This is a genomic window from Allobosea sp. RCC_152_1, from assembly GCF_041360765.1.
GTDB classification, from domain to species: domain Bacteria; phylum Pseudomonadota; class Alphaproteobacteria; order Rhizobiales; family Beijerinckiaceae; genus Allobosea; species Allobosea spartocytisi.
In genome coordinates this window covers 675663-732970 of sequence record NZ_JBFUPU010000001.1, presented here as the reverse complement: position 1 = coordinate 732970, position 57308 = coordinate 675663, and the positions used below count along the sequence as shown (strand labels likewise).

Genomic DNA, 57308 nt, shown 5'->3' with positions numbered 1-57308 from the left:
TATGAGCAAATTCGCCCATGCCTCGCTCGGCAACGAGGCGGTCGACAAGGAGAAGGAGACCGAGCCCTTCACCATCACGGCGCAGAAGATTCTGGAGGCGCGCTCCGACACGCTGATCCTCAATCCGCTGCCGCGCTTCTCGGAGCTCGACACCTCCTGCGACAGCCTGCCCAATGCCGGCTATTTCCGGCAGGTCCAGCTTTCGGTGCCGATGCGGATGGCGATCCTGGAGCGGATGCTGCTCGGCATCCCCTGGACCGGCCAGGCGGCGGCCGCGAGCGGATCGCCCGCGGCGCCCTGACCGGGCGCCTGCTAGAGCATTTCCGCGTTTCTGCGAATCACGAAAATGCTCTAGCTCTTTGTTTTATCGCATTTTCTTCACGCGAACCGGTTTCCACTTCGCTCGAAAATGCTCTGGCCGTCAGCGCGCGATCTCGAAGACCACGCTGACCTGCGTCTGGTAGCTGTTCTCGCCACTCGCCAGCGGCACCGCCATATCGGCCGCGGCCTTGCGCATCGGGGCCGCATAGGCGATCGGCCGCGGCGGCGCGGCATTCTCCTCGATGGAGAGGATCGGACCGAGCTTCACGCCTGCCGCCTCGGCCAAGGTGCGGGCCTTGTCCATCGCATCCGCGACGGCACGCTTGCGCGCCTCGGTCAGCGTCGCCTTGAGGTCTTCCTTGACGAAGGTGATACCGCCGCCCTGGTTGACGCCGAGGCCGACGACCTTGTCGATGATGGCGCCGGCCTCAGCCAGCTTGCGGATGCGGACGGTGACCTCGTTGCTGACGGCATAGCCAACGATCTTCGGCTCCTGCGGCTTGTCGCGCGCGGGCTGCGCGTAGCGCGGCTGGATGTCGAGCCGCGAGGTCTGGATATCGCGCTCCGCAATGCCGGCGGCCTTGAGGGCGTCGAGCACCTCCTTCATCGCCGTGCTGTTGGCGTTGAGCGCCTCGCGAGCCGTAGCGGCCTCACGCAGCACGCTCAGCGTCACCACCGCCATGTCCGGCACGACGGAAGCCTCGCCCTCGCCGACGACGCTGATGCGCGGCGGCTGGCGGCCGCCTGCGGCGTCCTGGGCCATCGCAGGCGCGACAGGCAGCATGGCGGCGGCGAAGAGAGCAGCTCCGGCAAGCGCGGGGGCGAAGAGGCTGGACATCGAAACTCCTGCTGATCATCGGCCGGGATCGGCCATATCGCATCCAAATCGGTCGATCATGTCGAAATTATCACGATTCCGCGCGGCATCCTGGCCGTGCACGCGGGACATCGATCATGGACGAGATTTAACTTTCGCGGGAAAGGCACAGCCCATAGATTAGAATTACTATAATCTATGGAGCTCCGTCATGGCCAACCCCTCCTCCCGGCCTGCAGCCACCTCCTTCTACGACGTGGTGTCCCGCAGGCTGCACTGGGGCATGGCCGTGCTGATCCTGGCGGCCTTCGCCCTGGGGCTGACCGTCGATGTCTTTCCGAAAAGCTGGGAGCACGCGGTGGTCGAAACCCACAAGGTGATCGGCATCGCGATCCTGCTCCTGCTGCTCATCCGCTTCGGATGGCGGCTGAGCCATCGCGCACCGGCTCCGCTGGAAAGCTCGGCCGCGCTGGCCCTGGCGGCGCGAGCCGGCCACGTCTTTCTCTATGTCCTGATGCTGCTCGTGCCGGTGATCGGGCTGGTCTATGCGATCCGGCGCGGACAAGGCATCGACTTCGGCCTGTTCGCCCTGCCGCCCTTCCAGGCGCCGGAAGCGCGTGCCGTCACGCGCCCGATCCGGGAATGGCATGAATGGGCTGCCTATGCGCTGATCGGCCTCGCCTGCCTGCATGCGCTGGCGGCGCTCTGGCACCATCTGGTCCGCAAGGACGATACCTTGCGGCGGATGCTGCCGGATGCGTCCCAGCGGCCTCTCTGAGGCCGCGCTATTCCTCCACCAACCGCCGGGCGATCACCTGCGCCTGGATCTCGGCGGCGCCCTCGAAGATGTTGAGGATGCGGGCGTCGCAGAGCACGCGGCTCACCGGATATTCCAGCGCGAAGCCGTTGCCGCCATGGATCTGCAGCGCATTGTCGGCCGCAGCCCAGGCGACGCGGGCGCCGAGCAGCTTGGCCATGCCGGCCTCGAGGTCGCAGCGGCGCCCGGCATCCTTCTCGCGGGCGGCGAAATAGGTGAGCTGGCGGGCGATCAGGATCTCGGCCGCCATCATGGCGAGCTTGTCGGCGACGCGCGGGAAGGCGATCAGCTTCTTGCCGAACTGGATTCTGTCCTGCGCATAGCGCAGTCCCAGATCGAAGGCCGCTTGCGCGACGCCGATGGCCCGGGCCGCCGTCTGGATGCGGGCGGCCTCGAAGGTCTGCATGAGCTGCTTGAAGCCCTGCCCCTCGACGCCGCCGAGCAGGTTCTCCCCCTTCACCGCGAAGCCGTCGAAGGCGAGCTCGTATTCCTTCATGCCGCGATAGCCGAGCACCTCGATCTCGCCGCCGGTCAGGCCCTCGACCGGGAAGGGATCGGCGTCGCTGCCGCGCGGCTTCTCGGCGATCAGCATGGAAAGGCCGCGGTAGCCCGGCGCATCGGGATCGGTCCTCACCAGCAGCGTCATGATGTCGGCACGGACCGGATGGGTGATCCAGGTCTTGTTGCCGTAGACCTTCCAGACGGCCTCGTCTCCCTCGCCATCCTTCACCGCCCGGGTGCGCAGGCTGGCGAGGTCGGAGCCGGTGTTGGGCTCGGTGAAGACGGCGGTGGGCAGGATCTCGCCCGAGGCGATCTTCGGCAGCCAATGCGCCTTCTGGGCGTCGGTGCCGCCGCAAAGGATCAATTCGGCGGCGATCTCGGAACGGGTGCCGAGCGAGCCGACGCCGATATAGCCGCGCGACAGCTCCTCGGAGACCACGCACATCGAGACCTTGGACAGACCCAAGCCCCCGAACTCCTCGGGGATGGTCAGGCCGAAGACGCCGAGCTCGGCCATCTTCTCGACCACGGGCATCGGGATGTATTCGTTGGCCAGGTGCCATTCATGGGCATGCGGCGTGACCTCCGCCGCGCAGAAGCGGCGCATCTCGGAGCGGATCGCCTCCAGCGTCTCGTCGAGACCGGGGTCGCCGACGCTGGCCGTGCCGTCGCTCTGGCTGAACAGGGCGACGAAGCGGGCGCGGTTCTCCGGCGTGTTGCCCTCGGCGATCAGCATCTCGGCCGCCTCCGAACAGGCAGCGGCCACGGCGTCCTGGGACAGGCCCAGCGCCGGCAAACGGACGATCTCGCCCTGGCTCATCGGGATGCCGCCGAAGATCTGGGCGGCGTATTCGCCCGCGCCGATGCGGATGGCGCAGTCCTCGACCGCGCCGTAGCGCCCCTCCTCCAGCAGGCGCTCGCCATAGGCCTTCAGCTCACGCAGCGCCGCGACATAGGTGGCGAGCCAGGAAAGACCGTGGGCGGCGTGCTGTTCCGCCTCGAGCCTAGCCGAGGAGATCCGGCCATCGGCCTCGACCTTGCGGCGGACGGCTACGGTCGCGGCCTCCAGAAGCGTTTCGAAGCCCGGCAGGGCGGCGGCGACGAGATCGACCGCGCTCACGCGGCTTTCGGATTGCAACGCGGCGTTGGCGCCCATGGTGATCGACCTCCCTTTTGTTGCGGCGCAGCATAAAGGCAAGTCCGGGGAAACCAAAATCAGCCTTTCGGCGAGGGCGCCTGTCCGGCCGGTGCAGCGGCGAAAGCCGCGGCCTATTTCCGGCTGGCGAGGACGACGCCGAGAATGGTCACCGCCATGCCGGCGATCTGCAGCATCGAGAGGGTCTCGCCGAAGAGCAGCCAGGCCTCGACCGCGACCAGCGCCGGCACGAGGTAGAGGAAGGTCGCGATGCGGGAGACCTCGCCGCGCCGGAGCATGAACAGGTAGAGCCCGATGCTGCCGAGCGAGAGCACGACCACCGACCAGAGCATGACCAGCGCCATGGTCAGGTTCCATTCGATGCGCATCGGCTCCAGCGCCCAGGCGAAGGGAATCGTGATCAGGAAAGCCGCGGTGTACTGGATCGCCGTCATCGTTCTGAGGTCGCCCGAGACGACACGCGCCTTCTGGTAGAAGGAGCCGAAGGTGACGGCGAACATGCCGATCACGTTCACGACCACCGGCAGCAACACCCCCCAGAGCGCGGCGGGCTCGACCCTTGCGAGCTGGGGTTCGAGCACGAGCGCGATGCCGGCGAAGCCGCAGGCGATGCCGAGCCAGCGCCACCCCGAGATGCGCTCCCCCACGAGGACGGGGGCGAAAAGCGCCGTCAAGATCGGCTGCAAGCCGGCGATCAGCCCGGAAATGCCGGCCGGCAGGCCATGGCGCACCGCCCACCAGACACCGGCGAGATAGATGCCATGCAGCAGGATGCCGGTGAGCGCGATGTCGAGGACGGCGCGGCGGCTGCGCGGCCAGGGCGCCCCGGCCGCGAGCGCGAGCAGCGCGACGAGGACCGCCGCCGTGCCGAAGCGGAGCGCGAGGAAGGTCAGGGCGTCGGCATAGCGCGCCGAATAGCCCGCCACGATCCACCCCGTCGACCACAGGAAGGTGAAGAGCAGCGGCATTCCGCGCAGGAGAAGAGACGGCATCGGACCTCGGGAACCCGGTAAGGGCTGCCGTCTCTACTCCCGATCCGCCGGCTGCGACAGAGCCGCGGCGCGGCCTTGCCATGTCTCAGCCGAGGGCCTCTCCCGGTCGATCTCAGTCGCGATCCGGGGCTCCGGGCGGGAAAAGCGGGCGGTAGGGCCGTGCCTCCTCGACGGCGCGGGCGAAGGACGGACGCGCGAGGAGCCGTGCACGGTAAGCGCGGGCATGGGGAAAGGCCGTGTCGATCTCGTGCACCCAATCGGCATAGAAGAGCGACGGGGCCGCGGCACAATCGGCCAGGCCGAAGGCGTCGCCCGCCGCCCATTCTCGCCCGGCCACGGCGCCGTCGAGCCAGCGATAGGCCGTGTCGAGCGCTTCGCGCGCCCTGGCGACACTGTAGGGATCGCGATCGTCAGCCGGGCGCAGATGGTCGAAGACGATCGCCTGCATCGGCGTCATGACGTAATTGTCGAAGAAGCGGTCCATCATCCGCGCCGCGAGCGCGGCCCTGGCGTCATCGGGCAAGAGCCGGACAGGCCCCGGATGATGCAGGCCGAGATGCTCGATGATGACGCTGGACTCGACGACCGTCTCGCCACGATCGAGGAGAACCGGGAAGCGCTTCAGCGGCCACAATCCGACCCATTCCGCCCCGGCTTCCGGATCGTCCGGGCCAAGCACCCGATAGGTGAAGGGCGTCCCGTTCTCATAGAGCGCGATCAGCACCTTCTGGCTGTAGGACGAAAAAGGGTGAGCATAGAGGGTCAACGTCATGGCATCCTCCAGACCGATTGCTTTTCGCAATCAGTCTGTAAAGAAACCGATCTCGTTTTGCAACCGGATATACGGCTTCCCTACCCTCCCAGCGCCTCCGCCACATCCTCATAGGTGCGCAAGCCCGTGCGCGGCGCGTAGACCAGCACGGCCATGTTGCCCGGCGCATGCTCGTTCTTCCACATCTTGTGATGGGCGAGCGGGATCTTGTCCCAGGGGAAGACCTCGGACATGCAGGGGTCGATGCGGCGATCGAGCACGAACTGGTTGGCGGCGCTCGCCTGCTTGAGATGGGCGAAATGCGAGCCCTGGACGCGCTTCTGCCGCATCCAGACATAACGGGCGTCGAAGGTGATGTTGAAGCCCGAGGTGCCCGCGCAGAACACCACCATGCCGCCGCGCTTGGCGACGAGGCAGGAGACCGGGAAGGTCGCCTCGCCCGGATGCTCGAAGACGATGTCGACGTCCTTCTTGCCGGTGATGTCCCAGATCGCCTTGCCGAATTTGCGGGCTTCCTTGGTCCACTCGTTGTACTCGGGCGAGTTGACCTTGGGCATCTGGCCCCAGCAGTTGAAATCCTTGCGGTTGACGACGCCCTTGGCACCGAGGCCGAGCACATAGTCGCGCTTGGTCTCGTCCGAGATGACGCCGATGGCGTTGGCGCCGGACGCCGCGCAGAGCTGGACGCCGAAGACGCCCAGACCGCCGGAGGCGCCCCAGACCAGAACGTTGTCGCCCGGCTTGATGGTGTGCGGAGCGTGGCCGAACAACATGCGGTAGGCGGTCGCCAGCGTCAGGGTGTAGCAGGCGGATTCTTCCCAGGAGAGATGCTTCGGCTTCAGCATGAGCTGGCGCGACTGCACCCGGCAGAACTGGGCGAAGGAGCCGTCCGGCGTCTCGTAGCCCCAGATGCGCTGCGACGGCGAGAACATCGGGTCGCCGCCATTGCACTCCTCGTCGTCGCCATCGTCCTGGTTGCAGTGGACGATGACCTCGTCGCCGACCTTCCAGCGCTTCACCTTCGAGCCGACCGCCCAGACGATGCCCGAGGCATCGGAGCCGGCGACATGGAACGGAGCCTTGTGGACGTCGAAGGGCGAGATCGGCTGGCCGAGGCCGGCCCAGATGCCATTGTAGTTGACGCCTCCCGCCATCACGAGGAGCAGAACCTCCTCCTCGCCGATCGACCATGTCGGCACGACCTCGACCTGGAACGAGTCCTGCGGCGCTCCGTGGCGCTCGCGCCGGATCGCCCAGGCGTACATCTTCTCCGGCACATGGCCGAGCGGCGGCAACTCGTCGAGTTCGTAGAGATCCTTGAGCGGTTTCACGGCAGCTTGCGGCTTCGACATCGTCGTCTCCCTGCTCCCCGCCTGTCTTCGTCCTTGCGGCACTGCGGCGGCTTTGGACGGCGATCATGCACCTTATGTTGCAACGCGCCATTCGCCTAAGGAATTACCTTGCAGCGCAAAATGATCGCCCGAAATCGGGATTTTGCCGATTCCTTCACGGTTTCGGCGGATGATCAAGCCGTTCAAGCGAGGCGAGAAAGCCATGCGCGCCCTGTTGACGATCGTCGGCCTGCCCGATCTGCCGCTTCTGTCGCTGATCCTCGTCGTGGTCCTGATCCTGCTCGCCGCCCTGATGTTCGGCTGGATTGCCGATCTGCTGCTCGGGGAGAACGCCTACGGCACCGGCTTCAACGCCGGCATCATCCTGATCGGCGCCTTTATCGGCGCCTGGCTCTGGCATCGCTACGGCTTCCCGACGCGCTTCGATGCCGCGGCCGTCAAGGCAGGCATCGCGACCGGCTCGGGGCTTTTGCTCCTGCTCGTCCTGACGGTGCTGCGCCCCTGAGACGCCGGGCCTTTCAGCCGCCGCGGCTGGCGGCGAGCATGTAGTTGACGTCCATATCCCGCGCGGCGCTCCAGCGGCCGGTCAGCGGGTTGAAGACGACGCCGGTCTGCGTGCCCAGCGTGAAGCCGTTGCTCTCGATCGCACCGCCGAGCTCGGCCGGGGTCACGAACTTCTCCCAGTCATGCGTGCCCCGGGGCAGCCAGCGCAGCACATATTCGGCGCCGACGATGGCGAGCGCATAGGATTTCAGCGTGCGGTTGAGCGTCGCCATGACGAGGAGCCCGCCGGGCTTCACCGCCGCGCAGCAGGCGGCGACGAAGGCCTCGACATCGGCGACATGCTCGACGACCTCCATCGCCAGCACGATGTCGAAGCGCTGGCTGGAGGCGACGACCGCCTCGATCGTCTCCTCGCGATAGTCGATGGTGAGCCCGCCCTTCTCGGCATGGGCGCGGGCGACGGCGATATTGGTCGGAGCCGGGTCGAGCCCCGTCACCTCAGCACCCAGCCTCGCCAGCGGCTCGGAGAGCACGCCGCCGCCGCAGCCGATATCGACCAGCGTCAGGCCTTCGAGCGACCGCATCTGCTTGGGATCGCGGCCGAAATGCGTGCAGGCCTCGTCGCGAACATAGGCGAGGCGCACGGGGTTGAACTTGTGCAGGACCGCCATCGGCCCCTTCGGATCCCACCAGTCGCGCGCGATCGCATCGAAGCGGGCGACCTCGGCCGGGTCGATCGTCGAGCCTGTGCGTTGCGTCGCAGCCGCCATGAACCGGTCCCTCGTTTATGCGGCGCCGCATTGACACCGCGCCTGCCGCCCGTCATCTACACCCGCCCCGCCGCCAGTGCGAGGGCGACGTTTCGACCCGGCTTTCCAACCGGGACAGCTATCGAGAGCCAAAAGATCGTCATGGCCCTTCTGGTGATGAAATTCGGCGGCACCTCCGTCGCCACTGTCGAGCGCATCAAGAACGCGGCGCGGCACGTCAAACGCGAGTTCGACGCGGGCAACGAGGTCGCGGTCGTGGTTTCGGCGATGTCGGGCAAGACCAACGAGCTCGTCGCCTGGGCCAAGGAAGCGGCGCCGCTGCACGATCAGGCGGAATACGACGTCGTCGTCGCCTCGGGCGAGCAGGTCACCTCCGGCCTGATGGCGATCGTGCTGCAGGAGATGGGCCTGCCGGCCCGCTCCTGGCAGGGCTGGCAGATCCCGCTCTACGGCTCGGACGCGCATGGCGCTGCCCGGATCGAGAGCGTCGACGGCGCCGGCATCCTCGCCGGCTTCGACCGCAACCGCGAGATCGCGGTCTGCTCAGGCTTCCAGGGCGTGAACCCGCGCACGCACCGCATCGTGACGCTGGGCCGCGGCGGCTCGGACACCAGCGCCGTCGCGCTCGCCGCGGGCCTGAAGGCCGATCGCTGCGACATCTACACCGATGTCGACGGCGTCTACACCACCGACCCGCGCATCGTTCCCAAGGCGAAGCGCATGGACAAGGTCTCCTTCGAGGAAATGCTCGAAATGGCCTCGCTCGGCTCCAAGGTGCTGCAGGTGCGCTCGGTCGAGATCGCCATGACGCAGCGCGTGCCGACCTATGTGCGCTCCTCCTTCGACGACCCCGAAAACCCCAATCCTGGCACCCTCATCTGCGACGAGGACGACATCGTGGAACAGCAGATCGTCACCGGCATCGCCTTCTCCCGGGACGAAGCCCAGATCACCCTCCGCCGCGTGGCCGACAAGCCCGGCGTCGCCGCGGCGATCTTCGGCCCGCTCGCCGATGCCAACATCAATGTCGACATGATCATCCAGGTCGTCTCGGACGACCAGGCGACGACCGACATCACCTTCACCGTGCCGACGGCCGATTACGAGCGCGCCCGCACGCTGCTCGAGAGCAAGCACGATACGATCTCCTATCAGGACATCCAGGGCGCGACCGACGTGGTGAAGATCTCGGCGATCGGCATTGGCATGCGCTCGCATGCCGGCGTCGCGGCCCGCGCCTTCCGGGCGCTGGCCGAGAAGGGCATCAACATCCGCGCCATCACGACCTCCGAGATCAAGTTCTCGGTGCTGATCGACGCCGCCTATACCGAGCTCGCGGTGCGCACGCTGCACTCGCTCTACGGCCTCGACGCGGCCTGAGGCTGCGATACGGCGAACCCAAGGACGTCATGCTCGGGCTCGACCCGAGCATCTCGGAAAAGCGCCCTATCCTGCATGAGCTTCCCGGGTCGAAGCCGCGCTTCGCCCCGGGAATGACGGAAGGCGCGAGACGCCTATTCCGCCGGATGAGGCGCGCCCGCCGGCTTGTGCTTGTTGCTGCGGAAGAGCCCGCCGAGCTTCACCAGCCCGTCCGAGAGCCTGTTCATGTAAAGGAACAGGACGGGGGTGATGAAGAGCGTCAGCACCTGGCTGATCATCAGGCCGCCGACCACCGCGATGCCGAGCGGCTGGCGCAGTTCCGCGCTGGCGCCGGCGCCGACCGCGATCGGCAGCGTGCCCATCAGCGCCGCCAGCGTCGTCATCAGGATCGGCCGGAACCGCATGACGCAGGCCCTGTGGATCGCCTCCTGCGCCGACACGCCCTCGCGCAGGAGCACCAGCGCGACGTCGATCATCATGATCGCGTTCTTCTTGACGATGCCGATCAGCATCAGCAGGCCGATGATCGCGATGACCGAGAGGTCGAGGTCGAACAGCCTCAGCGCTCCGAGCGCGCCAATCGCCGCCGAAGGCAGGCCGGTCAGGATGGTCAGCGGGTGGATGAAGCTCTCATAGAGGATGCCGAGCACGATGTAGATCGTCAGGATCGCGCCCGCGATCAGGAGGCCCTGGTTCGCCAGCGAGTCCTGGAAGACCTTGGCCGTGCCGGCGAGCGTCGTCGTGATCGATTTCGGCAGGCCGATCTGCTCCTTCAGCACGCCGATGCGGTTGACGCTGTCGCCGAGCGCGACGCCGGCCGGCAGATTGTAGGAGATCGTCACCGCCGGAAGCTGGCCAAGCTGGTTGACCGTGAGCTGGCCAGCCGTCCGCTCGATCCTGGCGAAGGCGCCGAGCGGCACGAGGGTGCCGGTCTTGGTGCGGACGCGGATCGCGTTCAGCCGCTCCGGCGTCCACTGGTCGTTGGGGTTGAACTCGACGACGACCTGATAGCTGTCGCCCGTGGTGTAGATCGTCGAGACCTGCCGGACGCCGAAGCCCGAATAGAGCGTCGAGCGCAGGATGTCCGAGCCGATGCCGAGCTGGTTGGCCTTGTCGCGGTCGATGATCACCGTCGCCTGCAGGGCGTTGTTCTGCAGGTCGGTGGTCACGTCGAGGAAGGTCGAGGGCTCGCGGCTCATGGCGTCGGCGAGGCGTAGCGCCCCGTCGTTCATCGCCTTCTGGTCGAGGCCCTGGACGACGAGCTGGTACTGGCTCTTCGAGGAGCGCGCGCCGATATTGAGGTTCTGGACCGGCGTCATATAGGTGTTGATGCCCGGCACCTGCGCGAGATCGCGCCGCAGCGACGACAGCACGACGGAGAGCTGCGGCCGCTTGTCCTGCGGCTTCAGCTCGACGAAGAGGCGCCCGGCATTGAGCGCGCCGGCATTGCCGTTGGTCGCGCCGACGCTGGACGCGACATGGGCGACATAGGGCGAATGCATGAAGATGTCGGCGACCTGCCGCTGCAGCTTCTGCATGGCGTCGAAGGACACGTCCTGCCGCGCCTCGGTCGCGACCTGAAGCTGGCCGATATCCTCCTGCGGGAAGAAGCCCTTCGGCGAGGTCTGCATCAGCCAGACCGTGCCGGCCATGGTCGCGAAGAAGGCGAGCAGCACCACCGGCTGGAAGCGCAGGCAGAAGGCGAGGCCGCGGTCATAGCCATGCAACAGCGCCTCGAAACCCTTCTCGAGCCAGCGCCCGACGGCATTCTCCTGATGATGCTCGCCATAGCCCGAGAGCAGGCGCGAGCAGAGCATCGGCGTCAGCGTCAGCGAGACGAAGGCGGAGGCCAGGATCGAGACCGTCACCACCACCGCGAACTCGTTGAAGATGCGCCCGACGACGCCGCCCATGAGCAGGACCGGAATGAAGACCGCGACCAGCGAGAGCGAGATCGAGATGATGGTGAAGCCGATCTCGCTGGCGCCCTTCAGCGAGGCATCGAAGGCGGAAAGCCCATCCTCCTCCATATGGCGGACGATGTTCTCGAGCATGACGATGGCGTCGTCGACGACGAGGCCGACCGAAAGGGTCAGGCCCAGCAGCGAGATGTTGTCGATCGAGAAGCCGAACAGATACATCGCCGCCAGCGTGGCGATGACCGAGATCGGCACCGCCACCGCCGGGATGAAGGTCGCGGCGACGCGGCGCAGGAAGACGAAGATGACCATGACGACCAGCGCGACGGTGAGCAGCAGCGTGAACTGCACGTCGTCCACCGCCTGGCGGATCGAGGTCGAGCGGTCGTTCAGCAGCGAGAGCGAGGCCGCGGCCGGCAACTGCTCCTCGAAGGCCGGGATCATCGCCTTGACGCGATCGACCACCTCGACGGTGTTGGCGTCGGGCTGGCGCTGCACAGCGAGCACGATCGCCGGAACGCCGTCATAGCTGCTGCGGGTCTGCGTGTTCTCGACGGAATCGATCACCTTGGCGACGTCGCCGAGGCGCACCGGCTTGCCCGAGCGGGTGGTGATGATGACGTTGGCGAACTGCGCCGCGTCGGCGAGCTGGGTATGCGCCTCGATGGTGAGCTGCTGGGCGCTGTTCTGGATGGTGCCGACCGGCGTGTTGGCGTTGGTCGCGGTGATGGCGGCCTGCAATTCGTCGAGGCCGATGCCGCGCGCGGCGAGCGCCGTCGGGTCGATCTGGATGCGGACGGCGTATTTCTGGCTGCCGAAGATCAGCACCTGCGCGACGCCATCCACCGTCGAGAGCGCGGGCGAGATCACCTGCTGGGCGAAGGCGTCGAGATCGGAGAGCGGCACGACGTCGCTCTTCAGGGCCATCAGGATGATCGGCGCGTCGGCCGGATTCACCTTGCGATAGCTCGGCGGCGTCGTCATCTCGATCGGCAACTGCTTCTGCGTGCGCGTGATCGCCGCCTGCACGTCGGCCGCGGCCGCGTCGATGTCGCGGTTCAGCACGAACTGGATCGCGATCGAGGTCGATCCTTGCGCGTTGATGGTGGAGATCGAATCGATGCCCGCGATCGTGCCGAACTGCTTGATCAGCGGCGTGGCGACCGAGGTCGCCATCGTGTCGGGCGAAGCGCCGGGCAACTGGGCCGAGACGTTGACGACCGGGAACTCGGCGCGCGGCAGCGCCGCCACCGGCAGGAAGCGATAGGCGAACGTCCCGGCCAGCACCAGCGCGACCGACATCAGGATGGTCGCGACCGGGTGCCTGATGCAGAAGGACGAGACGTTCATGAGTGCCCCTCCTGCGCGACCGGCGTGCTCACCGGCGCCTTCTCGCCGCTGGCTCCCCGCTCGCGCACCGCCGTGCCCTGCTTCAGGCGCATCTGGCCGTCGACGACGACGCGCTCGCCCGGCGCGAGGCCTTCCGTCACCGCCGTCTTGCCGCCATCGCTGAGCGCGACCTTGATCTGGCGCAGATCCACCGTCGCATTCGCCTTGGCGACGAAGACGTAGGGACCTTTCTGGCCGGTCTGCACCGCGACCGTCGGGATGACGGTGACGCCCTTCAGCGTGTCGGGGATGAACTCGACATCGACATACTGGCCCGGCCAGAGACGCAGATCGTCATTGGCGAAGGCTGCCTTGGCCGTGATCGTGCCCGAGGTGATGTCGACATTGGAATCGACGAAGTTGAGCTTGCCCACGGCCGGCTGGTCGCCGGCCTGGGGAATTTTCGCCGTGACCACGGCCGAATCCGGCGCGAGAAGCGCGGCATGCAGCGTCGGCAGCTCGCTCTCGGGCAAGGCGAAGGAGACGCGCAGCGGCTTCATCTGCGTGATCGTCAGGAGGCCGGTGCTGCTGTTGTTGCTGTTGGCGCTGACGAGATTGCCCGGCGTGACCATCACGGCGCCGACCCGCCCGTCGATGGGGGCGAGGATGCGGGTATAGCTCAGCTTGAGCCTGTCGGCGTCGAGCGTCGCATGATCGGCCTGGATGTTGGCGGCCGAGCTCTTCTCGTCGGCCGTGCCCAGATCCACCTGCTGCTGGGTGCCGGCATTGCGGGCGAAAAGCTGCTTGTAGCGTTCGAGATCGGCGACGTTGCGCGTATGGGTCGCCTCGTCGCGCAGGAGCATCGCCTCATCCTTGGCGATCTGGGCCTTGATGTCGCGGTCGTCGAGCGTGAACAGCAGGTCGCCCGCCTTGACGAACTGGCCGTCGGTGACGTGCTGCGCGACGATCTGGCTGTCGATACGCGACTTCACCGTCACGCTCGCCGGCGTCTCGACGAAGCCGATGGCGTGCTTGCGGATCGGGAAATCCGCCTGCTCCGCCACCGCCGACACCACAGACACCGCCGGGGCGCCACGCCCGGCACCGGCGGCCTGCGGCGCCTTCTCCCCCTGCAAACGCGTATACCAGACGCCCGCCGCAACAGCGGCGACCAGAACGAAGCCGACAAGAAATCCCGAACGCTTCATAGTTGCCCCACCGGCTCAGGCCATGCGACCAGCCGAAAGCGGCTGCTGCGTCTTGTCATCCGCCCGCTGGGGCCGGATCTGCTCACGGATCGCCCCGAGCGTATCGAGCGCCGACAGGATCGCGTCGTCTCCGACCGAGCCGAGCAGCTCATGCGCGATCGTGCCGCGCACCTCGTCGAGATCATCAACCAGTCGCCGGCCCGTCGGGCTGAGATAGAGGAGATAAGCCCTGCGATCGGCCGGATTTTCGCGGCGCTCGATCAAGCCCTGATGCTGCAAGCGGTCGAGCAGGCGCGCCAGCGAGATGGGCTGCAGATCCATCTGCTCGGCCAGCGCGGCCTGGTTCAGTCCTTCCTGGCGGCGCAACCGCGCCAGAACGCCCCATTGCGCCCGTGTCGTTCCGTGCTCCCGCGCACGTTGATCGACATAGGTCCTCATCAGGCGAGAGGTTTCGACAAGCTGAAACATCAGCTCCCGCCGCAGGGGGCGCTTCATGCATAGGCCTCCGTGATTGTAAGCCTGCTCATAGTAAGTCAGATTGCGGCGGTTTTATAGTCACGATTTCGCAACTGCGAGAAATTGCCCGACCATGCCAGGCGTGGCATCGGGCCGAGCCAGAAGGGCGGCCTTCGCCCGGCATGGCATCGCCCTTTGCGGGCCTCATTCGCCCCCGAACCGGGCCGGGCGCTTCTCCAGGAAGGCCGCGACCCCCTCGCGGAAATCGGCGGTGGCGGTCGATTCCGCGAAGGCGCGCTCTTCGGCCGCCAGATGGGCGGCGAGATCATGGCCGGCCGCCTCCGTCAGCAGGTGGCGGACGCGGCCATAGGCCTGCGTCGGCCCTTCTGCGAGGCGGCGGGCGAGAGCGAGCGCCTCCGCTTCCGCCTGTTCGTTGGGGACCACGCGGTTGACGAGGCCCAGCCGCAGCGCCTCGGCGGCGTCAAAAGGCTCGGCCAGCAGCGCGATCTCCTTCGCCTTGCGCAAGCCGACCAGGCGCGGCAGGCGGAAAGAGCCGCCGAGATCCGGCGTCGTGCCGAGGCGGGAATAGGCCATCGCGAAACGGGTGTTCTCGGCCGCGACGGCAAGGTCGCAGCCGAGCGCGAGGCTGAAGCCGCCACCCGCCACCGCCCCATGCAGGCAGGCGACGGAGGGCTGCGGCAGGCGATCGAGCAACAGCAGGGCCTCGTGCAGCGGCTCCATGATCGCGGGAATCGTCACGGCGGGGTCGCCGCCGGCCAGGAATTGCGAAACGTCGCCGCCGGCGCAAAAACCCTTGCCCGCACCCTTCAGCAGGATGGCGCGGCTGTCGCCGCGCGCCGCGATATCCTTCACGCGGGCGAGGAACAGCTCCGCCATCGGCGCATCGAAGGCGTTCAGCACGGCCGGGCGGTTGAGCGTCAGCACGGCGACGCCGCCATCCCGTTCGAGCAGAACAGTTTCCACGTGATCTGACATGCGATGGACTCCGTGACGGCGAGGATCGGCGGCAGGCTATCATCCCGCCGCGCCTTGGCGAGGGGTGGCCCCGCGTCGATGAGGCAGCGCATTTGCGTGAACGGCTCTGGCTTCCCGCGGCGCAGAGCTTCTAGACTACGGGCAACATCCCCTCACCCAGAGCCGACCTTCCCCATGAGCCAGCTTTTCAGCCCCTATCAGCTTGGCAATCTCGCGCTTGCCAACCGGATCGTCATCGCGCCGATGTGCCAATATTCGGCCGAAGACGGCAATGCCAGCGACTGGCACGTGATCCATCTCGGCAACCTCGCCCTCTCGGGCGCCGCCCTGCTCTTCCTCGAGGCGACGGCGGTGGAGCCGGACGGACGGATCAGCCCCTTCGATCTCGGCCTGTGGTCGGACGGGAACGAGGCTGCACTGGCGAAAGTGCTCGATTCGGCGCATCGCTGGTCGGATATGCCGATCGGCGTCCAGCTCGCCCATGCCGGCCGCAAGGCCTCAGTGGATCGTCCCTGGAAGGGCGGCCACCAGCTCGGCCTCAACGAGGGCGGCTGGACGGTGCATGCCCCCTCGGAGGTCGGCTTCGAAAGCTATCCCCGCCCGCCCCGCTCGTTGACGGGAGGCGACATCGCCCGGATCGTCGAGGCTTTCGCTGCTTCGGCGCAGCGCGCCGTGCGGCTCGGCCTCGCGGCGATCGAGCTGCATGCCGCCCATGGCTATCTGATGCACCAGTTCCTCTCGCCGCTCTCCAACCGGCGCGAGGACGAATATGGCGGCTCGCTGGAAAACCGGATGCGCTTTCCGCTCGCGGTCTTCGACGCGGTGCGGGCGGTGGTGCCGGCGGGCTATCCGGTCGGCTTCCGCATTTCCGGCACGGATTGGGTCGACGGCGGCTGGGATGTCGAGCAGAGCATCGCTTTCTCCAAGGCCGCCAAGGCTCGCGGCGCCGATTTCATCCATGTCTCCAGCGGCGGACTCTCGGCCGCGCAGAAGATCCCGCTCGGCCCGAGCTACCAGGTGCCGCTGGCGCGAGCCGTGAAGGAGGCGACGGGCATGAGCACCATCGCGGTCGGCCTGATCACCGAGCCCGAGCAGGCGGAGGCCATCGTCGGCACCGGCGAGGCCGACCTCGTCGGGCTGGCGCGCGGCATCCTCTACGATCCGCGCTGGCCCTGGCATGCGGCGGCGGCCCTCGGCGCCAGCGTCAAGGCGCCGAACCAGTATCTGCGCTCGCAGCCACGGCAATATTCCAAGCTGTTCGCCTGAATTCTCCAGATTCGCTCCGTCGTCATCCCGGGCGACCGCAGGGAGATCCAGGCCGGAACGCAACCGACGAGCGCTCAGGCATGGATCCCGGATCTGCGCTTCGCTTCGTCCGGGATGACAGCGCACAAGACACGAAAGCACAGAGCCAAACCCCATGACCGCCTATTCCGATCTCGCCGCCCATTTCGGCCGCATCAGTGCCCTCTCCAACGCCGTCGGCGTCCTGCAATGGGATTCCGACGTGATGATGCCGAAGGGCGCCGCCGAGACGCGGGCCGAGAGCATGGCACTGCTGCAGGTGCTGCGCCATGGCATGGTGACGGATGCAAGGATCGGCGACTGGCTGGCCAAGGCCGAGAGCGACGGCTCGCTCGGCGCCTGGGAAAAGGCCAATCTGCGCGAGATCCGGCGCGTCTGGACGGTCGAGACCGCCCTGCCGGCCGATCTCGTCGAGGCGTCGAGCAAGGCCGTCTCGGCCTGCGAGATGCGCTGGCGGCAGGCGCGGGCCGAGTCCGACTTTGCCGGGCTCCTGCCCTATCTCGCCGAGGTGTTGAACCTCCAGCGTCAGATCGGCCGGGCCAAGGGCGAGAAGCTCGGGCTTTCACCCTATGACGCCCTGCTCAACGACTACGAGCCCGGCGGAAGCTCGGCCAAGATCGATGCGCTGTTCGACGATCTCGCCGATTTCCTGCCGGGCTTCACGCAGGAGGTCGTGGCGGTGCAGGCGCGCCGGCCGGCGCAGGAGCCGCTCGCGGGCCCCTTCGCGACAGAGACGCAGCGGGTGCTCGGTCTCAGGCTGATGGCGGCGCTCGGCTATGATTTCGAGCGCGGCCGGCTCGACATCTCGACGCATCCGTTCTGCGGCGGGGCCGACAACGATGTCCGCATCACCACGCGCTACGACGAGGCCGATTTCACCAAGGCGCTGATGGGCGTGCTGCACGAGACCGGCCATGCGCTCTACGAGCAGGGCCGGCCGCAAGCGCATCTGAACCAGCCGGTCGGCGCCGCGCGCAGCATGAGCATCCATGAGAGCCAATCGCTGCTGATGGAGATGCAGGCCTGCCGCTCGCGCCAGTTCCTCGCCTTCGCCACGCCGCTGATGCGGGAGAGTTTCGGCGGCGCCGGCCCGGCTTGGGAGAGCGAGGCAATGTGGCGCCGCTATACCCGCGTCGAGCCCGGCTTCATTCGCGTCGATGCCGACGAGGTGACCTACCCGGCCCATATCATCCTGCGCTACCGGCTGGAGAAGGCATTGATCGCCGACGCCATGCCGCTTGCCGAGCTGCCCGCCGCCTGGAACGACGGGATGAAATCCCTGCTCGGCGTCACCGTGCCGGACGACCGGCGCGGCTGCCTGCAGGACATCCACTGGCCCTCGGGCGGCTGGGGCTATTTCCCGACCTATTCGCTCGGCGCGATGACGGCAGCCCAGATCTTCGACGCGGCGACGCGGGCCGAGCCCGGCATCCTGCCCGGCATCGGCAAGGGCGATTTCGCACCGCTCGTCGGCTGGCTGCGCGCGAACATCCACGGCAAGGGCTCGCTGCTCCCGACCGACGCGCTGCTGACGGAAGCGACCGGCCGGCCGCTCGACGCCGCGGTGTTCAAGGCGCATCTGCGCCGCCGCTATGTCGAGGAGATGTGAGGCCGACGGGATCGGCACATTGCCTTGTCGTTCCCCGCACAGTCATCCCGGGTGAAGCGAAGCGGAAACCCGGGATCCATGCCGGAGCGTCTCCGAGCAAGGCTCAAGCATGGATCCCGGATCTACGCGGCTTTGCCGCTCGTCCGGGATGACCCGCGCCTTTGTGATTCATCTCAGTGACTTGAACGCGTCGGCTGAAGCGGCACGCGAATCCCTCGAAACGAAAACGGCCGGTCCTTGCGGACCGGCCGTAATCTCATCGAAAGAACGACCGCCTCAGCGCTCGATCATCTTGTTCCAGCGGCTGTTCCATTCCGGGCGCTTGGCGTTGATCGCGTCCCAGTCCAGCGTGACCGCCGTCTTCATGTTGATGTTGAAGACGTCGAGCTTGGCCTGTGCCTCGGGGGTCGGCGCCTTGGCGGTGGTGTTCGAGGGCACGCCGTTGCCGAAGGCCATCGCCTTGGCCTGCGCCTCGGCCGAGAGCAGATAGGCCGCGAGCTTCTGCGACAGCTCCGGCTCGGAATTGTTGGCGATGACGCATTCCGCCACCATCAGCACCACCGAACCCTCCTTGGGCTGGGCGTATTCGACCGGAATGCCCTTGTCTTTCAGCGTGGCAACGCCCGTCGGGGTCAGCGGGAAAATCGCGGCGTCGCCGGTCTGGACCATCTCGGAGATCTTGGCCGAATTCGGGATGAATTCGATGACGTTCTTGCCGATCGTGTCGCGGAATTTGGTGAAGCCGGGCTCGACATTGGCCTCGGTGCCGCCCTGGATGCGGTTGAACATCAGGAAGGCATGCAGGCCGAAGGACGAGGCCGAGGCCGACTGGAAGACGACCTTGTCCTTGAACTTGGGGTCGGCCAGATCCATCCAGGAGGTCGGCGCCGCCCAGCCTTTCTCGTCGAACATCTTCTTGTTATAGGCGAGCCCGGTCATGCCCATGTCGATGCCGGCCGCCATGTTGTCCTTCATGACCGAGCCGGGCGCGAGCTGGCCGAGCTCCGGGCCGGGCTTCAGCTTCTCGCAGAGGCCGGCGCCGATGGCGCGGACCATGACGCCGTCATCGAGGAACATGACATGCATCTGCGGCTTGTCCTTGGCCGCGGTCGCCTTGGCGAGGATATCGGCCGAGGTGCCGGGCACGACCACGACCTTGACGTTGTTGGCCTTCTCGAAATCCGGGAAGACGCCCTGGGTATAGGTGCGCTCGAAATTGCCGCCGTTCATGCCGATATAGAGCGTCTTGCTCTGGGCGAAGGCGCTGCCGGCGGCGGCCAGCGCGACGGCGGCGACAGTTCCGGCCAAAAGATTGCGACGGGTGGTCATGTTGAAGCTCCCCTGCTTTGCGGCTCTGGATCCGGACCCGCACCCGAGCCGTGGCTGGTGCGGTCGTGGTTCTCCGGCGGCACGGGCGGCCGGCTGAAGCGGGTGATGGAAAAGGCCTCGATCGGGGTCGCGCTTCGGCCGTCGCGGACGAGTTCGGCCAAAACCTCGCCGACGCCGGGCGCGATCTGGAAGCCGGCGCCGGTGAAGCCGAAGGCATGGAGCAGGCCGGGCGTCGTGCCGCTGAAGCCGATCACGGGGTTGCGGTCCGGCATCGCCGCCTCCGTCCCCGACCAGAAGCGGATCGCCTGGGCGTGGCGCAGCGCCGGAAAGATTTCGGCAGTGCGATTCATGATCGCGAGCGCGCCTTCGCCGCGCGGCCGCGAGAAATCGGGATCGTCGAGCGGCAGGCCGCGCTCGCCGCCGACCACGACATTGCCGCGTTCGACCTGACGGGCGTAGATGCCACCGCCTTCCATGCCGATATTGACGGTCATGACCGGGGCCAGCGGCTCGGTGACGATCATCGAAGGATAGATGCGCGAGAGCGGCACCGGCTCGCCGAAATCCGTGGCGAAACGGTCGGCCCAGGCGCCGGCGCTGTTGATGACGACGCGCGCGCTCAGGCCGATGCCCTCGCCCGCCTCCAGCGCGAAACCCTCGCCATTGCGGGTAAGGCCGGTGACCGGCGTGTTCTCCAGCACATGCGCCCCGGCACGGCGCGCGGCGCTGGCGAAGGCCGCCGAGACGAGGCGTGGATTGGCGTGACCATCGCCGGCGCAGAGCGAGGCGCCCAAAATGCTGCCGTCGATCCAGGGGAAGCGCTCGCGCAGGCCGTTATGGCCGACGAGCTCGAGATCGAGCCCCTGATCTGCGACCGCTTCGGCGTAGGCTTCCAGCGCCGCCATCTCGGCTTCGCTGCGGGCGAGCTTGAGATGGCCGGAGCGCAGGAACTCGCCGTCGATGCCGATCCGTTCCTTGAGGCGCGGCCAGATGGCATGGGCGCGCTGCGACAGCGGCAACTGCTCGCGCGGCCGCCCTTGTCGGCGGACGCCGCCATAGTTCACGCCGCTCGCCTGCGCGCCGCAAAAGCCCTTGTCGAGCAGGGCGACGCTGAAGCCCATGCCGCGCAGCGCCAGCGCCGCCGAGGAGCCGACCAGCCCGCCGCCGATGATGGCGACGTCGATGTCGAGATGCCGGCTCACTCTGCTGCCTCCGGCAGGTTTGCCGCGGCCTCCGGTAGATCGGCCGCCAATTGGAGGGCGAGCGGGATCGGCTTCACCGGGGCCTGCGCCCGCAGACGGCCGACGGCATCGAGCGGCTTGGCCGTCGCGGCGGCCAGCACTTCGGCGGAGGCGGAGGAGCACATCCGGCCCTGGCAGCGACCCATGCCGACGCGGCTCACCGCCTTCAGCCGGTTGATCTCGGAGATATCGAGACGGTTCACAGCCTCGCGGATGCTGCCGGCCGTGATCTCCTCGCAGCGGCAGAGCGTGGTCGCATCGTCGATCGTCTCCGCCCAATGGGCCGGGAAAGGAAAGGCGGCTTCGAGCGCGTCGCGCAGCTTGCCGATGCGGGCCAGCTCCGCTTCGAGCGTGACGGCGCGGGCCTTGTCGATGGCGAGATCACGATCCTCCAGCAAGGCCAGCGCGGCGCGCTCGCCCGCGCGCTCGGCCGCATCGGCGCCGGCAATGCCGGCACCGTCGCCGGCGAGATAGACACCCGCCACCGAGGCCCGGCCGGCGGCATCCCGCTGGGGCAACCAGGCGCGGTCGCGCCGGTCGAAGCGGAAGGCGCAGCCGGCGAGATCGGCGAGCTGCGTCTCGGAACGCAAGGCGAGCCCGTAGCCGACGCCGTCGCAGGCGAGGCGCCGCTCGCGCCCGCCCTCCCGCCAGGAGACGCCGGAAACCCTGCCCTCGCCCTCGAAGCGCAGGCCCTCGATGCCGGAGCGGATGACGACGCCGCGCAGGCGCAGTTCGGCGACGAAGCGCGCCCCGCGCAGCACGATGCCGGGATCGAGCGGCAGGGCCTTGATGAGATTGAGCTTGGCGGAGGCCGGGGCAGCATCGAGCACGGCGGCGACTTCGACGCCCGCCTTCATGTACTGCCAGGCGACGAGATAGAGCAGCGGGCCGGAGCCGGCGAAGACGACGCGGCTGCCGATGGCGCAGCCCTGCGCCTTGAGCGCGACCTGCGAGCCACCGAGAGTAAAGACGCCGGGGAGCGTCCAGCCGGGAACAGGCAGGACGCGGTCCGTCGCGCCGGTGGCGAGCACCAGCCCGTCATAGGCGACGCGACGGGAGGTGCCGCCGACGGCGATATCGGCCACGCCGTCACGCAAATTCCAGAGCAGCGCTTGCGGCCAGTAGTCGACGCGGCCTTCAAGCGCAGCGAAGGCGGCGTGGAGCCGTTCGGCCTTGCCGGCTTCGGAACCGTAGAGATCCTTGGTCGAGCGGCCGTCCTGGACGAGGCGCTGGCGGTAGATCTGGCCGCCGCAGGCCGGCGCCTCGTCGACGACCAGCGGGCGTAGGCCCGCCGCGACGAGCGCCTCGGCGGCGCGGATGCCGGCGGGACCGGCACCGACGATCAGCGGCTGCGGGCGTTCGCTCATGCCACCCTCGCCGTCCCGGTGACGATGTTCATGCCGGGCTGAAGCGGTGTGGTGCAGGCGCGCAGGCGCTCGCCGGCCTCGGTCGCGACCCAGCAATCCTGGCAAGCGCCCATCTGGCAGAACCCGGCGCGCGGCTCGCCGGTGAACTCGGTGCGGCGCAGGCTCTCCGTGCGGTTCAGGATCGCGCTCAGCAGCGTGTCGCCGGCCCGGCCCTCGCAAGGCGCGCCGTCAAGCGTGAAGGCGATGACGGGATGATCCTTGCGGGCGATGCGACGCAGCAGCGGCATGATCGTCACTTCTGGCCGACGAGGATCTTATCGAGGCCGAAGGCGCGGTCGAGCACCAGCATGGCGCCGGCGGTCAACGCGATCATCAGGGCCGACACCGCCGCCATCATCGGATCGATCGACTCGGTCGCGTACATGTACATGCGGACCGGCAGCGTCACCGTCTGCGGCGAGGTGACGAAGATCGACATGGTCAGTTCGTCGAAGCTGTTGATGAAGGCGAGCAGCCAGCCGCCGGTGATGCCGGGCAGGATCATTGGCGCGGTGATCCGGCGGAACACGGTCCAGTGCGAGGCGCCGAGCGTCTCGGCCGCCTGCTCGGCGCTGCGGTCCATGCCGGTGAAGGCGGCCATGACGAGGCGCATCACATAGGGCGTGACGATGATGACATGGCTGGCCACCAGCCAGGCGAAGGAACCGGTCGCGCCGATCAGCGCGAAAAGGCGCAGAAGGGCGACGCCGAGCACCAGATGCGGGATGATCAGCGGGGAAAGGAAGAGCCCATTCAGCCAGTCGCGCCCGGGGAACCGGTAGCGGTCGATGGCGAGCGCGGCCGGCACGGCGAGCGCGACGGAAATCGTCGCGGCCAGCGTCGCCAGCCACAGACTGTTGTAGAAGGAGGGCACGAAATCGGGATGCTGGAAGATCGCGGCGAACCAACGCAGCGAGAACGAGGTCGTCGGGATCGAGAGCGTGTTCTCGGGCGTGAAGGCGACGAGGCAGACCACGACGAGCGGCGCCAGCACGAAGGCGACGACGAGGCTATGGAAGAGGAGCGCGATGGGGCCGTTCTTGTGCATGGCGCGCGACCTCAGCCCAGGGCCCGGCGGGCGCGCGTCTCGACGAGACGGTTATAGCCCAGCATGATGGCGAGGTTGGCGACCAGCACGATGATCGCGATCGCGGCGCCGAGCGGCCAGTTCAGCTCCGACATGTATTCGTCGTAGACCACCGTCGCCGCCATCTTGAGACGCCGGCCACCGAGCAGGCCGGGAATGGCGAAGGCGCTGGCCGAGAGGCCGAAGACGATCAGGCTGCCCGAGAGCATGCCGAGCGAGACCTGCGGCAGCACGATCCGGCGCAAAGCCGTGAAGCGCGAGGCGCCCAGCGTCAGGGCCGCCGCCTCGACCGCGGGATCGAGCTTCTGCAGCGCCGTCCAGACCGGAATGACCATGAAGGGCAGCATGACGTGGACGAGCGCGATCACGATCGCCGTCTCGGTGTAGAGCAATCTCACGCTGTCGAAGCCGAGCGCGCGCAGGCTCTGGTTCACCAGCCCGGTCGAGCCCAGCAGCATGCTCCAGCCGAAGGCGCGCACCACGACGGAGACCAACAGCGGTCCGATGATCACCAGCAGGAAGATCGAGCGCCAGGGATCGCCCATGCGCGAGAGCACATAAGCCTCCGGCGCGCCGATCACGGCGCAGATCAGTGTCGTGAGGAAGGCGAGCCTGAGCGTGCGCCAGAAGATCGCGAGGTAGTAGTCGTCGGTGACGACCCGGACATAATGCTCGACGGTGAAGCTGTCCTGGATGCCGGTGGTGTGATCGTAGACATGGAAGGACAGGATCACCGTCAGGATGAGCGGCAGGATCACCAGCCCGAGGAACAGCAGCGTCGCCGGCGAGACCAGAAGCCAGGGCGTCAGCGCGCGGGACTTCATGCCGCCGCTCCCGCCGCGGCCGCCACGATCGATGCGCTTTCGGGCGGCCAGCCGAGCGAGACGAGCGCGCCCTCCGCCACCGGCTCGGCGCCCTGATTGGGCAGGGAGACGACGACGTTTCCGACCGGCGTCTCGACATTGAACAGCCAGTAGCTGCCGAGGAAGAAGCGGCTCGTGACCGTGCCATCGAACAGCCCCTGCCCGGCCGCGCCGAGCAGGATCTTCTCCGGCCGGACCGCGACGCCGATGGAGGCCCCGTCCGGCAGGCTCGCCGCCTCGGATGGAAGGCCAAGCCCCGCGGCTTCGGCCCGCCCGCCGCGCCAGACCGCCTCGATGCGGTTCATCTTGCCGACGAAGGAGGAGATGAAAGCCGTCGCCGGGCGCTCATAGAGGCGATAGGGCGCATCGATCTGGGTCATGCGGCCCTGCTCCATCACGACGACACGGTCGCTGATCGAGAGCGCCTCGGCCTGGTCATGCGTGACCATGATGGTGGTGGTGCCGACGCTGCGCTGGATGCGGCGCAGTTCGAACTGCATCTCCTCGCGCAGCTTGGCGTCGAGGTTCGAGAGCGGCTCGTCGAGCAGCAGCACGGGCGGCTGGATGACGAGGGCGCGGGCAATGGCGACGCGCTGGCGCTGGCCGCCCGAAAGCTGGCGCGGATAGCGCTCGGCAAAAGAGGCGAGATGGACGAGGCCGAGCATCTCGCTGACGCGCCGGTCGCGCTCAGGCCTCGCGACCTTGCGCATCTCGAGGCCGAAGGCGACGTTCTCGGCCACCGTCATATGCGGAAAGAGCGCATAGCTCTGAAAGACGATGCCGAGGCCGCGGCGGCTCGGCTTCTCGCGGGTGATGTCGCGTCCGTCGAGGGTGATCGTGCCCTTGGTCGGCTCGACGAGGCCGGCGATCATCTGCAGCGTCGTGGTCTTGCCGCAGCCGGAAGGGCCGAGCAGCGAGACGAATTCGCCCTGGGCGACGCTGAGGTCGACATCGCGGACGGCGGTGAAGTCGCCGAAGACCTTGCTCAACGATTGCAGCGTCAGAAAGCCCATCGGCACCTCGATCGGTGGGCTTTCCCTTAGCCGGAAAGCCGGACTGCGATGCCGCTACGAAAGCGAGGCCGACACAATTTCGTCAATCTTGAATTCCGCATTAGAGAATTTTTATTGACTAAATTCCGTTATATGGAATTTTGATCCCGACCTAGGCATCTGGATTTCGATGATGGAAGCCTCGCCCGAAACGCTTTCGTCGCTGCGCCGCGCGCTCGGCCTGCTGCGCGTCCTCGCCGATGGCGAGAGCGGCGGCATGCGGCTGAAGGACATCGCGGATGCCGCCCGCTGCGGGCAGCCGACGGCCCATCGGGCGCTGCGCGACCTGATGGCGGAGGGCTTCGTCGAGCAGGCCAGCGGCGGCAAGCGCTACCGGCTGGCACTCGACTTCTTCGTGCTGGCGGCCCGCGCCGGGCAGGCCGGCGGCTTGCGCGAACTTGCCCGCCCGACCCTGCTCAGGCTCTCGGCCACGCTCAGTGACACGATCTTCCTGCTGGTCCGCAACGGCTATGACGCGGTCTGCCTCGACCGGATCGAGGGCCCCTTCCCGATCCGCTCCTTCACCGGCGACATCGGCGGCAAGGTCCCGCTCGGCATCGGCCAGGGCAGCCTCGCCATGCTGGCGCATCTGCCGGACGCCGAGCGCGAAGCGGTGATCCGCTTCAACATGCCCCGCCTGCTCGACCGCGGCTTCATCGACGAGCCGGCGCTGCGCTGCGCGATCGAGGCCGCAAGGGCGCAAGGCTGGGTCAATCTCAACACCGGCCTCATCCCCGGCATGGCCGGCGTCGCCGTGCCGGTCTTCGATGCGCAGCGGCGCGTCGTCGCCGCGCTGAGCGTCGGCACGCTGGCCGAGCGGCTGCGCGAAGACCGGCTGCCCAGCGTCGTCGCCATCCTGCGGGGCGAGGCCGACGAGCTCGGCGCCAAGCTCAACCCCTTCGACGTGACCCTGCGCTATCCCTCGCGCAGCCTGAGCACGGTGGCGGGCTGATCGGCTCCGGCTCCGAGCGCAGCCGCCATGCCGCTTTCAGGCTTGCATCGCGGCAGCGGAAGCGGGATGTCGGGGGCGACATTCCTTGCCACGGTGCTCCGCCATGACCGAAACCAAGCCCGCACCCCGCATCGCCATAACCTATTGCTCGATGTGCAACTGGATGCTGCGCTCGGCCTGGCTCGGCCAGGAGCTACTCTCGACCTTCGGGCAGGATCTCGGCGAGGTCGCGCTGATCCCGCGCACCGGCGGCATCTTCCAGATCACCTATGACGGCGAGCTGATCTGGGACCGCAAGACCGATGGCGGCTTCCCCGATTCCAAGGTGCTGAAGCAGCGCGTCCGCGACCGGCTCGACCCCGAGCGCAGCCTCGGCCATGTCGACGGACATGCGATGTCGGCGGACGCCGAGAGCTGAGGCTCGCCTTTCGCCAGCGACATCCCTGGTGGTCATCCCGGGCGAAGCGAAGACCCGGGATCCATGCCGGAACGCTTCCCGACAGGTTCAGGCATGGATCCCGAATCGGCGCGGCTTCGCCGCTTGTCCGGGATTACGGCGTTCAGGAAGCGGGAGAAAGGCGCCCGCGCGTCGCCGCGACCCACGCCTTCAGCCGCTCCTCGGGATCGGCATTGAGCGTGATGTCCGTCACCGCCGCGACGATGTCGGCGCCAGCCTCGAAGACGCCCGGGGCCCGCTCCAGCGAGATGCCGCCAATGCCGACCAATGGCAGGGCGCCGATGCGGCGCTTCCATTCGCCAAGACGCTCCAGCCCCTGCGGGCCGAAACGCATCTGCTTCAGGATCGTCGGATAGACCGGCCCGAGCGCGACATAGTCCGGCTGCATATCCAGCGCACGCTCGAGTTCCGCCTCGTCATGGCTGCTGACGCCGAGCTTCAGGCCGGCTTTCCGGATCGCGCCGAGATCGGCGGTGTCGAGGTCTTCCTGTCCAAGATGCAGCCAGTCGCAACCTTCCCCGATCGCGAGCTTCCAGTAATCGTTGACGACGAGCACGCAGCCGGCCTCGGCGCAGAGCCGCTTCGCGCGGGCGATCTCGCGGGCGACCTCCGGCTCCGGCCGGTCCTTCACGCGCAGCTGCACCAGCTTCATGCCGAGCGGCAGCATCCGCGCGATCCAGTCGGCGCTGTCGAAGATCGGGTAGAACGGATCGAGCTTCATGCGGAATACGTCTTTCAGGCCAGGAAGGCTTTGCCCATGACGGGGGTGGAGGGAGCGGCCATGTCGCGCGCCTCGATCGGCTGCGCGCCGAAGGCGAGCCGGCCGGCACGGATGGCCAGCGCGAAGGCTTCCGCCATCGCGGCGGGATCGCCGGCCTTGGCGACGGCGGTGTTGAGCAGGATGCCGTCATAGCCCATCTCGATCGCCTGCGCGGCGTGGGACGGCAGGCCGATGCCGGCATCGACGACGAGCGGGATGTCCGGGAAATGCTGGCGCATGGTGCGCAAGCCATAAGGGTTGTTGAGGCCCCGGCCGGAGCCGATCGGCGCGCCCCAGGGCATCAGCACCTCGCAGCCGGCATCGAGCAGGCGGCCACCGACGACGATGTCCTCGGTCGTGTAGGGAAAGACCTTGAAGCCGTCATCGGAAAGGATGCGGGCCGCCTCGACCAGGGCGATCACGTCCGGCTGGAGCGTGTCGTCCTCGCCGATGACCTCGAGCTTGATCCAGTCCGTGCCGAAGACCTCGCGCGCCATCTGGGCCGTCGTCACGGCCTCCTTCACCGAGTGACAGCCGGCGGTGTTGGGCAGCACCTTGACGCCGAGCTCGCGGATCAATGTCCAGAACGCCTGCCCTGCCCCACCGCCGGCCGATTCCCGGCGCAGCGAGACGGTGACCACCTCGGCGCCCGAACGCCTGACCGCCTCGGCCAGGATGGCGGGCGACGGATATTGCGCCGTGCCGAGGAAAAGCGGATTTTGCGGCTCGAAACCGTAGAAGGACGCCATCTCAACCTCCCTGCATCGGCGCGACGACCTCGATGCGGTCGCCGTCGTTGAGTGCGGTCTCGGCGCGCTTGCGGGCCGGGACGAATTCGCCGTTCACAGCGGTGGCGACGATCCGGCCGGCATAGCCGAGCTCGGCCAGCGCCTCGGCCAGCGTCTTGCCCGCGATGTCCTGGGGCGCGCCGTTAAGCAGCAAGGTCATGCAGCATCTCCGGTCGGGATTGCGGGTTCAATACGGCATCGGCCGCCATCCGCGCCATGGCGGGGCTGAGCAGGAAGCCGTGGCGATAGAGCCCGTTGACATGGATCACCCGGCCCCGGCGCGTCAGCCGCGGCAGGTTGTCGGGAAAGGCCGGGCGGGCATCGGTGCCGATCTCGACGATCTCGGCCTCGCCGAAGGCCGGATGCAGCGCATAGGCCGCGCCGAGCAGTTCGAGCATGGAGCGGGCCGAGATGCGCCGGCGCGCGCCGCTCTCGATCATGGTCGCGCCGACCATGAAATGCCCCTCGGCGCGCGGCACGATGTAGAGCGGAATGCGCGGGTGCAGCAGCCGGACCGGACGCGACAGCGCAATCTCGTCGCTCTTCAGGATCAGCATCTCGCCCTTGACGCCGCGCAGATCGGGCAGGACGTCGCGGGCCGCAAGCCCGCGGCAATCGAGCACGATATCGGCGTCGAGCTCGGCCGGCTCGACCGGGCTCTCGAAATGGATCGTCCCGCCTTGCGCGAGAATCTTGTCGCCCAGGGCCTTGATCGCCCGGCGCGGATCGAGATGCGCCTCCGCTGCGAAGAACAGCCCGCGCCCGAAGCGCCCGACGAGATCGGGCTCCAGCCGCGCGATCGCCTCGCCGTCGATCTCCTCGAAATGGCTGGTGCGCTGGCCGAAGCGGCGCAGCTCCGAACGATCCCGGCTCGGCGCGACGACGAGCGTGCCCTGTCGCGCGACCTCACCCGTATGCCGCTCCCACCAGCCGGCCGCCTCCTGCCCGAGCCGCACCACCGGCTCCTCGGCGCTCTCGCCCTCGCACCAGGGCGCCAGCATGCCGCCGGCATACCAGGAGCAGGCCTCGGCGCCGATGCGCGGACCGCGCTCATGGATGACGACGGCCGCGCCCCTGTCGAGCAACTCGACGGCGCAGGCGAGGCCGACGACGCCGGCGCCGACGATCGCGACGGTGGTCTGGCTTGGCCGATGCGGCAACTGTGCCATGCGCTTCCCATGCTCCCGGGGAGGCAACGGCCGGAGGCGCGATGCAGAGAACTGCGAGCCGAGGACCGTTCCCTTCGCCGGCATTACCCGGATCAGGTACGATGGGTTGGCGTGAGCCACGCCTCTCAGCCTCTCGGCACCCCAACGGACGCGCTCAATCTAGTGAGCTGGGCCCCAGAGAGCAAGGCGAGCCGATGCATACCGGCCTTTCCGGGAGATCGCCCGGCTTGACGTCTCCCTTACCAAGGGAGTGCTTCCGTCGCTCCTGCGCAGCCATATCCCCTCCCGTGTGAAGGGAGTGATCGCCCGCCCCTGTCGACCAGGAGAATTATCCTTGGTGCAAAGTGGCCGGCGAGGCTTGTCAAACGGCGTCACGATCGGGCATAGAGCCTTGCGCTGGAGACGTGGCCGAGAGGCTGAAGGCACTCGTTTGCTAAATGAGCATACCCCACAAGGGTATCGAGGGTTCGAATCCCTCCGTCTCCGCCACTCCTACCCCGTTGATTAGTAAAGACAGTTCTAAGCGCTGCCGAGCACGATAGACGGCGGCCTACACATGGCAGGCTGCCTCTGGCAGCGCGGAGCCCGATTCTGGTTCCAGATCGCCATTCCGATCTCCGAGGGGCGTTCGGGAGCACTCCTGTTCGGGTGCCCCTGCCCTGTGACGATCATCGGGACGCGTCGCGTTATGCCCGCCGACTCGCCGGTATCGCCGAGAGCTGGTTCAGGGAGTTGAAGAAGGAGCGCCTCACAGGGTTGCCGTCATCTCCGGCTGGAGGCCGCCGACTTCTTCGCACGGCCCGGACGCAGACCTTCCTGATGTCAGCAAGGGTGGTTTGTGTTGAAGAAGTCGGTGTTGCTGTGGGCTTGAGGTTCTGTTTCCGTCGTCCTTGCGGAGGGCGGCGTGATGATGGGCGAGCGGACGGTTGCGCAGGAGGCACTGTTCTACGAGTTCAACCTTGAGCGGCATGTCCCGGCCAGCCGATGCAGCGGCCCCATGGCGCGAGAGACCCGACCTTCAGACGCCTCAAACCCGACGGGTGGTCAATTCAGTCTCCACCGGACACCGCAAACACCTCATATCTTCGATATCGGCGGTGCGTCGGACCAAGTCGGCGCCTTGAGACTTCGCTTCACCCGGTGATTCTCGCCTGCGACGGACTGCCCGGTCGGTGATTTGCCCACGAGGTAGTTCTTCTGCCATTTCTGCTCCACCGTAAGGGGGTCGCCGAGACCGATAGCAGCGTTGAATCTAACCCGCTCGCTGTTCCAGGATTTATATTCCCGGTGCAGGGCTGGATCCTCGGTAATGGGTCGAATTACCGGCTGTACGCTCTCGATGGTGACAGCTGGCACCATGGTGACGAAGCAGAACGGCTCATCCTTTTCGAAATGCACTGTGCCAGGCCGGGTGAATTTCCAGTTCATGGTAAAGCTGAAGGGTAGCCAGCCGGTCTCCACCAGCCCGTCGAGCGGGTGGATGCCGTCTTTGATGCGGTTGGGCGAGCCGCGGACCGACATCATCCAATCCGGATCTGTCCTGAACAGGTAGCCCGGATGGAAACTCAGGATGCCGTGTCCGAAGAACACCCCGGCTTGGTGCAAATGGGTACCTGGCTCGTGAGGACGAAGGGTGATGTCCTCCTTGCCATTCCAGCCGTTCCAGGTGGCAGAGAAGCCAGCCGGGTTGAGCAACTCCCAACCATTGGCGTTGGCAATTAAAAGCGGCGTGCACCGATTTGCGAAGTGCTCGCTCGTGGCATCCATCCAATCGCGGCCGGTCGGAGCCGCGACGAGCTGTGGTGCCCGATCGATCAACACGTAACAGTCAAGTCTCGGTCCTGTCATCATTGGGCTTTCGGAACGAACTGCGTCATCGGGGACCTCGTTGCCGAGCTCCGGCCCCTTCGAGATCTCAGCCGGAAGGACCGACAGGGCCGACAGGACCGGTAGGGCCTTCAGGGCCGGAAGGGCCTTCAGGGCCGACAGGGCCAGCAGGGCCGACGGGGCCGGAAGGGCCAGCAGGGCCGGAAGGGCCTTCAGGGCCGACAGGGCCAGCAGGGCCGACAGGGCCGACAGGGCCGGAAGGGCCAGCAGGGCCGACAGGGCCGACAGGGCCGGCAGGGCCAGGAGTACCGGCAGTGCCAGGAGCACCGGGAGCGCCAGGAGTACCGGCAGCGCCAGGAGCACCGGGAGCGCCAGGAGCACCGGGAGCGCCAGGAGCACCGGGCTGCCCAGTTGCCGTGTTCTTGCGCGCCCTCGGCAGGTCGCCCGCATCGCGGCCGATATAGGTCGGCATATAGTCTTCGCGATCGCGCCGGATGAGAGTCTTCTCGCCGAGCCACGGCGACACGTCGTTGGTGCCACTGGAGCCGAAATAGACGCGCAAGCCCGCTAGGAAGCTGAACTCGTTTCCGGAGGAACGGCCGAAGCCGCCATCCGACTTCTTGCCATAGGCGGCGTCTGCGAACAGCGAGGCGGCGGTATTGCCGAAATTGGCGAGATACTCCGCGCCACCCACGAGCTGGTTGCGGCCGCTGGTGTAGCGGTGGCCGATGTTCAATTTGAGGTTATCGGTCACGTACCAGGCAAGGCGCACATCATCGAAGAATCTGGTTTTGTCGTTGCTGGCCACCAGGAAGCTATTGCCGACGCCGCTATAATTGTTCCACTCGACGCCCGCGAGGCCCTCCAGAGTGAAGCGGCCGAAATAGAGCTGGCCTTCGATGCCGCCCTTGGCGTTGTACATGCCGGTATTGCCAGCGCCGGAGATATTCGCTCCCCAGCTCCCGGTGCCATACAGATAGCTGCCGTAAAGCCCAAGCGCGCCGACCCCAGGGTCGCGCCAGAACAGATGCGCCGCAGCGCCGCCCAGGGCTGTGTTGGAGGCCATGCCGCCTATGGTGTCGACCTGAAACCCGAAGGCGGAGCCAAGCGGCAATGCGAGCAGGCCACTGATCTCGCCAAATCCGGAACGGCCGTTGTAGCCGCCGCCCGCTTCGAGCCGGACATTGGTGGCGCTGACGGCCTGGGGGCCGGTTCCGCGCTGGGCGCCCGGCATAACGCCGTCGCCTTTCGTGACGAGGTGCCGCGGCTGAGGAGCACCTCTACCGCCAGACGGACCCTTCAGCCGCGAGATTTCGGCATCGGCGGCCTTCAGCTTGATTTCAAGCGACCTCTGCTTGGCCTGAAGCTCGGTGACGAGCCTGAACAATTGCTCATTGGAGACGCCCTGCGCCTGCGCTGGTGTGATCGACCAGACGGCACAGGCAATAGCCAGCGCAGAGCACCCGGCTCGCAAATTCTTCTCGCTACCGGCGATGAGAGCCGTCTTACCCTTGATGCCGTGATCGAGCATGTTCGCCCCCCCCCTGATCGCAGTAGTCACACCGCGACCTCTGCCGGAGCGGAACACATTTCGGGCGTCTGACCAGAGCAGCGACAGTATCTGCTCCTGACTCCTCTTGACGGGATGTCTATTTTAAGCCGTGCGTCGGGCACGGAAAGATTCGCGGCTTTCCGGCTCTTTCAAAGATCGGTACGAGTATCGGTCAGCGCGAACCCGGCCTTGTCCAGGCCCTCCACGATATGGGCGATCTAATCTTCCTGGAACGTGCGCCAGCGCCAATCGACATAGATTTCAATGGCGTATATTGACCTCAAATGGCGCATAATTGGGATATTCGTCTCCGCTCTGGCTCTGACACCGAGATACCCTCAGACGCCCGTAATCATAACGCGTACGAAATAGCGCTTCTCATCAATGCTTATATTTATATAAATCTTAAAATCATCCTCGTAATCACACTTGCGATACTATTCCAGAATCGGGACGCCATATGCCATTGCAGGACGGCAGCATTCGCACGCTGGACGAGTTCGACGCCCTCTTCATAGCGCTCCATGACGTAGAGGCGATTGCCCGGCGGATCCCGGGTTCGGGGCTATGGCTCGCCGCCCCGCCCGCTCGAATTCCTCGAACTTCCCCATTGCGAACAGCACGGCGCAGGGTGTGCGCCAGAGTCGAGTGCAGCGGGAACCTGCAGCCCCCCGGCGTGTTCGTCTTCACATCAGCCATATCCGGATGTGATTCGCCAATTCGGGCGCTTTGACCAGTCGGAATGGCAATCGACGCCCCTGTGAAGGAGGAGATCATGCCGGCAAAATCGGCTGCGCAGCAGAAAGCCGCCGGCGCCGCTTTGGCGGCCAAGCGCGGCGCCATGAAGAAGAGCGGGCTCAAGGGCGCATCGAAATCGATGGAGGCATCGATGAGCGAGGCCGAGCTGGAAAAGATGGCCTCGACCAAGCGCAAGGGGAAGAAGGAACACGCTTCCAAGCACTGACCGCCTAGGCGCGGAGGCCGAGCCGGGCTCCGCCAAGCAGGAGAGCCGCGATGACCATCCGTTTCGAACCGCCCTTTCCAGAGCAGAAGCAACCGATGCCGGGCCGAACCGACGCGATGACGCCGCGGCCCGACCATGGCGAAACGAGTTATGTCGGCTCGGGGCGCCTCAAGGGCAAGCGGGCCATCATCACCGGCGGCGACAGCGGCATCGGCCGGGCCGTCGCCATCGCCTTCGCGCGGGAAGGAGCCGATCTCCTGATCTGCTATCTCAGCGAGGACGATGATGCGGCCGAGACCGCCCGCTGGATCGAGGAGGCCGGGCAGAAGGCGGTGCTGATGCCCGGAGATATCCAGCACCCCGCCCATTGCCGGGCCATCGTCGAGCGGGCGGCAGATGAGCTCGGCGGGCTCGACATCCTCGTCAACAACGCCGCGCATCAGGCGAGCTTCGATGCGATCGAGGAGATTTCCGACGAGGAATGGCAGCTCACCTTCGCCGTGAACATCCACGCGATGTTCTACCTGACCAAGGCCGCCGTGCCTCACATGAGGCCGGGCTCCTCGATCATCAACACGGCCTCGGTGAATGCGGACAAGCCGAATCCGAGCCTGCTCGCCTATGCGGCGACCAAGGGCGCCATCCAGAATTTCACCGGAGGCCTGGCGCAAATGCTCGCAGGGAAGGGCATCCGCGCCAATGCGGTGGCGCCGGGGCCGATCTGGACGCCGCTCATCCCCTCGACGCTGCCGGCGGAGAGCGTGAGCCAATTCGGCAAGCAGGTGCCGATGCAGCGCCCCGGCCAGCCGGCCGAACTCGCGACGGCCTATGTCATGCTGGCCGATCCGCTCTCCAGCTACGTCTCGGGCGCGACCATCGCCGTGACCGGCGGCCATCCGATCATCTGAGGTACATCCGAAAGACGAGGGCGAAGCCTTGGCCGGAAAGCTGCAAGCCTATCGCGCCAAGCGCGATTTCCGGAAGACGAAGGAGCCGAGCGATGCGAGCGCGGTGGCTCCTTCCAACCGCCTGCGCTTCGTCATCCAGAAGCACGACGCGACGCGGCTTCATTACGATCTCCGGCTGGAGCTGGACGGGGTGTTCAAGTCCTGGGCGGTGACCCGGGGCCCGTCGCTCGACCCCGCCGACAAGCGCCTCGCCGTCGAGGTCGAGGACCACCCGCTCGCCTATGGCGATTTCGAGGGGACGATCCCGAAAGGGCAATATGGCGGCGGCACGGTCCAGCTCTGGGATCGCGGCTACTGGGAGCCGGAAGGCAAGCTGAGTCCGCAGCGCCAGCTCGAAAAGGGCGATCTCAAATTCACGCTCGACGGCAAGCGGCTGAAGGGCAGCTTCGTTCTGGTGCGGATGAAGCATGACCGCGATGGCGGCAAGCGTACCAACTGGTTGCTGATCAAGCACCGCGACGCACATGCGGTCGACTCCGGCGGCGACGCCGTCCTGAAGGCCGAGACCTCGGTGGCCTCGGGCCGGACGATGGATGCCATCGCGGCCGGGCGTGGACGCTCGCCCAAGCCTTTCCTGCTGGCCGAACAGGCCATCGATGCGGGCGCCGTCTGGGACAGCACCGAGGGATCGGCGGCGGATGCGCGCGCGGGCAAGCCGGCACGGACCGAGTCGGCCAGCCGATCTTCAAAAGCGAGGCACACCGCTCCGGCCGATCTACCCGATTTCGTTCCGCCGCAGCTCTGCCAGAGTGTCGAGCGGCCGCCGGCGGGGAGCGGCTGGGTCCATGAGATCAAGTTCGACGGCTATCGCATCCAGGCGCGCGTCACCGGGGGCAAGGCCACGCTGAAGACGCGCAAGGGCCTCGACTGGACGAAGAAGTTCGGCGCCGTGGCCAAGGCCTTCAAGGACCTGCCGGACGGCATCATCGATGGCGAGATCGTCGCGCTGGACGACCATGGGGCGCCGGATTTTGCTGCGCTCCAGGCAGCCCTCTCCGAGGAGAAGACCGAGAACCTCGTCTTCTTCGCCTTCGACCTGCTTTTCCTCGACGGCGAGGATTGGCGCGAGCGGCCCCTCCTCGCCCGCAAGCAGCGGCTGGAGGCGCTGCTGCGCGACGCGGCTGACGGCGTCACCCTGCGCTATGTCGAGCATTTCGAGACCGGCGGCGAGGCGGTGCTGAAATCAGCCTGCCGGCTTTCACTGGAGGGCATCGTCTCGAAGCGGGGCGACGCGCCTTATGTCTCCGGCCGTAGCGACAGCTGGGCCAAGGCGAAATGCCGGGCCGGCCACGAGGTCGTCATCGGCGGCTGGGCGACGACGGCAGGCCAGTTCCGCTCGCTGCTCGTCGGCATCCATCGCGGTCCGCATTTCATCTATATCGGCCGGGTTGGCACCGGCTATGGCGCGGCCAAGGTCGACGCGCTGCTGCCGCGGCTGAAGGAGCACGCAGCCAAGGCCTCGCCCTTCACCGGCAAGGGCGCACCGCGACGAGCTCCGGGCGTGCATTGGGTCGAGCCGGTCCTCGTCGCCGAGATCGAGTTCGCGGGCTGGACCGGCGACGGCATGGTCCGGCAAGCTGCCTTCAAGGGGCTGCGCGAGGACAAGCCGGCGGCGGAGGTCGAGACCGAATTGCCGGCGCCGCCCACGGAAACCGCGCCGCCGAAGCCCGTATCGGGACGCGGCGGGCGGGTCGATATTCTCGGCGTGCCGCTGTCCAAGCCCGACAAGCCGCTCTGGCCAGATGCCGAGGACGGCAGGCCCGTCACGAAGCTCGACCTCGCCCGTTATTTCGAGGCCGTCGGCGCCTGGCTGCTGCCGCATATCCAGGGCCGGCCGTGCTCGCTGCTCAGGGCACCTGACGGGATCGAGGGCGAGGTCTTCTTCCAGCGCCATGCGGGGCTCGGCACATCGAACCTGTTCGAGCTGGTGAAGATCTTCGGAGACAAGAAATCCTATCTCCAGATCGACCGGATCGAGGCCCTGATCGCCACCGCCCAGATCGGCGGCATCGAATTGCATCCGTGGAACTGCCGGCCTGGCGAGCCGGAGGTTCCCGGGCGCCTGGTCTTCGATCTCGATCCGGGACCGGGCGTATCCTTCGATGCGGTGATCGCGGCGGCCAGGACCATGAAGGAACGGCTCGAAGCGCTCGGCCTCGTCAGCTTCTGCAAGACCACCGGCGGCAAGGGGCTGCATGTCGTGACGCCGCTGGCGAAGCCCGGTCGCGGAGGCCTGGACTGGCCGGCCGCCAAGGACTTCGCCCGCCGCCTCTGCGCGGCGATCGCTGCCGATGAGCCGGAGCGCTATGTCGTCAACATGGCCAAGCGCCTGCGCAAGGGGCGGATCTTCCTCGATTATCTCCGCAACGATCGCATGGCGACGGCGGTGGCGCCGCTCTCGCCGCGCGCAAGGCCCGGCGCCCATGTCTCGATGCCGCTGACCTGGGCGCAAGTGAAAGCGGGGCTCGACCCCGTCCGCTACACGATCCGCACGGTTCCGAAGCTCCTGACCACGAGCAAGGCCTGGGACGATTACGACGAATCCGAGCGGCCTCTCGCCGAGGCGATCAGGAAGCTCGGTCGCTCTTGATGCCGGGCGGAACGGATCGGGAGACGATGCGTTTCGCGTCGGACTGGAGTGAGCAAACATGGCCCAGCGGACATTCTGGAAAGGCTATCTCAAGCTCTCGCTCGTGACCTGTCCGGTCGCGATGATGCCGGCGCATTCGGAGAGCGAGAAGGTGCGTTTCCACACGCTCAACCGCAAGACCGGGCATCGCATCCAGAGCCGCTTCGTCGACGCCGTCACCGGCAAGCCGGTCGCCGAGGACGACGAGGTCAAGGGCTATCCCAAGGGCGATGACGACTATGTCATGCTGGAGGATGACGAGCTCGACGCCGTCGCGCTGGAGAGCACGCGCACCATCGATATCGAGGTTTTCGCGCCGCGCTCTTCCGTCGGCTGGATCTGGTACGACACGCCGCATTACCTCGTGCCCGACGGCAAGATCGGCGACGAGGCCTTCTCGGTCATCCGCGAGGCGATGAAGTCGACGAAGACCGTCGGCATCTCCCGCGTCGTGCTCTATCGGCGCGAGCGGGCCGTGCTGCTGGAGCCGCGCGACAAAGGCATCGTGCTGTGGACGCTGCGCTATGGCGACGAGGTCCGCGACGAGAAGGACTATTTCGCCGATGTGAAGACAGCCAAGCCCGAGCCCGACATGCGCGCGCTCATGGAAAAGCTGATCACGTCGCGCACCAGGGATTGGTCGCCCGATCTGGTGCAGGATCCTGTGCAGGACGAGCTGTTGAGCATCATCAAGGCCAAGCAGAAGGGCCGCAGGCCGGCCCGGAAAGCCACGCCGGTGGCCAGCGAGGGCAACGTCGTCAGCATCATGGATGCGCTCAAGCGAAGCCTCGAACCGCGAAAGTGATCAGCTTGCCTTGCGCCGCGGCTCGGCCTTGGCGGGTTTGCGTTTCGCGGTCGATTTGACGCCGGATGTCTGGCCGGCCTTGGCGCTCTGCCGGAGGGCGTCGAGCAGGTTGACGACCTTCGCCGGCTCGGGGCGCTTCGCCGGCTTGATTGTCCGCCCCTCGATCTTCGCCTTGACCAGCTCGGCCAGCGCGCTTTCGTAGCGATCGTCGAAGGCCTTGGGGTCGAAGCGACCTGCCTTGGTGCGGATGATGTGCTCGGCGAGCTCCAGCATCTCGCCCTCGATCTTCAGCTTCGGAATGTCGTCGAAGGCGCTCTGCGCCGGTCGGACCTCATAGTCGAAATGAAGTGTCGTCGCGACCATGCCGGCCTCATGCGGGCGGATGAGAATCGATCGCATGCGCCGGAAGATCACGGTGCGCGCCAGGGCGGCCGCATCCCGGCGCGCCATGGCGTCGCGGATCAGGCCGAAGGCTTCGGCGGCGACCGGCGTGCTCGGCGTCACGTAATAGGGCCGATCGAGGTACAAATCGTCGATCTCGTCGCAAGGCAGGAAGGTCGCGACGTCGAGAACCTTGTCGCTGTCGGGAATGGCCTCGGCGATCTCCTCCGGCTCCAGGACGATGTAGTCGCCTTCGCCGCGGTCATAGCCCTTGACCTGGTCTTCCTTCTCGACCGGCTTTCCCGTGACCTCGTCGACGAACTGGCGGTGGACCCTGTTCCCGGTCTTGCGGTTCAACATATGGAAGGAGATGCGCTCACTGGTCGAGGCCGCCGTGTAGAGCGCCACCGGGCAGGTGATTTCGGCGACTTTGAAGACGCCCTTCCAGATTGCGCGCGGCGCCATGTCTCCAGCCTCGACATCAGAGCAATGATTGCGAGGAAGGAACGGCCCAGTCCGGGCGATGGTTCCGATGCCGGAACGAGTCGACCCATCACGATCGGCTTGCCTCGGGGCCCTTGCGCCAGCGGCACCGTGCGCGTTCTGTCGCGCTCCAGGCTCGCTTTGCGTGGGGTGCTCGCCTCTCCGCAAGGTGCGGGTCGTATCGTCTCACCCGTATTCCGCCGTATTGACGCGATAGGCGCAATCGGGAATTGAACGTTATCGACCGCCTGCAAGAAGGACTGTCCATGTCGGCCCAGCGCGCCCGCTCCCCGTCGCGTTTCGCCCTGCCCGGTCTTCTGCTGTGCGCCACGGCCCTGGCCAGCTGCAATCAGGAAAAGGCGGCGGCGCCTCCGGTGCAGCCTCAGGTCCAGGTCAGCGTCGTCGTGCTGCATCCGCAGCCGGTCGCGATCACCGCGGAGCTGCCCGGACGCGTCTCGGCCAATCTCGTCGCCGAGGTCAGGCCGCAGGTCAACGGCATCATCAAATCGCGCCTCTTCAAGGAGGGCAGCGAGGTCAAGACCGGGGACGTCCTCTACGAGATCGACCCCGCGCCCTACCAGGCCACCCTCGACAGCGCGGTCGCGGCCCAGCAGAAGGCGGAGGCGGCCGTCGCCAACGCCCAGATCCGGGCCAACCGCTATCAGGAGCTGTTCCAGCGCAACGCCGGCAGCCGCCAGGACATGGACGACGCCAACGCCACGCTGGCGCAGGCCCAGGCTGATGTCGCCTCCGCCAAGGCGAATGTGGAGACCGCCCGGATCAATCTCGCCTACACGAAGGTCACGGCGCCGATCGACGGGCGCATCGACAAGTCGGCGCTGACGCCCGGCGCGCTCGTCACCGCAAACCAGGCCACCGCATTGACGACGATCCGGAAGCTCGAGCCGATCAATGTCGACGTTACGCAGTCGAGCACCAACCTGCTGCGCTTCCGCGACGACATCGCTTCGGGGAAGCTGCGCTTCACCGGCCTCAACGTGGCGGTGAAGCTGAAGCTCGATACCGGCACCGAATACAACCAGTCCGGCAAGCTCGAATTCGCCGAGGCCAATATCGACCCGACGACCGGGACGTTCTCGGTGCGCGCCGAGTTCCCCAATCCCGACCGCATCCTGCTGCCGGGCATGTTCGTGCGGGCCGTGATCCAGGAAGGCGTCGCCGAGAACAGCTTCCTGCTGCCGCAGCGCGGCGTGGGCCGCAACACCAAGGGCGAGGCGACGGGCAAGTTCGTCGGGCCGGACGGCAAGGTCGAGGAGCGCGTGCTGGCCACCCGCCGCAACATCGGCAACAACTGGCTGGTGGACAGCGGCGTCAAGGACGGCGAGCAGCTCATCGTCGAGGGCGGCCAGCTCGTCCGGTCGGGCCAGACCGTGACCGTCAGCGAGGTCTCCATCGACGAAGCGACGGGTGAGCTCAAATCGGCCAACCGGCGGGCGGAAGCCAGCCCCAGCACGGTCAAGAACTGACCATGTCGCGCTTCTTCATCGAGAGGCCGATCTTCGCCTGGGTCGTCGCCATCGTGATCATGCTGGCGGGCGTGCTCGCCCTGCGGACCCTGCCGGTCTCGCAATATCCGCAGATCGCGCCGACGACCGTGCAGATCAGCGCCAATTATCCGGGCGCCGACGCCCAGACCGTCGAGAACTCGGTGACCAAGGTCATCGAGCAAGGCATGACCGGCGTCGACAACCTGCAATACATGACGGCGACCTCGACCTCGACCGGCAACGCCACGATCACGCTGACCTTCACGAACGCGGCCGATCCGGACGTGGCGCAGATGCAGGTGCAGAACAAGCTCGCGCTCGTGACGCGCCAGTTGCCCCAGGTCGTGCAGAGCACCGGCGTCACCGTCGCCAAGGCAGCGACCGGCTTCCTCATGGTCGCGGCCTTCGTCTCCAGCGACGGGCGGCTCTCGACCACGGACCTCGCCGACTATGTCGACTCGACGCTCAACGACACGCTGAAGCGCGTCGAAGGCGTCGGCACGACCCAGCTCTTCGGCGCCGGCTACGCGATGCGCATCTGGCTCGACCCCGACAAGCTGCAGAAATACGCGCTGATGCCGGGCGACGTGATCAACGCGATCCAGGCCCAGAACGTGCAGATCTCGGCCGGCCAGCTCGGCGGGCTGCCGCAGGTCAAGGGCCAGCAGCTCAACGCGACCGTGACCGCGCTCAGCCGCCTGCAGACGCCGCAGCAGTTCGAGAACATCATCCTCAAGAGCGGCACCTCGGGCTCGATCGTCCGGATCAACGATGTCGCGCGCGTCGAGCTCGGCGCCAAGAGCTACGACACGGTCAGCTTCTACAACGGCAAGCCGACGACCGGCCTCGCGATCAGCCTCGCCACCGGCGCGAACGCGCTCGACACGGCGGCCAAGGTCAAGGCCACCATCGAGCGGCTGGCGCCGACGCTGCCGGAGGGGGTCGAGGTCGTCTATCCCTACGACACCACGCCCTTCGTCCAGCTTTCCATCGAGAAGGTGGTGCACACGCTGTTCGAGGCGATCCTGCTCGTCTTCGTGGTGATGTTCGTCTTCCTGCAGAGCCTGCGCGCGACGGTGATCCCGATGCTCGCCGTGCCGGTCGTCCTGCTCGGCACCTTCGGCGTGCTCGCCGCCGCCGGCTATTCGGTGAACACCCTCACCATGTTCGCCATGGTGCTGGCGATCGGCCTGCTCGTCGACGACGCGATCGTCGTGGTCGAGAATGTCGAGCGCGTGATGCACGAGGAAAAGCTCGGCCCCAAGGAGGCGACGATCCGCTCGATGGGCGAGATCACCGGCGCGCTCGTCGGCATCGCCACGGTGCTCTCGGCGGTGTTCGTGCCGATGGCCTTCTTCGGCGGGTCGGTCGGCGTGATCTACCGGCAGTTCTCGGTGACGATCGTCACCGCCATGATCCTGTCGGTCCTCGTCGCCATGATCCTGACGCCGGCGCTCTGCGCCACGCTCCTCAAGGCGCCCGGCGAGCACAGCAAGACATGGGCTCCCTTCGCCTGGTTCAACCGCAATTTCGACCGCACCACCAATGGCTACCGCAACGGTGTCGGCGGGATGATCAAGCGCCCGATGCGCTTCCTGCTCGTCTTCCTGCTGATCGGCGGCGGCATGGGCTATCTGTTCGCGCGGCTGCCCAGCTCCTTCCTGCCCGACGAAGACCAGGGCGTGCTGTTCACGCTCGTGCAGCTTCCGGTCGGAGCGACACAGGACCGGACGCTCAAGGTGCTCGACGAGGTGCGCGAGCACTACCTGACCAAGGAGAAGGATCTGGTCGAGGGCGTCCTGACGGTCGGCGGCTTCAGCTTCAGCGGCCAGGGGCAGAATGTCGGCCTCGCCTTCGTGCGGCTCAAGCCCTTCGAGCAGCGGCCCGGCAAGCAGGCGACGGCGCAGGCCATCGCCGGGCGCGCGATGGGCGCGTTCCGCACGCTCAAGGACGGCTTCGCCTTCGCGCTGGCACCGCCCGCCCTGCAGGGCTTCGGCAACACTTCGGGCTTCGATTTCTACCTGCAGGACGTCGCCGGCGCCGGCCATGAGCGGCTGATGCAGGTCCGCAACCAGCTCCTCGGCCTCGCCGGGCAGAGCAAGCTGCTCACCGGCACCCGGCCGAACGGGCAGGAGGACCAGCCGCAATACTCCGTCACCATCGACCAGGAGAAGGCGAGTGCGCTGACCCTGTCGCTCGCGGACGTCAATACGACGCTCTCGGCGGCCTGGGGTTCGGCCTATGTCAACGACTTCATCGACCGCGGCCGCGTCAAATCGGTCTATGTCCAGTCGGATGCGCCCTTCCGCATGCAGCCTCTGGATGTCGGGCGCTGGTATGTCCGCAACCAGGAGGGAGGCATGGTGCCGTTCTCGGCCTTCGCCTCCGGCCAATGGAGCTACGGCTCGCCACGCCTCGAACGCTATAACGGCGCCTCGGCGGTCGAGATCCAGGGAGCGGCCGCGGCCGGCGTCAGCTCGGGCGCGGCGATGGACGAGATCGACCGGATCGCGAGCCAGCTTCCGACCGGCTTCGGGCATGAATGGACGGGCCTGTCCTATCAGGAGCGGCTGTCCGGCAGCCAGGCCGTCGCGCTCTATGCGCTGTCGATGCTCGTCGTCTTTCTGTGTCTCGCCGCGCTCTATGAGAGCTGGTCGATTCCCTTCGCGGTGATGCTGTGCGTGCCGATCGGCATCTTCGGCGCGCTCGCGGCGGCGACGCTGTTCGGCCAGAGCAACGACGTCTACTTCAAGGTCGGCCTGCTCACCACGATCGGGCTGGCGGCGAAGAACGCCATCCTGATCGTCGAGTTCGCGATCGAGCAGGAGGCGTCCGGCAAGGGGCTGGTCGAGGCGACGCTCGAAGCGGCGCGCCAGCGCCTGCGCCCGATCCTGATGACCTCCTTCGCCTTCATCCTCGGCGTGCTGCCGCTCGCGGTTGCGACCGGCGCCGGCTCGGGCAGCCAGAACGCGATCGGCATCGGCGTGATGGGCGGCATGATCGCGGCCACGGCCATCGGCGTCTTCTTCGTGCCGTTGCTCTATGTCGCCGTGGTCCACCTCGTCCGGCGGATGCGCGGTCAGGGCAAGGATACCAAGGAAGCCGAGACGGCGGCCTGAGGCTCTGCCCTTGGTCGAAACCGCTCCGTCCTTCCGGGCGCCGCTCACGCGGCTTGTCCGGAATGACAGCGTGCATCCTGCCCTCACTTTTTGATGAGAGACGGATTCAGATTTCAGATGGAAACACTTGTGATTTTATCTGAAATCATCCTGTACTCACTTACGCCAGCTCACCCCGCCGACAGCGCTCTCAGGGCGCGAAGGCGAGCGGGCGGCCCGTCTGCGGATGCTGCAACACGGTCATCCGCACGCCGTAGATCGCCTCAAGCTCGGCGGGACGCATGATCGCGTCGGGCGCTCCGCGCGCAATCATGCGCCCCGAATGCAGGGCGACGATCTCGTCGCAATAGTTCGCCGCCATGTTGACGTCGTGCAGCACGACGACCACGCCGATATTGCGCTCCTGCGAGAGGCGCCGCACCAGCGCGAGCACCTCGATCTGATGCGCGACATCGAGCGCCGAGATCGGCTCGTCGAGCAGGAGATATTCCGCATCCTGCGCCACCAGCATGGCGAGCCAGACGCGCTGGCGCTCGCCGCCCGACAAGGTGTCGACCAGCCGGTCGGCGAAGCGCGCGACATCGGTCAGCGCCATCGCCTCCCTGACCTTCTCGCGGTCCCGCTCACCGAACCGGCCGAGCGCGCCGTGCCAGGGATAGCGGCCGAGCGCGACGAGCTCCTTCACCAGCATGCCGGAGGCCGGCGGCGTCTGCTGCGGCAGATAGGCGACCTTGCGGGCGAAGGCGCGGTCGCCCCATTCCGGCAGTGCCCTGCCCTCGAAGCGGATGGTTCCGCCGGAAACCGGCTGCTGGCGGGCCAGAAGCTTGAGCAGGGTCGATTTGCCCGAGCCGTTATGGCCGATGAGCCCGACGACGCGGTGGCCGGGCAAGGTCAGGCTCAGCGGCTCCAGCAGCACGCGGCCGGGGATCGCGAAGCTCACCGCGTCCAGCGCAAAGAGCGGCTGCGGCACGGCCGGCTGGAGCGCGGCGGAAGGAGAGGCTGTCTCGAACATGTGCGTCATCGTTCCTTCTAGAGCATCAGCCCGAAAAGTGGCATGCGGTTTTCGGAAAAAGCCGATGCAAAAACAAAGAGCTACAGCATCGGACTGAATACGATATTCGGTCCGATGCCGTAGGCGGTCGAACCCGGTTCAGTCGCGCTCGCGCTCGACCGCGGCGTGGCCCCGGCGCCAATACGCCGCGACGAGGTGGCGGTCCCTGGCCATACCGCGCTCCTTGCGCAGATAGGTCCTGATCGCACGGGCGGAGGCCTGCTCGCTGCCGATCAGGGCATAATGCGCCCCGCCTTGCGGCCATTCCACTGCCCGGATGGCCCGTTCGAGCAGATCGGTCGAGCCGGCTTCGGCGCCGTTGCGATGCAGCCAGCGCAGATCGAGCGTGGCGGCGGAGGCAATCGGTTGCTCCTCCCGCGCATCGGCGACCTCGATGCGCAGGATGGCCTTCGCGCCTGCCGGCAGGCTTTCCGCGAAACGCGCGATCACCGGGAGAGCGGTCTCGTCGCCGCCGAGCAGGTAGCAATCGGCCGGGACGATCTCGCCGCCGCCCGGCCCCATCAGGCCGACGGTGTCGCCCGGCCCGGCCGTACGCGCCCAGACGGAGCCGGGCGTGTCCTCATGCAGCACGACATCGATATCGACCTCGCCGCGGGCATGGTCGAGGCTGCGGATGGTGTAGACGCGCGTCGTCAGCTCGTCCTCGCCCTTCGGCCAGAGCACGCGGCCATCGGGCGCCAGCGACGGCCAGACGGGCGCCCTGCCCTGCGGCGGGATCAGCACCCGGACATGCAGGCCACCCGTCTCGAGCTGGCCGACATCCGCGACCGCGAGCGTGACGCGCTGCATGCGCGGCGTGACCGGGCGGCTCGCACGCACGGTCGCCCGATGGAAATACGGAATCGCGGTGAGGTCGCAGCCATCGCCGCTCCAGAGGAAAGCGGGTGCCGACCCTTCAGTGCATTCGGCGATGTGTTCGGCCAGCAAGGAGCGGGCGATGAACAGGTAATTCAGTTGATCCGACGCGGCATGCAGGTGCAGCGCCTGCGCCCCGGCCTCCATCTCGACGGCGCCCATCCGGCTCTCGAAGCGGCCGCGGGGTCCGTCCCGCGTCACGGTTCCGCGCTCCGTGAGACGCTCGCAGAGACGATCCAGCAGCGCATGCGGATCGGGCAGCGCGATCGAGGTCGATGCGGTGAAAAGGATCGTCTCAGTCATGGCTTTCCGCTCCGCGGCTCAAGAGCCAGATCAGGTAGGGGCCGCCGATCAGGGCGGCGAAGAGCCCGACCGGGATCTGGTAGGGGTAGATGACGACGCGCGACAGCCAGTCGGCCAGCACCATGACGCCTGCGCCCAGCGCCATCGCCGCGGCAAGCTGATAACGGCCCTGGGCGAAGCCGGAGAGGCGCGCCAGATGCGGCGCGACGAGGCCGATCAGGCTCAAGGGTCCGATCAGCAGCGAGGCGATGCCGGTGAGCAAGGCGGCGAAGGTCGCCAGCGTCAGCCTTCCAAGGCGGCGCGGCAGGCCGACCGCAAGGCTCACCCCCTCCCCCAGCGGCAGGATGTCGAGCCAGCGCGAGAACAGGAACAGCGGCAGGCAGAGGGCGACGCAGCTCGCGACCGCGATCCAGGCCTCGGCGGCGCCGACCCGGTTGGTCGAGCCGGACATCCAGACCAGCAGCAGGTAGCCGCGCATGTCGCCCTGGGCGAGCACCGTCGAGACGACCGCCATCGACAGCGCTCCGAGTGCGACGCCGGCCAGCAGCAGGCGCGACGGCCCCGTCCCGGCCCGGCCGGCGATCAGCAGCATGGCGAGGAGCACGGCGAGCGAGCCGCCGCCGGCTCCGAGCGCCATCGTCCATGGCGTGACGGTGCTGCTCAGGAACAGCACCAGCGCCAGACCGACACCGCCGCCCGCGCTGACGCCGAGCACGTCCGGCCCGGCGAGCGGATTGGCGGTGAGGCGCTGCATCAGCGTGCCGGCCGCCGCCAGCATCGCGCCGGCGAAGCCCGCGGCGACGATGCGCGGGCCCCTGAAGGGCAAAAGATCGGTGAAGAGCGTGCCGGTCGCGAGGCTCCAGCCATTCGGACCGCGCCCGAGCACGAGCGCGCCGAGGGTGACGATGGCCGCCACGGCCATGAGGGTGGACACGGCCAGCACGGGCCGGCGGACGCGGCTCGACTCGCGCCAGCCGGATGTCATCTGCGGCGGCACGGTCGGCGGGATGCGCCCGAGCATCCAGAGCAGCAGCGGGCCACCGAGCAGCGCTGTCGCCGCGCCGGTCGGGGCGAGATCGGCCGTGGCCGAACCGAGGATCTGCACGGCGCTGTCGGTGAAGGAGACCAGGACGGCGCCGGCCAATGGCGCCGCGATCAGGCGATCGCGCAGGCGCCGCGCCCCGAGCGCCCGCGCCAGGATCGGGGCGGCGAGTCCGACGAAACCGATGATACCGATTTGCGCGACCACCGTCGCCGCGAGCCAGACCGCGACGACGAGGACGGCCAGCCGCGCCGCCAGCAGCGCGACGCCGAGACTGCGGGCGCTGGCATCGTCGAGCGCGAGCAGGGTCAGGGGCCGCAGCAGGGCGAAGGAAGCGGCAAGGCCGAGGAGGAGACGTGGAGCCAGCGCGAGCGGGACGTCCCAGCTTTGCTGGTTGAGCGAGCCTGCGCCCCAGATGAAGAGGGAGAAGAGATAATCGCCCTTGGCCAGCACCACGGCCGCACCCAGCGCCGCCGCCGCCAGCGAAACCACCATGCCGGAAAGGATGACGGTGACCGGGTCGAGCTTGCGCCGCCAGCTCAGCGCCAGCACGAGCGCCACGGCGGCCGCCCCGCCCGCGAAGGCAGTGGTTTCGCGGGAGAAGGCGATGAGCGCCGGCGCGAAGGCCGTGGCCACAGTGAGCGCGAGCTGGGCGCCGGCAGCGAGGCCGAGCGTCGAGGGATCGGCGATGGGATTGCGCAGCACCTGCTGCAGGAGCAGGCCGGCAAGGCCCAGCGCCGCGCCGCAGAGCAGCGCCGTAACGAAGCGCGGCAGCAGGCTGTGCCAGAGCAGGATCTGCTCCAGCGGCGCGACGATGGCCGGATCGCCCGGCAGCGGCGCGCGGGTGGCGAGCACGGCGGCGAAGGGCAGCGCGACGAGCGCGAGCGCCGCCAGCGCGGCCGCGAAGGGCCGATGCAGGAAGAGCGGCCTAATCACGCTTCGCCGCTCCCGCCCGTTCGAGGGCCGCCGTCAGCAGGCGGGCGAAGCGACGCGCCGCCGGCAGACCGCCATAGGGGTCGATCGAGCCCAGCGTCAGGACGCGGCCGGCCCGGACATTCGGCAAGGCGTTCCAGAAGGCGCTGCGTCCGAGCAGGCGCGAGGCATCGGCCGGCACGGGCGGGATCATCACGATCCAGGCCTCGGGCACTCGCGCCAGTTCCTCCAGCCCTACCGGCGCCATGGCGGAATAATTGGTCGGCTCGGTCCAGGCATTGGCGATGCCGATCCGGGCCAGCACCGCGCCGAACATGCTGTCGGCGCCGAAGACGCGGAAATGGCGGGCATCGCCGAGATTGATCGGGATGACCGGCAGGGCGTCGAGCGCCTGGAGCCGCTGCCGGCAGGCATCGAGCTCCAGATGGGTCTCGGCGATATAGCGCCCGGCCCGTTCGGCGATGCCGAGGCGCTCGCCGATCGCACGCGTCATCGCCTCCGCCGCCGGGAATGGATCGACGCCCGGCGCATAGAGCGTGAAGCTCTCCACCGGCGCGATCAGGCGCAGGCGCGGCACTGAGGATTCATAGAAATGCGAGATGTAGATCAGCTCCGGCCGGGCGAGCTGCAGCACCTCGAAATTGACCGTGCCGCGCAGGCCGAGATCGGCAACGCTCTCCGGCACCGGCGGCTCGACCGCGACCTCGCGGAACTGGACGAGCTCGGTCGCAGCCACCGGCGGGCGGCCGAGCGCCAGCAACGTCTCCAGCACCGCCCAGTCGATCGTCGCGACACGCAGCGGCGCCTGCCCCCGCCCCGGCGATGCCATTCCGAGCAGCGCGGGCAGAGCAAGCATCGCTCGCCGGGTCATGCCGGCGGCTCGAATGGCCTGTTCTCTGGATAGGGTCGGCGGCAAGACGATACGTGGTCCAGTGTTCGGGAACGGCGAAGAGGCCGCGGCTTTTGCCCCGGCCTCGCATCATGCGGTATTTGGTTCATTGCATCGGCTTTTTCCGAAAACCGCATTCCGCTTTTTCGGGCCGATGCTCGCGCCGCGCGCGACCTACCATTTGTAGCTGGCCGAGACCGTGACGGTGCGGGCATCGCCATAGCCGCAGCCGGAATAACCCTGGCAGCTCTTCACATAGACCTTGTCGAGGAGATTGGTGACGTTCACCGCGAAGGACCAGTCGTCGATCTTGTAGCGGATCGCGGCATCGACCAGCGTCACGGCCGGCACCTTCAGCGTGTTCTCGTTGTCGGCCCAGGATTTGCCGACATAGCGCAGGCCGGCGCCGAGGCCGAGGCCCCTCAGCGGCCCCTCGGTGACGGTGTAGTCGAGCCAACCCGAGGCGGTCACCTCCGGCACGATGAAGGGCGTCTTGCCGATATAGGCAGCGCGGGTGTCCTTCGTCGTCTTGAGGTCGAAGGCGGTGAAGCTCGCCAGCACCTTCCAGTTCTCGTCGAGATTGGCCTTGGCCTCGAGCTCGAAGCCGGTCGAGGTGACCTCGCCGAGCTGGGTCGAGGCGAAGGGATTCAGCGCCGTCGGCGACGGGGTGACGACGTTCTGCTTCACCAGCCGGAAGACCGAGGCCGTGATCAGCGCGTCCATGAAGCCCGGCTTGTACTTCACGCCGGCCTCGTATTGATGGCCCTTCTCCGGCTGGAACGGCGTCGCCGGGCCGCCCGTCAGGTTGGGCACGGCATCGAAGACCGGGTTGAAGAAGGTCGCGGCGCTGACATAGGGCGTCAAGCCATTGGCGAACTCATAGGCCAGGCCGGCGCGGCCGGAGAAGGCCGCCTCGTTCTTGCTGTAGCTCGGCGAGAACAGCAGGCCGGGCGCGCTGAAGGATTTCTTCTTGGTGTAGTCGTAGCGGCCGTTCAGCGTGACGAGCCAGCCATCGCCGAAGCGGAGCTGATCCTGGAGATAGAGCCCGAACTGGTGGTGGTCCAGCTCCTGGTTCAGATAGACCAAGGGCATGCCCTGCGGCGCGCCATAGACCGGGTTGGTCACGCTGATCGGCGTCGCGCCGCCCGATGCCTGCGTCTGGTCGATGTTGAAGTATTTGTAGTCGGCGCCGAGCAGCAGCGAATGCTCGACCGGCCCGGTGCGGAACGTCCGCTCCAGCCGGTTGTCGAGCAGGAAAGTGTTGACCTGCGTGCGCTCCTGGAAGCCGATGCGGTAGAGCTGGTAATCGGGCGCCAGCGGCTGGAAGCGGTTCCCGAACAGCGCGTCCGCGCCGTAATAGCCGTAGCCATAAGGGCCGAGCTGCGAGCCGCGCATATGGCCGTAGCGGGCGTTCTGGCTGAAGGTCCAGCCATTGTCGAACTCATGCCTGAACTCCCAGCCCAGCATGGTCTGGACGCGCTTCTGGCTGTCGATCTCCGGCTCGCCGAGAAAGGCCTTGCGCGGGATGCGGCCGAAGGGCGCGTTCACCACCGTGCCGACATAGGGCAGGAAGCCGCCGCCGACATGGATCTGGTCGAGCGCCGAATAATAGCCATAGGCCGTGAAGCTGGTCGCCCCGTTCGGCTTGTAGGTGATCTGTGGCAGGATGAAGCCACGGAAATCCTTGGCGACGTCGGTGTACTGGTCGCCGCCGGAGATGCGGCCCGTGAGGCGCGTGCTCCAGATGCCCTGCTTGTCGCTGACCCCGATGTCGATGTTGGTGTAGGCGTTGCCGAAATTGTTGATGCCGGTCTCGACCAGGCCGAAATTCCTGCCGTTCGGGCGCTTGCTGATCATGTTGACGATGCCGCCGGGATTGCCGCCGCCGTAGAGGACAGAGGCCGGTCCCTTCAGCACCTCCACCCGCTCGAGCATGAACGGGTCGATCTGGAAGCCGCCGAAGCCGAAGGCATAGTTCGACAGCCCGTCGAGATACATGCCGGTCTGCGTCGCCTGGAAACCGCGGATGAAGACCCAGTCGGTGTCCGGATCCGGGCCGAAGGGCTGGGCCGTGACGCCGGCGGTGTAGCGCAGGGCTTCGTCGACCTTCTGGACGTTGCGGTCCTCGAGCTCCCGCCGGCCGATCACCGAGACGGCCTGCGGGATCGCCGTGATCGGCGTATTGGTCTTCGAGCCCGTCCCCGTGCGCTGCGGTACATAGCCGTTGACCGGGCCGGTCGCGGTCTCGGCCTGGCCTTCGACCGTGATCGTGTCGAGCTGCACCGTTGCCGGCTGAGCCTGGGCCTGCCGATCTTGCCGGGCCTGGGCGAAGGCCGGGCCAGCGATCGCCAGAAGCGAAGCGGCCGATCCAAGAATAAATCTAATCTTCATGCGATCAGTATAGCGCATAATTCGCTTCTACCAGAATGAGTGATGTCGCATTCGAATATTCGATATTTAGAATAATTCAAAACGACACTTATCTCGGGACAATTTTCCCTAACATTCACACCAACAGCCGGATTGATCGTTTCTGCTATGCATTGAACGTTTTTGTTCTGTCCCCGTATCATGCGGCCACGGTGTTGCATTCTCGCCACCTTTCCATCGCCACCGACGGAAGAAGTCGATGTCGCTCCAGCCGAGCATGAATTCCGTCCGGGAAGGCATCAGCGTCATCGGCACGCTGAAATGGCGCGCCTTCAACGGCGTGATCGCCGATCTCTGGCAGGCGCGCTGCGAGAAGGGCGCGCGCGGCGAATATGTCTCGCAGCATCCGCGGCTGTTCATCGTGCTCGAGACGGAGGGCGGATCGTTCGAGACGCGGCTCTCGCCCGGCGGGCCCGGCATTGCGAGCGCACCCGGGGGATCATCGATCAGCTACATGCCGGCCGGGATGCCGGTCTGGACGCGCATCGACGAGCGGCTGCGGCTGAAGCATCTCGACCTGCATTTCGACGCGCGGGAGATCGCGGAACGGCTCGCCGAGCCGCTCGACCGGGCCATCCTCGCGCAACCCCGCATCATGTTCAGCGACGAGCGCATCATGGCGCTGGCGCGGATGATCGCAGCCGAATGCGCAGAGCCGGAGCGGCGGCACGACCTCTATGGCGACGGGCTCGTGCTCGCCCTGCTGATCGATCTCTTCCAGGTCCGGCGCCGCGAGCCGCGCCGGCGCTCGTCGCTGACAGGCGAGCAATTGCGGCGCGTCACCGATTTCATCGCCGATCATTGCGGCGACAATATCCGCCTGCAGGAGCTGGCGGCGCTGGTCGACCTCTCGCAATCGCATTTCAGCCATGCCTTCAAGGCGGCGACCGGCCTGCCGCCGCACCAATGGCAATTGCAGGCGCGCGTGCGGAAGGGCCAGGAGATGCTGGCTGCCGGCGACCGCACCCTGACGGAGATCGCGGCCGAGATCGGCTTTTCCGATCAGGCGCATTTCACCCGCGTCTTCCGCCGCATCGCCGGCGAGACGCCCGCCGCCTGGCAGCGGGCGCGGCGCACCAGCACGGCCATCCCATCGGGCGGAGCGAGGCAGCCGGCCAAACGCAGGGAATCGGCGTAACGCGCTCCATCGCGACGGGCCTTCACCGCCGCGCGAACCGCGGGTTTCGCCGGCAACGGACTACGACAAAAGTCTAGCCATGCGACGCAATGCCCAAGCAAGAGGCAGCTTGACGCCCCCTGGCCAGAGTTTCACTATTCCAAATTGAACGATACGTGATTGTTCGCCTGGGAGGTTGAGATGCTGCATGAGCTCTCGCGCCGCCAGTTCATGAAAGCCGCAGGAGCGGGGATCGGCGGATCTGCCGTCGCCGCGCTCGGATTCGGCGGGGCTGAGGAAGCCCTCGCCCAGGCCGTGCGACCTTTCAAGCTGACGGGCACGACGGAAACCCGAAACACCTGTCCGTACTGCTCGGTCGCCTGCGGCGTCATCATGTACGGCCTCGGCGACGGGTCGAAGAACGCCCATCCCGCGATCATCCATATCGAGGGCGACCCCGACCATCCGACCAATCGCGGCACGCTCTGCCCGAAGGGTTCCGCCCTTCTCGACTTCGTCCATTCCGAGACGCGCACCAAGGTCCCGCAATATCGGGGGCCCGGCGAGCGCGAATTCCGGCAGATCAGCTGGGGCGAGGCGCTCGACCGCATCGCGCGACTGATGAAGGACGATCGCGACAAGAACTTCATCAAGACCAATCAGGACGGCGTCACGGTCAATCGCTGGCTGACGACGGGCTTCCTGGCGGCGTCGGCGACCACCAACGAAACGGCGTTCCTGACCTACAAGGTCGTGCGAAGTCTCGGGATATTGGCGTTCGACAACCAGGCGCGCGTTTGACACGGACCGACGGTGGCCAGTCTGGCCCCAACATTCGGTCGCGGTGCGATGACCAACTCCTGGACGGACATCAAGAACACCGACCTCATCGTCGTCATGGGCGGCAACGCCGCCGAAGCGCACCCTTGCGGCTTCAAATGGGTCACTGAGGCGAAGGCCCAGCGCGGCGCCAAGCTGATCGTCGTCGATCCGCGCTTCACGCGCACGGCCTCGGTCGCGGATTTCTACGCGCCGATCCGGCAAGGCACCGACATCGCTTTCCTGCTCGGGGTGATCAAGTACTGCATCGATAACGACAAGATCCAACACGACTATGTGCGCGCCTTCACCAACGCGCCCTATATCGTGAAGGAGGGCTTCGGCTATCAGGACGGTTTGTTCACCGGCTACGACGAGGCCAAGCGCGACTATGACCGCTCGAGCTGGGAATACGAGCTCGGGCCGGACGGTTATGTCCAGATCGACGAGACGCTGCAGCATCCGCGCTGCGTCTACCAGCTCCTGAAGAAGCATATCGCGGTCTACACGCCGGAGATGGTCGAGCGCATCTGCGGCACGCCAAAGGACAAGTATCTCACGATCTGCAAGATGATCGCGGAGACCTCGGCGCGCGACAAGGTCATGACCTCGATGTACGCGCTCGGCTGGACGCAGCACTCCAAGGGCTCGCAGAACATCCGCTCCATGGCGATGCTGCAGCTCATGCTCGGCAATATCGGCATGCGCGGCGGCGGCATGAATGCGCTGCGCGGGCACTCCAACATCCAGGGGCTCACCGATATCGGCCTGATGTCGAACCTGATCCCGGGCTATCTCACGCTCGGGACCGACAAGGAGGTCGATTTTTCGACCTATATGTCGACGCGCGGCTTCAAGCCGCTCAGGCCCAACCAGATGAGCTACTGGCAGAACTACAAGAAGTTCATGGTGAGCTTCCTGAAGTCGATGTGGGGGCCGGCGGCGACGGCGGAGAACGACTTCGCCTATCAGTGGCTACCGAAGCTCGACGTGCCCGGCTACGACGTGCTGCGCACCTTCGAGCTGATGAGCCAGGGCAAGGTCAACGGCTATTTCTGCCAGGGCTTCAACCCGCTGCTCTCCTTCCCCAATAGGGGCAAGGTCACGGCCTCGCTGTCGAAGCTCAAGTTCCTCGTGGTGATGGACCCGCTGCAGACCGAAACGGCACGGTTCTGGAAGGACGAGGGCGTCCATAACGACGTCAAGCCCGAGGACATCAAGACCGAGGTCTTCGAGCTGCCGACGAGCTGCTTCGCCGAGGACGAGGGCTCGCTGGTCAATTCCGGCCGCTGGCTGCAATGGCACTGGCCGGGCGCCGAGCCTCCGGGCGAGGCCAAGCACGACAACTGGATCATGGCGCAGCTCCATATGCGCCTGCGCGCGCTCTACCAGAAGGAGGGTGGGGCCTTCCCGGACCCGATCGTCAATCTCCACTGGCCTTATCGCGACCCGGGCGAGCCCGAGCCGGACGAGATGGCCAAGGAGATGAACGGCTATGTCGTCTCGACGGTGACCGACCCGGTCGACCCGAGCAAGGTCATCCTCGAGAAGGGCAAGCAGATCGACACCTTCGGGCAATTGCGCGACGACGGCTCGACCGCCTGCGGCTGCTGGATCTATTCCGGCTGCTGGACCGAGAAGGGCAATATGATGGCCCGCCGGGACACCAGCGACCCCGGCAATACCGGCGCCTATTCGAACTGGGCCTTCTCCTGGCCGGCGAACCGCCGGATCCTCTACAACCGCGCTTCGGCCGATCTCGACGGCAAGGCCTGGGATCCGAAGCGCAAGCTGATCGAGTGGAACGGCACGGCCTGGGCGGGCTTCGACGTGCCGGACATCGCGCCCGGCGCCAAGCCGCAGGATGTCGGCCCCTTCATCATGAATCCGGAGGGGACCGCACGGCTCTTCGCCCGGGCGATGATGAAGGACGGCCCCTTCCCGGCCCATTACGAGCCCTTCGAGAGCCCGGTCGCCAACGTGCTCGCCCCGAAGATCCGCGGCAACCCGGCCGCGCGCATCTTCAAGGACGATCTCGCGGCGCTGGGAACCTCGGACAAGTTCCCCTATGCCGCGACCTCCTACCGCCTGACCGAGCATTTCCACTTCTGGACCAAGCATGTCTGGGTCAATGCGGTGCTGCAGCCGGAGTTCTTCGTCGAGATCAGCGAGCAGCTCGCCGCGGAGAAGAACATCCAGAAGGGCGGCTGGGTGAAGGTCTCGTCCAACCGCGGCTCGGTCTATGCCAAGGCGATGGTGACCAAGCGCATCAAGCCGCTGATCTGCGACGGCAAGACCGTCCATATCGTCGGCATCCCGCTCCATTGGGGCTTCACCGGTGCGGCGCGCAAGGGCTTCGGCCCGAACAGCCTCACCCCGTTCGTCGGCGACGCCAATATCGAGACGCCCGAGTTCAAGGCGTTCCTCGTGAATGTCGAGCCGTCCAACGGACCGGCGACGAGCTAGGGAGGCGAAGACCATGGGATTGCAGAGCCAGGACTTCGCCCGCATCTCGGCGACCAATATGCGGCCGCCGGATGTCCGCCACGATTTCGAGGTGGCGAAGCTCATCGACGTCTCGAAATGCATCGGCTGCAAGGCTTGCCAGTCGGCCTGCCTGGAATGGAACAATCTGCGCGAGGAGGTCGGCTTCAACACCGGCTCCTATGACAATCCGCACGATCTGACGCCGAACAGCTGGACGCTGATGCGGTTCACCGAATGGGAGAACCCGCAGAGCGGCAATCTCGAATGGCTGATCCGCAAGGATGGCTGCATGCATTGCGCCGATCCGGGCTGCCTCAAGGCCTGCCCCTCGCCGGGCGCGATCGTGCAGTACAACAACGGCATCGTCGATTTCGTCTCGGAGAACTGCATCGGCTGCGGCTATTGCGTGAAGGGCTGCCCCTTCAACATCCCGCGCATCAGCCAAACCGATCACAAGGCCTATAAGTGCACGCTCTGCTCGGATCGGGTCTCGGTCGGCCAGGCGCCGGCCTGCGCCAAGGCCTGCCCGACGGGGGCGATCACCTTCGGCACCAAGCAGGCGCAGCTCACCTTCGCGCAGACGCGCGTCGCGGATCTCAAGTCGCGCGGCTTCCAGAATGCCGGCATCTACGACCCGCCGGGCGTCGGCGGCACGCATGTGATGTATGTGCTCCACCATGCCGACCAGCCGCAGCTCTATGCCGGGCTGCCCAACAATCCGCGGATCAGCCAGGTCGTCGAATTGTGGAAGGGCCTGACCAAATATGCCGGCATGGCGGCGATCGGCTTCGCCGCCGCCTTCGCCTTCGTCCATGGCATCGTGGCCCGGCGCAACGATGTCAGCCGCGCCGAGGACCGCGAGGCCGAGCATGTGATCGACGAGGAGGCAGCCCGTGGTCGTCAGGCGTGAAGAGGAGCGCACGACCGTCGACCGTTATCCCGGCCGCGTGCGCGTCAATCACTGGGTCACCGCGATCTCGCTGATCCTGCTCGCCCTCAGCGGGGCGGCGCTGTTCCATCCCTCGCTGTTCTTCCTGTCGGGCCTGTTCGGCGGCGGCGCGAACACCCGCGCCCTGCATCCCTGGATCGGCGTCGTGCTGCTGGCGAGCTTCGCCATCCTCTTCGTCCAGATGGTCAGATACAATTTCTGGCAGAAGGTCGACACACAATGGATGCGCCATATCGGCGAGGTGATGTCCGGCCATGAGGAAAACCTGCCCGAGATCGGCAAGTACAACGGCGCCCAGAAGATCGTCTTCTGGCTGATGACGCTGCTGATCCTCGTCCTGTTCGGCACGGGGATCATGATCTGGTACGAGTATTTCGGCGCGAGCTTCACCATCGAGCAGCAGCGCTTCGGCCATATCCTGCATGCGCTGGCGGCGATCGCGATGCTGCTGGTCGTCATCGTCCATATCTATGCCGGCTTCTATGTGCGCGGCACGATGAACGCGATGACGGAGGGCAAGGTGACGGGCGGCTGGGCTTTCCGCCACCATCGGCTCTGGCTGCGCCAGGAGGCCCGCGAGGGCGTCGTCGACGAACGCCAGACACCACCGCGCCGCCACACTGTCGGCCCGGCCGAGTAGCAATATCCTTGCATGCGGGGCGGCCCGGCCGCTCCGCCTCCCGTGACCCGTGCGGTTCGAGAGGACCAGAATGAGTGACGCTCCGGGCTTTGCGCCCTTCGAGGAAGTCGGCATCGCCGAGCGCGACAAGCCGCCCTTCATCCGCCTGCCCTTGCCGGAGACGCTGTTCGGGCTGCGCGCCATGCGCTTCGCCGCGCTCGCGCCCGGCCACCAGCTCGAGCCCTATCT

The 57308-nt window shown here is 66.9% G+C and carries 48 protein-coding genes, 1 tRNA gene and 1 riboswitch (2 of these 50 cut by a window edge); of the genes, 20 read left to right on the top strand and 29 right to left on the bottom strand.

The annotated features are described in order from the left end of the window. On the top strand, window positions 1-301 hold the end of the coding sequence (locus AB6806_RS03395) for an aspartate carbamoyltransferase (protein WP_112761835.1). It extends 740 nt beyond the left edge of the window; the window shows 301 of its 1041 coding nt (coding positions 741-1041); the start codon falls outside the window, past its left edge; the stop codon is at window positions 299-301. A gap of 120 nt (window positions 302-421) precedes the next feature. On the opposite strand, the gene AB6806_RS03390 is transcribed toward AB6806_RS03395, so the two are convergent. Continuing rightward, window positions 422-1159, bottom strand: a complete 738-nt coding sequence (locus tag AB6806_RS03390) for an SIMPL domain-containing protein (protein WP_112761834.1) — start codon at window positions 1157-1159, stop codon at window positions 422-424. Between the two features lie 190 nt (window positions 1160-1349). Between AB6806_RS03390 and AB6806_RS03385 the strand changes: the two genes are divergently transcribed. Beyond that, window positions 1350-1916, top strand: coding sequence for a cytochrome b (locus AB6806_RS03385; RefSeq protein WP_142020679.1), 567 nt, complete (start codon window positions 1350-1352; stop codon window positions 1914-1916). 7 nt (window positions 1917-1923) lie between these two features. On the opposite strand, the gene AB6806_RS03380 is transcribed toward AB6806_RS03385, so the two are convergent. The 4 genes from AB6806_RS03380 to ccrA form a co-directional block, all read right to left on the bottom strand. Then, window positions 1924-3612, bottom strand: coding sequence for an acyl-CoA dehydrogenase family protein (locus AB6806_RS03380; protein WP_142020678.1), 1689 nt, complete (start codon window positions 3610-3612; stop codon window positions 1924-1926). A gap of 113 nt (window positions 3613-3725) precedes the next feature. Then, window positions 3726-4604 carry a DMT family transporter gene (locus AB6806_RS03375; protein ID WP_112761831.1) on the bottom strand — a complete coding sequence of 293 codons (879 nt, stop codon included), beginning with the start codon at window positions 4602-4604 and terminating at the stop codon, window positions 3726-3728. Window positions 4605-4716: 112 nt separating this feature from the next. Then, on the bottom strand, window positions 4717-5376 hold the full coding sequence (locus AB6806_RS03370) for a glutathione S-transferase family protein (protein ID WP_370954110.1): 660 nt from the start codon (window positions 5374-5376) through the stop codon (window positions 4717-4719). Between the two features lie 80 nt (window positions 5377-5456). Then, window positions 5457-6728 carry a crotonyl-CoA carboxylase/reductase gene (ccrA, locus tag AB6806_RS03365; RefSeq protein WP_038368381.1) on the bottom strand — a complete coding sequence of 424 codons (1272 nt, stop codon included), beginning with the start codon at window positions 6726-6728 and terminating at the stop codon, window positions 5457-5459. 202 nt (window positions 6729-6930) lie between these two features. Here ccrA and AB6806_RS03360 point away from each other — a divergent pair, with 202 nt between their 5' ends. Continuing rightward, a complete protein-coding gene (locus AB6806_RS03360; RefSeq protein WP_142020676.1) occupies window positions 6931-7233 on the top strand; it encodes a hypothetical protein in 303 nt (100 codons plus the stop codon). Between the two features lie 13 nt (window positions 7234-7246). Here the strand turns inward: AB6806_RS03360 and ubiG are convergent, their stop codons facing one another. Next, window positions 7247-8002 (bottom strand): bifunctional 2-polyprenyl-6-hydroxyphenol methylase/3-demethylubiquinol 3-O-methyltransferase UbiG, encoded by a 756-nt coding sequence (gene ubiG, locus AB6806_RS03355; protein ID WP_142020675.1) that lies wholly within the window; start codon window positions 8000-8002, stop codon window positions 7247-7249. A 141-nt stretch (window positions 8003-8143) separates the two neighbouring features. On the opposite strand from ubiG, the gene AB6806_RS03350 reads away from it, so the two are divergent. Further along, entirely contained in the window at window positions 8144-9382 is a 1239-nt protein-coding gene (locus AB6806_RS03350) for an aspartate kinase (protein ID WP_370954109.1), read from the top strand. Between the two features lie 134 nt (window positions 9383-9516). On the opposite strand, the gene AB6806_RS03345 is transcribed toward AB6806_RS03350, so the two are convergent. The 4 genes from AB6806_RS03345 to AB6806_RS03330 all read right to left on the bottom strand — a co-directional run bounded on the left by AB6806_RS03345 (window position 9517) and on the right by AB6806_RS03330 (window position 15290). Then, window positions 9517-12651: an efflux RND transporter permease subunit gene (locus AB6806_RS03345; RefSeq protein WP_038368388.1), complete on the bottom strand. Its 3135-nt coding sequence runs from the start codon at window positions 12649-12651 to the stop codon at window positions 9517-9519. Beyond that, a complete protein-coding gene (locus AB6806_RS03340; protein ID WP_370954108.1) occupies window positions 12648-13838 on the bottom strand; it encodes an efflux RND transporter periplasmic adaptor subunit in 1191 nt (396 codons plus the stop codon). The genes AB6806_RS03345 and AB6806_RS03340 overlap by 4 nt, the downstream gene beginning before the upstream one ends. A gap of 15 nt (window positions 13839-13853) precedes the next feature. Then, the gene (locus AB6806_RS03335) at window positions 13854-14333 is read right to left on the bottom strand and encodes a MarR family winged helix-turn-helix transcriptional regulator (protein WP_038368391.1); all 480 of its coding nucleotides are present in this window, start codon (window positions 14331-14333) and stop codon (window positions 13854-13856) included. Between the two features lie 165 nt (window positions 14334-14498). After that, window positions 14499-15290: an enoyl-CoA hydratase/isomerase family protein gene (locus AB6806_RS03330; RefSeq protein ID WP_142020673.1), complete on the bottom strand. Its 792-nt coding sequence runs from the start codon at window positions 15288-15290 to the stop codon at window positions 14499-14501. 174 nt (window positions 15291-15464) lie between these two features. On the opposite strand from AB6806_RS03330, the gene AB6806_RS03325 reads away from it, so the two are divergent. Together AB6806_RS03325 and AB6806_RS03320 are read left to right on the top strand one after the other, a co-directional pair. Further along, window positions 15465-16556, top strand: coding sequence for an NADH:flavin oxidoreductase/NADH oxidase (locus AB6806_RS03325; RefSeq protein WP_142020672.1), 1092 nt, complete (start codon window positions 15465-15467; stop codon window positions 16554-16556). A 154-nt stretch (window positions 16557-16710) separates the two neighbouring features. Then, on the top strand, window positions 16711-18204 hold the full coding sequence (locus tag AB6806_RS03320) for a carboxypeptidase M32 (protein WP_142020671.1): 1494 nt from the start codon (window positions 16711-16713) through the stop codon (window positions 18202-18204). 276 nt (window positions 18205-18480) lie between these two features. Here the strand turns inward: AB6806_RS03320 and AB6806_RS03315 are convergent, their stop codons facing one another. Genes AB6806_RS03315 through AB6806_RS03285 form a run of 7 tightly spaced genes read right to left on the bottom strand, consistent with a single transcriptional unit; the run spans window position 18481 to window position 25143 of the window. Beyond that, window positions 18481-19533: an extracellular solute-binding protein gene (locus AB6806_RS03315; RefSeq protein WP_112761822.1), complete on the bottom strand. Its 1053-nt coding sequence runs from the start codon at window positions 19531-19533 to the stop codon at window positions 18481-18483. Further along, window positions 19530-20735, bottom strand: coding sequence for an NAD(P)/FAD-dependent oxidoreductase (locus AB6806_RS03310; protein WP_370954107.1), 1206 nt, complete (start codon window positions 20733-20735; stop codon window positions 19530-19532). Before AB6806_RS03310 ends, AB6806_RS03315 begins: the two co-directional genes overlap by 4 nt. Next, window positions 20732-22141, bottom strand: coding sequence for an FAD/NAD(P)-dependent oxidoreductase (locus tag AB6806_RS03305; RefSeq protein ID WP_370954106.1), 1410 nt, complete (start codon window positions 22139-22141; stop codon window positions 20732-20734). The genes AB6806_RS03310 and AB6806_RS03305 overlap by 4 nt, the downstream gene beginning before the upstream one ends. Further along, window positions 22138-22428, bottom strand: coding sequence for a (2Fe-2S)-binding protein (locus AB6806_RS03300; protein WP_370954105.1), 291 nt, complete (start codon window positions 22426-22428; stop codon window positions 22138-22140). The genes AB6806_RS03305 and AB6806_RS03300 overlap by 4 nt, the downstream gene beginning before the upstream one ends. Before the next feature lie 5 nt (window positions 22429-22433). Further along, window positions 22434-23228, bottom strand: coding sequence for an ABC transporter permease (locus AB6806_RS03295; RefSeq protein WP_038368406.1), 795 nt, complete (start codon window positions 23226-23228; stop codon window positions 22434-22436). An 11-nt stretch (window positions 23229-23239) separates the two neighbouring features. Beyond that, complete coding sequence (locus AB6806_RS03290; RefSeq protein WP_038368409.1) at window positions 23240-24091, bottom strand: ABC transporter permease; 852 nt, start codon at window positions 24089-24091, stop codon at window positions 23240-23242. Next, entirely contained in the window at window positions 24088-25143 is a 1056-nt protein-coding gene (locus AB6806_RS03285) for an ABC transporter ATP-binding protein (RefSeq protein WP_038368411.1), read from the bottom strand. The genes AB6806_RS03290 and AB6806_RS03285 overlap by 4 nt, the downstream gene beginning before the upstream one ends. Window positions 25144-25312: 169 nt before the next feature. Here AB6806_RS03285 and AB6806_RS03280 point away from each other — a divergent pair, with 169 nt between their 5' ends. After that, window positions 25313-26134 (top strand): IclR family transcriptional regulator, encoded by an 822-nt coding sequence (locus AB6806_RS03280; RefSeq protein ID WP_142020667.1) that lies wholly within the window; start codon window positions 25313-25315, stop codon window positions 26132-26134. Between the two features lie 103 nt (window positions 26135-26237). Beyond that, window positions 26238-26552: an Rdx family protein gene (locus AB6806_RS03275; protein ID WP_038368414.1), complete on the top strand. Its 315-nt coding sequence runs from the start codon at window positions 26238-26240 to the stop codon at window positions 26550-26552. Window positions 26553-26694: 142 nt separating this feature from the next. Here the strand turns inward: AB6806_RS03275 and AB6806_RS03270 are convergent, their stop codons facing one another. From AB6806_RS03270 to thiO, 4 genes are read right to left on the bottom strand one after another with little or no spacing between them, the layout of a single operon-like run. Then, window positions 26695-27312 (bottom strand): thiamine phosphate synthase, encoded by a 618-nt coding sequence (locus AB6806_RS03270; RefSeq protein ID WP_370954104.1) that lies wholly within the window; start codon window positions 27310-27312, stop codon window positions 26695-26697. Window positions 27313-27326: 14 nt separating this feature from the next. Further along, window positions 27327-28100, bottom strand: coding sequence for a thiazole synthase (locus AB6806_RS03265; RefSeq protein WP_038368417.1), 774 nt, complete (start codon window positions 28098-28100; stop codon window positions 27327-27329). A 1-nt stretch (window position 28101) separates the two neighbouring features. Further along, window positions 28102-28299: a sulfur carrier protein ThiS gene (gene thiS, locus AB6806_RS03260; RefSeq protein WP_038368420.1), complete on the bottom strand. Its 198-nt coding sequence runs from the start codon at window positions 28297-28299 to the stop codon at window positions 28102-28104. Next, entirely contained in the window at window positions 28283-29308 is a 1026-nt protein-coding gene (gene thiO / locus AB6806_RS03255) for a glycine oxidase ThiO (protein ID WP_370954103.1), read from the bottom strand. The genes thiS and thiO overlap by 17 nt, the downstream gene beginning before the upstream one ends. A 52-nt stretch (window positions 29309-29360) precedes the next feature. After that, window positions 29361-29462: riboswitch (TPP riboswitch) on the bottom strand. A 244-nt stretch (window positions 29463-29706) separates the two neighbouring features. Between thiO and AB6806_RS03250 the strand changes: the two genes are divergently transcribed. Next, window positions 29707-29797: transfer RNA gene (locus AB6806_RS03250), tRNA-Ser, on the top strand. 588 nt (window positions 29798-30385) lie between these two features. On the opposite strand, the gene AB6806_RS03245 is transcribed toward AB6806_RS03250, so the two are convergent. Next, a complete protein-coding gene (locus AB6806_RS03245; protein WP_260368318.1) occupies window positions 30386-31129 on the bottom strand; it encodes a DUF6065 family protein in 744 nt (247 codons plus the stop codon). 94 nt (window positions 31130-31223) lie between these two features. Further along, window positions 31224-32666, bottom strand: coding sequence for a collagen-like protein (locus AB6806_RS03240; protein WP_142020663.1), 1443 nt, complete (start codon window positions 32664-32666; stop codon window positions 31224-31226). A 796-nt stretch (window positions 32667-33462) separates the two neighbouring features. On the opposite strand from AB6806_RS03240, the gene AB6806_RS03235 reads away from it, so the two are divergent. From AB6806_RS03235 to ku (AB6806_RS03220), 4 genes are read left to right on the top strand one after another with little or no spacing between them, the layout of a single operon-like run. Further along, on the top strand, window positions 33463-33651 hold the full coding sequence (locus AB6806_RS03235; RefSeq protein ID WP_038368869.1) for a DUF3008 family protein: 189 nt from the start codon (window positions 33463-33465) through the stop codon (window positions 33649-33651). Window positions 33652-33701: 50 nt separating this feature from the next. Beyond that, window positions 33702-34559 (top strand): SDR family oxidoreductase, encoded by an 858-nt coding sequence (locus AB6806_RS03230; protein WP_142020662.1) that lies wholly within the window; start codon window positions 33702-33704, stop codon window positions 34557-34559. Window positions 34560-34587: 28 nt separating this feature from the next. Beyond that, window positions 34588-37209, top strand: a complete 2622-nt coding sequence (gene ligD / locus AB6806_RS03225) for a DNA ligase D (RefSeq protein ID WP_370954102.1) — start codon at window positions 34588-34590, stop codon at window positions 37207-37209. A 58-nt stretch (window positions 37210-37267) separates the two neighbouring features. Continuing rightward, window positions 37268-38053: a non-homologous end joining protein Ku gene (gene ku / locus AB6806_RS03220; RefSeq protein WP_191123379.1), complete on the top strand. Its 786-nt coding sequence runs from the start codon at window positions 37268-37270 to the stop codon at window positions 38051-38053. Here the strand turns inward: ku (AB6806_RS03220) and ku (AB6806_RS03215) are convergent, their stop codons facing one another. Further along, window positions 38054-38899: a non-homologous end joining protein Ku gene (ku, locus tag AB6806_RS03215; RefSeq protein WP_370954101.1), complete on the bottom strand. Its 846-nt coding sequence runs from the start codon at window positions 38897-38899 to the stop codon at window positions 38054-38056. 284 nt (window positions 38900-39183) lie between these two features. Between ku (AB6806_RS03215) and AB6806_RS03210 the strand changes: the two genes are divergently transcribed. After that, a complete protein-coding gene (locus AB6806_RS03210; RefSeq protein WP_370954100.1) occupies window positions 39184-40404 on the top strand; it encodes an efflux RND transporter periplasmic adaptor subunit in 1221 nt (406 codons plus the stop codon). A gap of 2 nt (window positions 40405-40406) precedes the next feature. Then, entirely contained in the window at window positions 40407-43544 is a 3138-nt protein-coding gene (locus tag AB6806_RS03205) for an efflux RND transporter permease subunit (RefSeq protein WP_370954099.1), read from the top strand. Window positions 43545-43734: 190 nt separating this feature from the next. Here AB6806_RS03205 and AB6806_RS03200 read toward each other — a convergent pair whose 3' ends face one another. The 5 genes from AB6806_RS03200 to AB6806_RS03180 all read right to left on the bottom strand — a co-directional run bounded on the left by AB6806_RS03200 (window position 43735) and on the right by AB6806_RS03180 (window position 51047). Then, window positions 43735-44556 carry an ATP-binding cassette domain-containing protein gene (locus AB6806_RS03200; protein WP_370954098.1) on the bottom strand — a complete coding sequence of 274 codons (822 nt, stop codon included), beginning with the start codon at window positions 44554-44556 and terminating at the stop codon, window positions 43735-43737. Between the two features lie 138 nt (window positions 44557-44694). Further along, window positions 44695-45774, bottom strand: a complete 1080-nt coding sequence (locus tag AB6806_RS03195) for a DUF2218 domain-containing protein (RefSeq protein ID WP_370954097.1) — start codon at window positions 45772-45774, stop codon at window positions 44695-44697. Then, a complete protein-coding gene (gene fhuB / locus AB6806_RS03190; protein ID WP_370954096.1) occupies window positions 45767-47752 on the bottom strand; it encodes a Fe(3+)-hydroxamate ABC transporter permease FhuB in 1986 nt (661 codons plus the stop codon). Before fhuB ends, AB6806_RS03195 begins: the two co-directional genes overlap by 8 nt. Then, window positions 47745-48605 carry an ABC transporter substrate-binding protein gene (locus tag AB6806_RS03185; protein WP_370954095.1) on the bottom strand — a complete coding sequence of 287 codons (861 nt, stop codon included), beginning with the start codon at window positions 48603-48605 and terminating at the stop codon, window positions 47745-47747. The genes fhuB and AB6806_RS03185 overlap by 8 nt, the downstream gene beginning before the upstream one ends. 207 nt (window positions 48606-48812) lie before the next feature. Further along, a complete protein-coding gene (locus tag AB6806_RS03180) occupies window positions 48813-51047 on the bottom strand; it encodes a TonB-dependent siderophore receptor (protein WP_370954094.1) in 2235 nt (744 codons plus the stop codon). Between the two features lie 220 nt (window positions 51048-51267). Here AB6806_RS03180 and AB6806_RS03175 point away from each other — a divergent pair, with 220 nt between their 5' ends. The 5 genes from AB6806_RS03175 to fdhE form a co-directional block, all read left to right on the top strand. Then, window positions 51268-52206 carry a helix-turn-helix domain-containing protein gene (locus tag AB6806_RS03175; RefSeq protein WP_370954093.1) on the top strand — a complete coding sequence of 313 codons (939 nt, stop codon included), beginning with the start codon at window positions 51268-51270 and terminating at the stop codon, window positions 52204-52206. Between the two features lie 180 nt (window positions 52207-52386). Continuing rightward, entirely contained in the window at window positions 52387-55470 is a 3084-nt protein-coding gene (fdnG, locus tag AB6806_RS03170; RefSeq protein WP_112762331.1) for a formate dehydrogenase-N subunit alpha, read from the top strand. A gap of 13 nt (window positions 55471-55483) precedes the next feature. Beyond that, a complete protein-coding gene (gene fdxH, locus AB6806_RS03165) occupies window positions 55484-56401 on the top strand; it encodes a formate dehydrogenase subunit beta (RefSeq protein WP_038368440.1) in 918 nt (305 codons plus the stop codon). After that, window positions 56385-57080 carry a formate dehydrogenase subunit gamma gene (locus AB6806_RS03160; RefSeq protein ID WP_113255058.1) on the top strand — a complete coding sequence of 232 codons (696 nt, stop codon included), beginning with the start codon at window positions 56385-56387 and terminating at the stop codon, window positions 57078-57080. Before fdxH ends, AB6806_RS03160 begins: the two co-directional genes overlap by 17 nt. A 70-nt stretch (window positions 57081-57150) precedes the next feature. Further along, window positions 57151-57308: the 5' portion of a formate dehydrogenase accessory protein FdhE gene (gene fdhE / locus AB6806_RS03155; RefSeq protein WP_370954092.1), read on the top strand. Its footprint extends 763 nt past the window's final position; 158 of the gene's 921 nt are visible here — the first part of the coding sequence; the start codon lies at window positions 57151-57153; its stop codon lies off the right edge, out of view.

Bases quoted from the DNA above. Each gene is read 5' to 3' on its own strand.
- AB6806_RS03390 (WP_112761834.1), bottom strand. From the start codon at position 1,159: ATGTCCAGCCTCTTCGCCCCCGCGCTTGCCGGAGCTGCTCTCTTCGCC.
- AB6806_RS03385 (WP_142020679.1), top strand. From the start codon at position 1,350: ATGGCCAACCCCTCCTCCCGGCCTGCAGCCACCTCCTTCTACGACGTG.
- AB6806_RS03380 (WP_142020678.1), bottom strand. From the start codon at position 3,612: ATGGGCGCCAACGCCGCGTTGCAATCCGAAAGCCGCGTGAGCGCGGTC.
- AB6806_RS03375 (WP_112761831.1), bottom strand. From the start codon at position 4,604: ATGCCGTCTCTTCTCCTGCGCGGAATGCCGCTGCTCTTCACCTTCCTG.
- AB6806_RS03370 (WP_370954110.1), bottom strand. From the start codon at position 5,376: ATGACGTTGACCCTCTATGCTCACCCTTTTTCGTCCTACAGCCAGAAG.
- ccrA (WP_038368381.1), bottom strand. From the start codon at position 6,728: ATGTCGAAGCCGCAAGCTGCCGTGAAACCGCTCAAGGATCTCTACGAA.
- AB6806_RS03360 (WP_142020676.1), top strand. From the start codon at position 6,931: ATGCGCGCCCTGTTGACGATCGTCGGCCTGCCCGATCTGCCGCTTCTG.
- ubiG (WP_142020675.1), bottom strand. From the start codon at position 8,002: ATGGCGGCTGCGACGCAACGCACAGGCTCGACGATCGACCCGGCCGAG.
- AB6806_RS03350 (WP_370954109.1), top strand. From the start codon at position 8,144: ATGGCCCTTCTGGTGATGAAATTCGGCGGCACCTCCGTCGCCACTGTC.
- AB6806_RS03345 (WP_038368388.1), bottom strand. From the start codon at position 12,651: ATGAACGTCTCGTCCTTCTGCATCAGGCACCCGGTCGCGACCATCCTG.
- AB6806_RS03340 (WP_370954108.1), bottom strand. From the start codon at position 13,838: ATGAAGCGTTCGGGATTTCTTGTCGGCTTCGTTCTGGTCGCCGCTGTT.
- AB6806_RS03335 (WP_038368391.1), bottom strand. From the start codon at position 14,333: ATGAAGCGCCCCCTGCGGCGGGAGCTGATGTTTCAGCTTGTCGAAACC.
- AB6806_RS03330 (WP_142020673.1), bottom strand. From the start codon at position 15,290: ATGTCAGATCACGTGGAAACTGTTCTGCTCGAACGGGATGGCGGCGTC.
- AB6806_RS03325 (WP_142020672.1), top strand. From the start codon at position 15,465: ATGAGCCAGCTTTTCAGCCCCTATCAGCTTGGCAATCTCGCGCTTGCC.
- AB6806_RS03320 (WP_142020671.1), top strand. From the start codon at position 16,711: ATGACCGCCTATTCCGATCTCGCCGCCCATTTCGGCCGCATCAGTGCC.
- AB6806_RS03315 (WP_112761822.1), bottom strand. From the start codon at position 19,533: ATGACCACCCGTCGCAATCTTTTGGCCGGAACTGTCGCCGCCGTCGCG.
- AB6806_RS03305 (WP_370954106.1), bottom strand. From the start codon at position 22,141: ATGAGCGAACGCCCGCAGCCGCTGATCGTCGGTGCCGGTCCCGCCGGC.
- AB6806_RS03300 (WP_370954105.1), bottom strand. From the start codon at position 22,428: ATGCCGCTGCTGCGTCGCATCGCCCGCAAGGATCATCCCGTCATCGCC.
- AB6806_RS03295 (WP_038368406.1), bottom strand. From the start codon at position 23,228: ATGCACAAGAACGGCCCCATCGCGCTCCTCTTCCATAGCCTCGTCGTC.
- AB6806_RS03290 (WP_038368409.1), bottom strand. From the start codon at position 24,091: ATGAAGTCCCGCGCGCTGACGCCCTGGCTTCTGGTCTCGCCGGCGACG.
- AB6806_RS03285 (WP_038368411.1), bottom strand. From the start codon at position 25,143: ATGGGCTTTCTGACGCTGCAATCGTTGAGCAAGGTCTTCGGCGACTTC.
- AB6806_RS03280 (WP_142020667.1), top strand. From the start codon at position 25,313: ATGATGGAAGCCTCGCCCGAAACGCTTTCGTCGCTGCGCCGCGCGCTC.
- AB6806_RS03275 (WP_038368414.1), top strand. From the start codon at position 26,238: ATGACCGAAACCAAGCCCGCACCCCGCATCGCCATAACCTATTGCTCG.
- AB6806_RS03270 (WP_370954104.1), bottom strand. From the start codon at position 27,312: ATGAAGCTCGATCCGTTCTACCCGATCTTCGACAGCGCCGACTGGATC.
- AB6806_RS03265 (WP_038368417.1), bottom strand. From the start codon at position 28,100: ATGGCGTCCTTCTACGGTTTCGAGCCGCAAAATCCGCTTTTCCTCGGC.
- thiS (WP_038368420.1), bottom strand. From the start codon at position 28,299: ATGACCTTGCTGCTTAACGGCGCGCCCCAGGACATCGCGGGCAAGACG.
- thiO (WP_370954103.1), bottom strand. From the start codon at position 29,308: ATGGCACAGTTGCCGCATCGGCCAAGCCAGACCACCGTCGCGATCGTC.
- AB6806_RS03240 (WP_142020663.1), bottom strand. From the start codon at position 32,666: ATGCTCGATCACGGCATCAAGGGTAAGACGGCTCTCATCGCCGGTAGC.
- AB6806_RS03235 (WP_038368869.1), top strand. From the start codon at position 33,463: ATGCCGGCAAAATCGGCTGCGCAGCAGAAAGCCGCCGGCGCCGCTTTG.
- AB6806_RS03230 (WP_142020662.1), top strand. From the start codon at position 33,702: ATGACCATCCGTTTCGAACCGCCCTTTCCAGAGCAGAAGCAACCGATG.
- ku (WP_191123379.1), top strand. From the start codon at position 37,268: ATGGCCCAGCGGACATTCTGGAAAGGCTATCTCAAGCTCTCGCTCGTG.
- ku (WP_370954101.1), bottom strand. From the start codon at position 38,899: ATGGCGCCGCGCGCAATCTGGAAGGGCGTCTTCAAAGTCGCCGAAATC.
- AB6806_RS03210 (WP_370954100.1), top strand. From the start codon at position 39,184: ATGTCGGCCCAGCGCGCCCGCTCCCCGTCGCGTTTCGCCCTGCCCGGT.
- AB6806_RS03205 (WP_370954099.1), top strand. From the start codon at position 40,407: ATGTCGCGCTTCTTCATCGAGAGGCCGATCTTCGCCTGGGTCGTCGCC.
- AB6806_RS03200 (WP_370954098.1), bottom strand. From the start codon at position 44,556: ATGTTCGAGACAGCCTCTCCTTCCGCCGCGCTCCAGCCGGCCGTGCCG.
- AB6806_RS03195 (WP_370954097.1), bottom strand. From the start codon at position 45,774: ATGACTGAGACGATCCTTTTCACCGCATCGACCTCGATCGCGCTGCCC.
- AB6806_RS03185 (WP_370954095.1), bottom strand. From the start codon at position 48,605: ATGCTTGCTCTGCCCGCGCTGCTCGGAATGGCATCGCCGGGGCGGGGG.
- AB6806_RS03180 (WP_370954094.1), bottom strand. From the start codon at position 51,047: ATGCGCTATACTGATCGCATGAAGATTAGATTTATTCTTGGATCGGCC.
- AB6806_RS03175 (WP_370954093.1), top strand. From the start codon at position 51,268: ATGTCGCTCCAGCCGAGCATGAATTCCGTCCGGGAAGGCATCAGCGTC.
- fdxH (WP_038368440.1), top strand. From the start codon at position 55,484: ATGGGATTGCAGAGCCAGGACTTCGCCCGCATCTCGGCGACCAATATG.